Source organism: Hydrogenophaga intermedia (assembly GCF_023715105.1).
Classification (GTDB): Bacteria; Pseudomonadota; Gammaproteobacteria; order Burkholderiales; family Burkholderiaceae_C; genus Hydrogenophaga; species Hydrogenophaga intermedia_A.
This window is the reverse complement of the sequence record NZ_JAMBNO010000017.1, coordinates 1-54,562: the sequence shown is the minus strand read 5'-3', so window position 1 is coordinate 54,562 and position 54,562 is coordinate 1. Positions and strand designations below refer to the sequence as shown.

General features: G+C 67.5%; 59 protein-coding genes and 1 tRNA gene (1 of these 60 cut by a window edge). 33 read left to right on the top strand and 27 right to left on the bottom strand.

Annotated elements, in window-relative coordinates:
* From M3149_RS16475 to M3149_RS16445, 7 genes are all read right to left on the bottom strand, one after another.
* Positions 1–357 carry the 5' portion of a cupredoxin domain-containing protein gene (locus tag M3149_RS16475; protein ID WP_251710633.1) on the bottom strand. It extends 141 nt beyond the left edge of the window, so 357 of the gene's 498 nt are visible here — the first part of the coding sequence; the start codon lies at positions 355–357; its stop codon lies off the left edge, out of view.
* A gap of 10 nt (positions 358–367) precedes the next feature.
* Complete coding sequence (locus M3149_RS16470; protein ID WP_251710632.1) at positions 368–1,765, bottom strand: multicopper oxidase family protein; 1,398 nt, start codon at positions 1,763–1,765, stop codon at positions 368–370.
* A gap of 7 nt (positions 1,766–1,772) precedes the next feature.
* Positions 1,773–3,140, bottom strand: a complete 1,368-nt coding sequence (locus M3149_RS16465) for a hypothetical protein (RefSeq protein ID WP_251710631.1) — start codon at positions 3,138–3,140, stop codon at positions 1,773–1,775.
* An 81-nt stretch (positions 3,141–3,221) separates the two neighbouring features.
* Positions 3,222–3,653 (bottom strand): hypothetical protein, encoded by a 432-nt coding sequence (locus tag M3149_RS16460; protein ID WP_251710630.1) that lies wholly within the window; start codon positions 3,651–3,653, stop codon positions 3,222–3,224.
* 47 nt (positions 3,654–3,700) lie between these two features.
* The gene (locus M3149_RS16455; protein WP_251710629.1) at positions 3,701–4,693 is read right to left on the bottom strand and encodes a glycerophosphodiester phosphodiesterase; all 993 of its coding nucleotides are present in this window, start codon (positions 4,691–4,693) and stop codon (positions 3,701–3,703) included.
* 49 nt (positions 4,694–4,742) lie between these two features.
* Positions 4,743–5,222 carry a hypothetical protein gene (locus M3149_RS16450; RefSeq protein ID WP_251710628.1) on the bottom strand — a complete coding sequence of 160 codons (480 nt, stop codon included), beginning with the start codon at positions 5,220–5,222 and terminating at the stop codon, positions 4,743–4,745.
* 167 nt (positions 5,223–5,389) lie between these two features.
* A complete protein-coding gene (locus M3149_RS16445; protein ID WP_251710627.1) occupies positions 5,390–7,075 on the bottom strand; it encodes an electron transfer flavoprotein-ubiquinone oxidoreductase in 1,686 nt (561 codons plus the stop codon).
* Between the two features lie 136 nt (positions 7,076–7,211).
* Here M3149_RS16445 and M3149_RS16440 point away from each other — a divergent pair, with 136 nt between their 5' ends.
* The 3 genes from M3149_RS16440 to M3149_RS16430 are packed head-to-tail and all read left to right on the top strand — an operon-like array spanning position 7,212 to position 9,373.
* Positions 7,212–7,994, top strand: a complete 783-nt coding sequence (locus M3149_RS16440) for an SDR family oxidoreductase (RefSeq protein ID WP_251710626.1) — start codon at positions 7,212–7,214, stop codon at positions 7,992–7,994.
* Positions 7,995–8,954, top strand: a complete 960-nt coding sequence (locus tag M3149_RS16435) for a DMT family transporter (protein WP_251710625.1) — start codon at positions 7,995–7,997, stop codon at positions 8,952–8,954.
* Positions 8,951–9,373: an acyl-CoA thioesterase gene (locus M3149_RS16430; protein ID WP_251710624.1), complete on the top strand. Its 423-nt coding sequence runs from the start codon at positions 8,951–8,953 to the stop codon at positions 9,371–9,373. Before M3149_RS16435 ends, M3149_RS16430 begins: the two co-directional genes overlap by 4 nt.
* Before the next feature lie 15 nt (positions 9,374–9,388).
* Here the strand turns inward: M3149_RS16430 and M3149_RS16425 are convergent, their stop codons facing one another.
* A complete protein-coding gene (locus M3149_RS16425) occupies positions 9,389–9,979 on the bottom strand; it encodes a peroxidase-related enzyme (RefSeq protein WP_251710623.1) in 591 nt (196 codons plus the stop codon).
* Between the two features lie 89 nt (positions 9,980–10,068).
* Between M3149_RS16425 and M3149_RS16420 the strand changes: the two genes are divergently transcribed.
* Both M3149_RS16420 and M3149_RS16415 read left to right on the top strand, forming a co-directional pair.
* Complete coding sequence (locus M3149_RS16420) at positions 10,069–10,455, top strand: carboxymuconolactone decarboxylase family protein (RefSeq protein WP_251710622.1); 387 nt, start codon at positions 10,069–10,071, stop codon at positions 10,453–10,455.
* A 31-nt stretch (positions 10,456–10,486) separates the two neighbouring features.
* Positions 10,487–11,449, top strand: a complete 963-nt coding sequence (locus M3149_RS16415; RefSeq protein ID WP_251710621.1) for a Bug family tripartite tricarboxylate transporter substrate binding protein — start codon at positions 10,487–10,489, stop codon at positions 11,447–11,449.
* 3 nt (positions 11,450–11,452) lie between these two features.
* On the opposite strand, the gene M3149_RS16410 is transcribed toward M3149_RS16415, so the two are convergent.
* Positions 11,453–12,007: a PAS and helix-turn-helix domain-containing protein gene (locus M3149_RS16410; RefSeq protein ID WP_251710681.1), complete on the bottom strand. Its 555-nt coding sequence runs from the start codon at positions 12,005–12,007 to the stop codon at positions 11,453–11,455.
* An 87-nt stretch (positions 12,008–12,094) separates the two neighbouring features.
* Here M3149_RS16410 and M3149_RS16405 point away from each other — a divergent pair, with 87 nt between their 5' ends.
* From M3149_RS16405 to M3149_RS16320, 18 genes are all read left to right on the top strand, one after another.
* On the top strand, positions 12,095–12,802 hold the full coding sequence (locus M3149_RS16405; RefSeq protein ID WP_251710620.1) for a CoA transferase subunit A: 708 nt from the start codon (positions 12,095–12,097) through the stop codon (positions 12,800–12,802).
* Between the two features lie 33 nt (positions 12,803–12,835).
* Positions 12,836–13,471 (top strand): 3-oxoacid CoA-transferase subunit B, encoded by a 636-nt coding sequence (locus M3149_RS16400; protein ID WP_251710619.1) that lies wholly within the window; start codon positions 12,836–12,838, stop codon positions 13,469–13,471.
* An 82-nt stretch (positions 13,472–13,553) separates the two neighbouring features.
* Positions 13,554–14,132 (top strand): TMEM165/GDT1 family protein, encoded by a 579-nt coding sequence (locus M3149_RS16395; protein ID WP_251710618.1) that lies wholly within the window; start codon positions 13,554–13,556, stop codon positions 14,130–14,132.
* Positions 14,133–14,295: 163 nt separating this feature from the next.
* Positions 14,296–14,931, top strand: a complete 636-nt coding sequence (locus M3149_RS16390) for a DUF4114 domain-containing protein (RefSeq protein WP_251710617.1) — start codon at positions 14,296–14,298, stop codon at positions 14,929–14,931.
* A 292-nt stretch (positions 14,932–15,223) separates the two neighbouring features.
* On the top strand, positions 15,224–16,486 hold the full coding sequence (locus tag M3149_RS16385; protein ID WP_251710616.1) for a tyrosine-type recombinase/integrase: 1,263 nt from the start codon (positions 15,224–15,226) through the stop codon (positions 16,484–16,486).
* Between the two features lie 210 nt (positions 16,487–16,696).
* Entirely contained in the window at positions 16,697–16,921 is a 225-nt protein-coding gene (locus M3149_RS16380) for a helix-turn-helix transcriptional regulator (protein ID WP_251710615.1), read from the top strand.
* 137 nt (positions 16,922–17,058) lie between these two features.
* Complete coding sequence (locus tag M3149_RS16375; RefSeq protein ID WP_251710614.1) at positions 17,059–17,253, top strand: hypothetical protein; 195 nt, start codon at positions 17,059–17,061, stop codon at positions 17,251–17,253.
* Positions 17,253–18,662: a virulence-associated E family protein gene (locus M3149_RS16370; protein ID WP_251710613.1), complete on the top strand. Its 1,410-nt coding sequence runs from the start codon at positions 17,253–17,255 to the stop codon at positions 18,660–18,662. The genes M3149_RS16375 and M3149_RS16370 overlap by 1 nt, the downstream gene beginning before the upstream one ends.
* Before the next feature lie 473 nt (positions 18,663–19,135).
* On the top strand, positions 19,136–20,065 hold the full coding sequence (locus M3149_RS16365) for a hypothetical protein (protein WP_251710612.1): 930 nt from the start codon (positions 19,136–19,138) through the stop codon (positions 20,063–20,065).
* Position 20,066: 1 nt separating this feature from the next.
* Positions 20,067–20,399 (top strand): hypothetical protein, encoded by a 333-nt coding sequence (locus M3149_RS16360; protein WP_251710611.1) that lies wholly within the window; start codon positions 20,067–20,069, stop codon positions 20,397–20,399.
* Between the two features lie 30 nt (positions 20,400–20,429).
* The gene (locus tag M3149_RS16355) at positions 20,430–20,621 is read left to right on the top strand and encodes a hypothetical protein (protein WP_251710610.1); all 192 of its coding nucleotides are present in this window, start codon (positions 20,430–20,432) and stop codon (positions 20,619–20,621) included.
* A gap of 174 nt (positions 20,622–20,795) precedes the next feature.
* Positions 20,796–21,014: a hypothetical protein gene (locus M3149_RS16350; protein ID WP_251710609.1), complete on the top strand. Its 219-nt coding sequence runs from the start codon at positions 20,796–20,798 to the stop codon at positions 21,012–21,014.
* The gene (locus M3149_RS16345) at positions 21,011–21,166 is read left to right on the top strand and encodes a hypothetical protein (RefSeq protein WP_251710608.1); all 156 of its coding nucleotides are present in this window, start codon (positions 21,011–21,013) and stop codon (positions 21,164–21,166) included. The genes M3149_RS16350 and M3149_RS16345 overlap by 4 nt, the downstream gene beginning before the upstream one ends.
* Entirely contained in the window at positions 21,163–21,672 is a 510-nt protein-coding gene (locus tag M3149_RS16340; protein WP_251710607.1) for a terminase small subunit, read from the top strand. The genes M3149_RS16345 and M3149_RS16340 overlap by 4 nt, the downstream gene beginning before the upstream one ends.
* Positions 21,669–21,899 carry a hypothetical protein gene (locus M3149_RS16335; protein WP_251710606.1) on the top strand — a complete coding sequence of 77 codons (231 nt, stop codon included), beginning with the start codon at positions 21,669–21,671 and terminating at the stop codon, positions 21,897–21,899. The genes M3149_RS16340 and M3149_RS16335 overlap by 4 nt, the downstream gene beginning before the upstream one ends.
* On the top strand, positions 21,896–22,822 hold the full coding sequence (locus M3149_RS16330) for a phage tail protein (protein WP_251710605.1): 927 nt from the start codon (positions 21,896–21,898) through the stop codon (positions 22,820–22,822). Before M3149_RS16335 ends, M3149_RS16330 begins: the two co-directional genes overlap by 4 nt.
* Positions 22,819–23,016 carry a hypothetical protein gene (locus tag M3149_RS16325; RefSeq protein WP_251710604.1) on the top strand — a complete coding sequence of 66 codons (198 nt, stop codon included), beginning with the start codon at positions 22,819–22,821 and terminating at the stop codon, positions 23,014–23,016. The genes M3149_RS16330 and M3149_RS16325 overlap by 4 nt, the downstream gene beginning before the upstream one ends.
* Before the next feature lie 36 nt (positions 23,017–23,052).
* On the top strand, positions 23,053–23,373 hold the full coding sequence (locus M3149_RS16320; RefSeq protein WP_251710603.1) for a hypothetical protein: 321 nt from the start codon (positions 23,053–23,055) through the stop codon (positions 23,371–23,373).
* A 22-nt stretch (positions 23,374–23,395) separates the two neighbouring features.
* On the opposite strand, the gene M3149_RS16315 is transcribed toward M3149_RS16320, so the two are convergent.
* The 5 genes from M3149_RS16315 to M3149_RS16295 all read right to left on the bottom strand — a co-directional run bounded on the left by M3149_RS16315 (position 23,396) and on the right by M3149_RS16295 (position 28,004).
* Positions 23,396–23,878: a hypothetical protein gene (locus M3149_RS16315; protein ID WP_251710602.1), complete on the bottom strand. Its 483-nt coding sequence runs from the start codon at positions 23,876–23,878 to the stop codon at positions 23,396–23,398.
* A 91-nt stretch (positions 23,879–23,969) separates the two neighbouring features.
* Positions 23,970–24,043: transfer RNA gene (locus M3149_RS16310), tRNA-Gly, on the bottom strand.
* Between the two features lie 86 nt (positions 24,044–24,129).
* The gene (locus M3149_RS16305; protein WP_251710601.1) at positions 24,130–24,762 is read right to left on the bottom strand and encodes a PEP-CTERM sorting domain-containing protein; all 633 of its coding nucleotides are present in this window, start codon (positions 24,760–24,762) and stop codon (positions 24,130–24,132) included.
* Positions 24,763–24,912: 150 nt separating this feature from the next.
* Positions 24,913–26,517, bottom strand: coding sequence for a gamma-glutamyltransferase family protein (locus M3149_RS16300; protein ID WP_251710600.1), 1,605 nt, complete (start codon positions 26,515–26,517; stop codon positions 24,913–24,915).
* Positions 26,518–26,525: 8 nt separating this feature from the next.
* On the bottom strand, positions 26,526–28,004 hold the full coding sequence (locus M3149_RS16295) for an NAD-dependent succinate-semialdehyde dehydrogenase (RefSeq protein ID WP_285887199.1): 1,479 nt from the start codon (positions 28,002–28,004) through the stop codon (positions 26,526–26,528).
* 195 nt (positions 28,005–28,199) lie between these two features.
* Here M3149_RS16295 and alaS point away from each other — a divergent pair, with 195 nt between their 5' ends.
* Positions 28,200–30,821: an alanine--tRNA ligase gene (gene alaS / locus M3149_RS16290; RefSeq protein WP_251710599.1), complete on the top strand. Its 2,622-nt coding sequence runs from the start codon at positions 28,200–28,202 to the stop codon at positions 30,819–30,821.
* A gap of 37 nt (positions 30,822–30,858) precedes the next feature.
* On the opposite strand, the gene M3149_RS16285 is transcribed toward alaS, so the two are convergent.
* From M3149_RS16285 to M3149_RS16260, 6 genes are all read right to left on the bottom strand, one after another.
* On the bottom strand, positions 30,859–32,094 hold the full coding sequence (locus M3149_RS16285; protein ID WP_251710598.1) for a CaiB/BaiF CoA transferase family protein: 1,236 nt from the start codon (positions 32,092–32,094) through the stop codon (positions 30,859–30,861).
* Positions 32,091–32,879 carry an enoyl-CoA hydratase/isomerase family protein gene (locus tag M3149_RS16280; RefSeq protein WP_251710597.1) on the bottom strand — a complete coding sequence of 263 codons (789 nt, stop codon included), beginning with the start codon at positions 32,877–32,879 and terminating at the stop codon, positions 32,091–32,093. The genes M3149_RS16285 and M3149_RS16280 overlap by 4 nt, the downstream gene beginning before the upstream one ends.
* Entirely contained in the window at positions 32,876–34,144 is a 1,269-nt protein-coding gene (locus M3149_RS16275) for a TRAP transporter large permease (RefSeq protein WP_251710596.1), read from the bottom strand. Before M3149_RS16275 ends, M3149_RS16280 begins: the two co-directional genes overlap by 4 nt.
* 11 nt (positions 34,145–34,155) lie before the next feature.
* Positions 34,156–34,692 carry a TRAP transporter small permease gene (locus M3149_RS16270; protein WP_251710595.1) on the bottom strand — a complete coding sequence of 179 codons (537 nt, stop codon included), beginning with the start codon at positions 34,690–34,692 and terminating at the stop codon, positions 34,156–34,158.
* An 88-nt stretch (positions 34,693–34,780) separates the two neighbouring features.
* Positions 34,781–35,797, bottom strand: a complete 1,017-nt coding sequence (locus M3149_RS16265) for a TRAP transporter substrate-binding protein (RefSeq protein ID WP_251710594.1) — start codon at positions 35,795–35,797, stop codon at positions 34,781–34,783.
* A 78-nt stretch (positions 35,798–35,875) separates the two neighbouring features.
* Entirely contained in the window at positions 35,876–37,144 is a 1,269-nt protein-coding gene (locus tag M3149_RS16260; protein WP_251710593.1) for a pyridoxal-phosphate-dependent aminotransferase family protein, read from the bottom strand.
* A 157-nt stretch (positions 37,145–37,301) separates the two neighbouring features.
* Between M3149_RS16260 and M3149_RS16255 the strand changes: the two genes are divergently transcribed.
* Both M3149_RS16255 and M3149_RS16250 read left to right on the top strand, forming a co-directional pair.
* Positions 37,302–37,991: a GntR family transcriptional regulator gene (locus M3149_RS16255; RefSeq protein ID WP_251710592.1), complete on the top strand. Its 690-nt coding sequence runs from the start codon at positions 37,302–37,304 to the stop codon at positions 37,989–37,991.
* On the top strand, positions 37,988–41,095 hold the full coding sequence (locus M3149_RS16250) for an FAD-binding and (Fe-S)-binding domain-containing protein (RefSeq protein WP_251710591.1): 3,108 nt from the start codon (positions 37,988–37,990) through the stop codon (positions 41,093–41,095). Before M3149_RS16255 ends, M3149_RS16250 begins: the two co-directional genes overlap by 4 nt.
* A gap of 30 nt (positions 41,096–41,125) precedes the next feature.
* On the opposite strand, the gene M3149_RS16245 is transcribed toward M3149_RS16250, so the two are convergent.
* The 6 genes from M3149_RS16245 to M3149_RS16220 form a co-directional block, all read right to left on the bottom strand.
* Entirely contained in the window at positions 41,126–42,040 is a 915-nt protein-coding gene (locus M3149_RS16245; RefSeq protein WP_251710590.1) for a hypothetical protein, read from the bottom strand.
* Between the two features lie 105 nt (positions 42,041–42,145).
* Positions 42,146–43,078 carry a pseudouridine synthase gene (locus M3149_RS16240; protein WP_251710589.1) on the bottom strand — a complete coding sequence of 311 codons (933 nt, stop codon included), beginning with the start codon at positions 43,076–43,078 and terminating at the stop codon, positions 42,146–42,148.
* A 22-nt stretch (positions 43,079–43,100) separates the two neighbouring features.
* Positions 43,101–43,832 (bottom strand): tRNA (guanosine(46)-N7)-methyltransferase TrmB, encoded by a 732-nt coding sequence (gene trmB / locus M3149_RS16235; protein WP_251710588.1) that lies wholly within the window; start codon positions 43,830–43,832, stop codon positions 43,101–43,103.
* Positions 43,833–43,881: 49 nt separating this feature from the next.
* Positions 43,882–44,781: a tRNA glutamyl-Q(34) synthetase GluQRS gene (gluQRS, locus tag M3149_RS16230; protein ID WP_251710587.1), complete on the bottom strand. Its 900-nt coding sequence runs from the start codon at positions 44,779–44,781 to the stop codon at positions 43,882–43,884.
* Between the two features lie 53 nt (positions 44,782–44,834).
* The gene (locus tag M3149_RS16225; protein ID WP_251710586.1) at positions 44,835–45,920 is read right to left on the bottom strand and encodes an NAD(P)/FAD-dependent oxidoreductase; all 1,086 of its coding nucleotides are present in this window, start codon (positions 45,918–45,920) and stop codon (positions 44,835–44,837) included.
* A 128-nt stretch (positions 45,921–46,048) separates the two neighbouring features.
* The gene (locus tag M3149_RS16220) at positions 46,049–47,002 is read right to left on the bottom strand and encodes a LysR family transcriptional regulator (protein ID WP_251710585.1); all 954 of its coding nucleotides are present in this window, start codon (positions 47,000–47,002) and stop codon (positions 46,049–46,051) included.
* Positions 47,003–47,148: 146 nt separating this feature from the next.
* On the opposite strand from M3149_RS16220, the gene M3149_RS16215 reads away from it, so the two are divergent.
* The 7 genes from M3149_RS16215 to M3149_RS16185 are packed head-to-tail and all read left to right on the top strand — an operon-like array spanning position 47,149 to position 53,872.
* Complete coding sequence (locus M3149_RS16215; protein ID WP_251710584.1) at positions 47,149–47,850, top strand: pirin family protein; 702 nt, start codon at positions 47,149–47,151, stop codon at positions 47,848–47,850.
* Between the two features lie 34 nt (positions 47,851–47,884).
* Positions 47,885–48,292: a DoxX family protein gene (locus M3149_RS16210; protein WP_251710583.1), complete on the top strand. Its 408-nt coding sequence runs from the start codon at positions 47,885–47,887 to the stop codon at positions 48,290–48,292.
* A 26-nt stretch (positions 48,293–48,318) separates the two neighbouring features.
* The gene (locus M3149_RS16205) at positions 48,319–48,873 is read left to right on the top strand and encodes a flavodoxin family protein (protein WP_251710582.1); all 555 of its coding nucleotides are present in this window, start codon (positions 48,319–48,321) and stop codon (positions 48,871–48,873) included.
* Between the two features lie 37 nt (positions 48,874–48,910).
* Positions 48,911–49,606, top strand: coding sequence for a DUF599 domain-containing protein (locus M3149_RS16200; RefSeq protein ID WP_251710581.1), 696 nt, complete (start codon positions 48,911–48,913; stop codon positions 49,604–49,606).
* A gap of 33 nt (positions 49,607–49,639) precedes the next feature.
* Positions 49,640–53,209, top strand: coding sequence for a DNA polymerase III subunit alpha (gene dnaE / locus M3149_RS16195; protein WP_251710580.1), 3,570 nt, complete (start codon positions 49,640–49,642; stop codon positions 53,207–53,209).
* 55 nt (positions 53,210–53,264) lie between these two features.
* Positions 53,265–53,489, top strand: coding sequence for an AbrB/MazE/SpoVT family DNA-binding domain-containing protein (locus M3149_RS16190; RefSeq protein ID WP_251710579.1), 225 nt, complete (start codon positions 53,265–53,267; stop codon positions 53,487–53,489).
* A complete protein-coding gene (locus M3149_RS16185) occupies positions 53,486–53,872 on the top strand; it encodes a type II toxin-antitoxin system death-on-curing family toxin (protein ID WP_251710578.1) in 387 nt (128 codons plus the stop codon). Before M3149_RS16190 ends, M3149_RS16185 begins: the two co-directional genes overlap by 4 nt.
* On the opposite strand, the gene tolA is transcribed toward M3149_RS16185, so the two are convergent.
* A partial coding sequence (gene tolA / locus M3149_RS16180; protein WP_251710577.1) for a cell envelope integrity protein TolA occupies positions 53,873–54,562 on the bottom strand: 690 nt, incomplete at its 5' end. It abuts the gene before it with no gap.

The following is a 54,562-nucleotide window of genomic DNA, read 5'->3' as shown; positions in this document are numbered from 1 at the left end:
CATGTAGGGCTCGTCGTGCTGCATGCCGGGGTGCTTTTTCATGAGCTCGGCGTGGGCGGCGAGTTCCTCGCGCGTGCCGATCACGATCTCGTGCATCACCGCGCCGGCGTTGACCGCGCGGATGCGCAGCGTCTCGCCTTCGCGCACCTCGATGCGGTTGGGCGAGAGCTTCATGTCGTCGGTCATGCGCACGGTGATCGTGCGGCGCACGTCCTTCGCATCGCCGGCGATGCCCCAGGGCTTCTGCTCCTTGATGACCTCGGTCCTGTTTCCGTGGTGGGCTTCGCCGTGCGCGCGCGCGGCGGGCAGGGCCAGCGCCAGGGGCAGTGCGGCAAGGTGGCGTCGTTGCAGGGTCATGGGTTCTCCTTCAATGGTGTTGATGACCGGCGGGCTTGCGCGCATCGGCCGCGGGTTTGGGTGCGGGCGTGGCGGGTGCCGCGCTCTTCGGCGCGGGAGCACTCGCGGTTTCCACCGGTCGAGCCTGCGTGCCCGGGGGCATGGCGTAGTTGCCCGGGTCGCTGTAGTCGCCGGCCTTCTGGTCGGCACGCACCTTGAGCACGGTGAACATGCCACCCATCTCGATCGGGCCATAGGGGCCGGTGCCGGTCATCATGGGGAAGGTGTTGGCGGGCAGCTCCATCTGCATCTCACCCATGTCGGCCATGCCGCGCTCGCCCATCACCATGTAGTCGGGCACGCTGCGCTGCAGTGGTTTGACGAGGCCGCGGTGGTCCACGCCGATCATGGTGGGCACGCCGTGGCCCATGGCGCCCATGGTGTGGTGGCTCTTGTGGCAATGCATGGCCCAGTCGCCGGGTTCGTCGGCAATGAACTCGAGCTGCCGCATCTGCCCCACCGCCACATCGGCCGTCACCTCCGGCCAGCGCGAGCCCTTGGGTGTGGGCCCGCCGTCGGTGCCCGTGACCTCGAACTCGATGCCGTGGATGTGGATCGGGTGGTTGGTCATGGTGAGGTTGCCCACACGCACGCGCACGCGATCGCCCAGGCGCGCCACCAGCGGGCTGATGCCGGGGAACGCACGGCTGTTCCAGCACCAGATGTTGTGCTCCAGCATGGTGTTGACCTGCGGTGTGCGGCTGCCGGGCGTGACGTCGAAGGCGTTGAGCAGGAAGCAGTAGTCGCGTTGCACGTCCTCGATGAGCGGGTGTTTCTGCTTCGGGTGGGTGACCCAGAAACCCATCATGCCCATGGCCATCTGCACCATCTCGTCGGCGTGCGGGTGGTACATGAAGGTGCCGGGCCGGCGCGCCACGAACTCATAGACGAAGGTCTTGCCCGCCGGGATCTGCGGCTGGTTGAGGCCACCGACGCCGTCCATGCCGTTAGGCAGGCGCTGGCCGTGCCAGTGGATGGTGGTGTGCTCGGGCAGGCGGTTCGTCACGTAGATGCGCACCCGATCGCCTTCGACCACCTCGATGGTCGGCCCCGGGCTCTGGCCGTTGTAACCCCACATGTTGACGTGAAAGCCGGGCGCCACCTCGCGCACCACGGGCTCGGCCACCAGGTGGAACTCCTTGACGCCGTTGTTCATGCGCCAGGGCAGGGTCCAGCTGTTGAGCGTGACCACCGGGTTGTAGGGCCGACCCGCGCCGGTGACGCCGGGCGGCGTCCAGGGGGCAGCGGTGTCGGCCGACGTCTGCTGTGCGGCCTCGGGCAGCGCGGCCAGGGCCACGCGGCTCACGCTGGCCGCGGCCACGGCTCCCATGGCGCCCACCGCGCCGGCAAACAGGTGTCTGCGTTGCATGTCCATTTCAGTGTCCTCCCGCATCGTTGCCGCCCGCGGGTGTTGCCGCGCTGGCCGTGTCATCCATCGCGAAGCCGCCACCGGCCAGCAGTGCCTGCCAGCTCGCTTGTGCGCGCCAGTAGCTGCGCCGCGCCATCACGGCGGCGTCAAGTGCGTCGAGCCGCTCGCGCGCGCTGGCCAGCAGTTGCCAGGTGCTGTCGAACATGCCGTTGTAGCGCAGCAGGGTTTCCTGCTGCTGTGCGTCTTTCAGGCTTGCGACCACGCGTTCGGCGTGCAGCGCGCCGGCGTGGCGCGCCTGCAGTTGCGCCCACGCGTTGCGCGCCATGGCGCGGCGCTCGCTGGCCATCGCAAGCAGGCGCGCGCGGTGCTCGTCGGCCTCCAGCAGGCGGTGCTCGCGCAGCAGTGACAGGTCGTCGATGTGCGGCGGTGTGGCGCGGCCGTCGGTGGGTTCAGGCATGGCGCCAATCGCGCCGTCGCGGGCCGCTTCCCAGGCCGCCCAGCGGCCGGCGGGCAGGCTGTCGAACACGCGCCGCGCGGGCGCGGCTTCCAGGGCCAGCACCGGGTCGGCGCGCAGCACGGCGGCCTCGATACCGTCGGCCGCCAGGCCGTCTGCGGGCCGCAGGCGCTCGGGCATGGCGGGCAGTGCGGCACCCAGCCGTTCGCCGAGCGCGCGCACCTCGTCGGCACGCCAGATGCCCATGAGACCGGCCAGTCGCTGCAGCGCGGCCTGTCTGGCCAGCGCCGCGTCGGCCTCGGCCTGCCATGCGGCGGATTCGATCAACTGCTCCTGCAGCAACCGGGCCTGTGGCCAGTTGCCCGCTCGCACCATGCGTCGGCCGAGCTCGCTGCCGCTGCGGGCGGCGTCGAGCACGGCAGCGCGCAGGCGCACGCGCTCGCGTGTGGCGATGGCGTCGATCCACGCATGCTGCACCTCGCGCACGTGATCGGCATAGGCCACCCGCACGCGTGCCTGCGCCAGTGCATTCATGCCGGCGTGGGTGAACAGGTCGGGCCGCTGGCGAAGCGAGGCGCGCAAGGCGTCGGCCAGGCCGAGCGGGGCGGGAGCCGCCGCGCCCGTGGCGGGCGTCGCGGCAGCCTGCGGCTGGGCAGCCTCCCAGCGGAGCAAGTCGATGTGGCCGCGCGGGAAGTCGGCCACGCTGCGGTTGGCCTCGCGCCAGACAGCGCGCGCGCGCTCGAGGTCGGCGGGCGACTCGGGCGCATCCACCCGTTGGGGGGAAGGCAGGGGCAGGCTCACCGCCGGGGCGGGTGAGGCGGGGTCGGCGGCGCGCAGTGCGTCGTCGGGCCCGGCCGCACCCAGCGGCGGGGCCAGGGTCAGCGCCAGCCACAGCGGCGCCAGACGGGACAAGGGGAGCATGGAAGATCTCCCGACGATTCGGACCAGCGTTCGCCGGCGCGCAGAACGCGCGCCGTGCGGACGCACCTCGGGTACGAAAGCTCAGGCGATGGGGGGTTTGACGACGTGGCGCGGGGCCAGGCTTGCAAACGGTACGGTGCGCGTGATGCGCAGACCGTGTTCCTGCAGGGAATCCGGCGTGAGCGGTGCAGCGCTGCCCAGAACCGGGCCGTTGCACACGTCGCAAAGCAGGTGGGCGCTGACCGCGCCGTGTTCGCCGGCGTCGGCCGGTGCGTGGGCGTGCCCGGCGTCGTGGCTGCCGGTGTGTCCCTCGGCGTGCTGGGCGCTGTGCTGACCGATGTTCTGGCCGCCGTGCTCGCCGATGTGGGCGGAGGCAGCGTGCGGGCAATCGTCGGTCACCGCGAGTGCCGCTGCCGTGTGGGGCGAGACCGCCATCGTCACCGCCATGGCGTCGCCCACCCAGCCGCGCAGGGGCAGCAGGGCAATGAGCAGGGCGATCCACAGGGTGCGCATGGCCGGGAATGATACGGCGCCCGGTGGCAAAGTTCCGCGTTGCCCGCTCAAGGCCCCGGCGCGGTGGGGGGCAGCGCCATGCCACGGCGCTGCATCACCTCGCGCAGTCGGTCGGGGTAATCGGTGATCAGACCGTCCACACCCCAGTCGATCAGGCGCGCCATGTCGGGAATCTCGTTCACCGTCCAGGGAATCACGCGCAGGCCTTCCTCGCGCGCGCGCTCAATGGCGCGCTGGCTCAGGTCGAGGTGGTTGGGTGACCACACCCGCCCGCCGGCGGCGGCCACCATGGCCGGCGCGTCCTGGAAGTCGGCCAGGCGGGCGCCGGCCGACCAGACCCCGCTGTCGAGGTTGTTGAAGCGCGGTCGCTGCACGGTGAGGAAGGACAAGGCCATGTTGGGTGCCAGCCGCTGAGCGGCCTTGAGCACGCTCCAGTCGAAGCTCTGCAGGGTCGAGCGCGCGGCCATGCCGTTGGCCTGGATCACGCCCACCACCGCGCGCACGAAGGCCTCGGGTTCGGGTGATTCCTGGGGCCGTTCGGGGTTGCGCTTGAGTTCGATGTTGAAGCGCACGTGGCGGGCCTGCACGCGCCGCGTCAGTTCGAACACCGCTGCGAGCGTGGGGATGCGCTCGCCGTCCACCGCCTGCTGCAACGGGTAGTCGCGCGCATAACGGCTGGCGGGGTTGATGCGGCCGACGTCATAGGCAGCGATCTGCGCCAGCGTGAGCGTGTGAAAGGCCGGGCCGCGCGTTTGCAGCCAGCGTCCCTCGGCGTCGCGCGTGATGTCGGGATTGGGCGTGGTGTCGTGCGAGACCACCGGCACACCCTCGGCGCTGAGCACCACGTCGAGTTCGAGCGTGCTCACGCCGATGGCCAGCGCGCGCTCGAAGCCGGTGAGCGTGTTCTCCGGCGCCAGCGCGCGTGCACCGCGGTGACCCTGGAGGTCAAAGGCTTGTGCTGCACTCGCGCACGCCAGGCACAGCAACAGTGCGAGCGAGCGCAAGGCCAGGATGGCGCGGTTGTTCAGGGTTCGGGTCACGGGCAGGTCTCCAGACGGCCCTGCATTGTGTCGGCCCGTTCGCAACGCTTCAAGCGCGCACGGCCATGGCCTCGGGCAGCACGCGCGCCAGCCGCTCGCCGATGACCTGGGCGCGTTCGGTGCCTGCGCTGCGCTCGATCTCGGCCAGCATCTCGCGGCCGACAACCAGCATGCTGTCGGCATCGCGCGCCTCCCGCAGCGCCTCGCGCAATCGATCGGCGAATGCGCGATCGCGTGGGGCGAACATGCGCTCGGACAGATCGAACAGGAACATGCGTGCGCTGGCCAGCGAGCGCGGGCCGCTGAAGGTGTCGGCCGCGCCGAGCGGCGCGACCGGGCGGTCCTCGGCGAGGTAACCCCCGGCCAGCAGCGTTTCAACGATGGCGCGGCCCTCTCCCTCGAACAGCGCATGCAGCGAGGCGGTGGGCTTGCGGCCGTCGGCCACGAGCAGGATCGCGCGCTCGCGTTGGCCCAGGGTGCGTTGGCCGGGTTGCAACTCGAGACGGCCTTTGTCGGTCTTGATGAGCATGTGTTTCGCAGTCGTGCTTCGCAATCCGCAGCACTCTGCGCAGACCAGATGACGTTTGCGTGTCATGCGGCCATGAAAAAGCCGCCCGAAGGCGGCTGGCTTGCGATGGCGTGAACGAGGTCACATCCCCGCGCGCATTCGAAGTGCAGGGCCTGTGCCGCTGCGCGTCACATCCCTGCGTAGTTCGGCCCACCCCCGCCCTCGGGGGTCACCCACACGATGTTCTGCGTCGGGTCCTTGATGTCGCAGGTCTTGCAGTGCACGCAGTTCTGCGCGTTGATCTGCAGGCGGTCTTCGCCGGCATCGGTCTTGACGAACTCGTACACGCCCGCCGGGCAGTAGCGGCTTTCGGGGCCGGCGTACTTCGCCAGGTTCACCTGCACCGGCACCGCGCTGTTCTTGAGCGTGAGGTGCGCGGGCTGGTTTTCCTCGTGGTTGGTGTTGGAGACGAACACGCTGGAGAGGCGGTCGAAGCTGATCACGCCGTCCGGCTTGGGATAGGCGATCTTCGGCATCTGGTCGGCCGGCTTCAGGTACACGTGGTCGGGCTGGTCGCGGTGCAGCGTCCAGGGCGGTGCGCTCACGCCCACCTTGGGCAGGAACCACTGCTCGATGCCGGTCATGAGTTTGCCCACGAGCTGGCCCTTCTTGAACCAGGCCTTGAAGTTGCGCGTCTGCCAGAGCTCCTCGTGCAGCCAGCTCTTCTCGAACGCGGCCGGGTAGGCGCTGAGTTCGTCGCTGCTTCGGCCGGCGGCCACCGCCTCGAAGGCGGCCTCGGCGCAGAGCATGCCGCTCTTGATGGCGGCGTGGCTGCCCTTGATGCGCGCGGCGTTGAGGTAGCCCGCATCGCAACCCACCAGGGCACCACCGGGGAACACGGTTTTGGGCAGGGCCTGCGGCGTGCCGTTGTTGATGGCCCGCGCGCCGTAGCCCAGGCGCTTGCCGCCCTCGATATGCGCCTTGATGGCCGGGTGCGTCTTCCAGCGCTGCATTTCCTCGAACGGCGACATCCAGGGGTTGGTGTAGTCCAGCCCGATCACGAAGCCCAGCGTGACCTTGTTGCCTTCGAGGTGGTAGAGGAAGCCGCCGCCGAAGGTGTCATCGGCGATGGGCCAGCCGGCGGTGTGCACCACCAGGCCGGGTTTGGCCTTGTCTGCGGGGATTTCCCAGAGTTCCTTGATGCCGATGGCGTAGCTCTGCGGGTCCTTGCCTTTGGCAAGGTCGAACTTCGCAATGAGCTGCTTGCCCAGGTGGCCGCGCGCGCCTTCGGCGAACACGGTGTACTTCGCGTGCAGTTCCATGCCGAGCGCAAAGGCGTCGGTCGGCTCGCCGTCCTTGCCCAGGCCCTGGTGGCCGGTGGCCACGCCCTTCACCGATCCGTCGTCGTGGTAAAGCACTTCGGCCGCGGTGAAGCCGGGGAAGATTTCCACGCCCAGCGCCTCGGCCTGCTCGGCCAGCCACTTGGTGACCGCGCCCAGGCTGATGACGTAGCAGCCGTCGTTGTGGAAGTTGCGCGGCATCAGGAAATCGGGCGTGCGGCTCGCACCGGTTTCGCTCAGCACCAGCAAGTCATCGCCGGTGACGGGCTGGTTCAATGGGGCGCCGCGCTCCTTCCAGTCGGGGAAGAGTTCGTTGATGCCTCGCGGGTCCATCACCGCGCCGGAGAGGATGTGGGCCCCGGGTTCGGAGCCTTTCTCCAGAACACAGACGTTGATCTCGCTGCCCTTTTCGGCGGCCAGTTGCTTCAAGCGGATGGCGGTGGACAGGCCGGCCGGGCCGGCGCCGACCACGACCACGTCGTATTCCATGGCTTCGCGGGGGCCGTACTGGGCCAGGATCTCGTCATGCGTCATGGGGGGTCTCGCTGATAATGGTTGGCACACTCCGTGAGCCCGCCGTTGCGGCGGCACTCATGTCCCGGAGCGGACCGCATTTTATGCGGCGACCGCACAAAATCGAACGATCGTTCGCAATTGGGGAGACAGACCCATGGCCTACACCATCGACCTCTCGGGCCGCGTGGCCTTGATCACCGGCGCTTCCAGCGGCCTCGGCGCGCAGTTCGCCAAGACGCTGGCGCGCGCCGGCGCGGCGGTGGTGCTGGCCAGCCGGCGCACCGATCGCCTCATGAACCTGCGCGCCCACATCGAGGCCGAAGGCGGCGCTGCGCACGTGGTGGCGCTTGACGTGACCGACCTGGCCTCGATCAAGGCCGCGATTGCCCACGCCGAAACCGAGGTGGGCGCCATCGACATCCTGATCAACAACTCGGGCGTGAGCATCACGCAGCGCCTGCAGGACGTGACCGAGGCCGATTTCGACTTCATCTTCGACACCAACACCAAGGGCGCCTTTTTCGTGGCGCAGGAGGTGGCCAAGCGCATGATGGCGCGCGCCAAGGGCGCGGCGCCGGGCAGCTGGGTGGGCGGGCGCATCGTCAACATTGCGTCGATGGCCGGGCTCAAGGTGCTGCCGCAGATCGGCGTGTACTGCATGAGCAAGGCGGCGGTGGTGCAGATGACCAAAGCCATGGCGGTGGAGTGGGGCCGCTTCGGCATCAACGTCAATGCCATTTGCCCGGGCTACATCGACACCGAGATCAACCACGCGCACTGGCAGACCGAACAAGGGCAGAAGCTGATCAACATGCTGCCACGCAAGCGCGTGGGCCAGCCGGCCGATCTGGATGCGGTGCTGGTGATGCTGTGCTCGAACGAAAGCCACTTCGTGAACGGCGCGGTCATCGCGGCCGACGACGGTTTCGGGGCCTGAATGACCGCGCTGGTGATGCAACGGCCCGGCGGGCCTTCGCCGGGCATGGTGACGGGTCTGGCCGCTGGTCTTGGGGCGGGCGCTTTCTGGGGAACCACCTTCATTGCGCCCCTCATCGTTCCCGAGTTCGGCTCGGTGGACCTGACCGTTGGCCGTTTCGTGGCCTGCGGCCTGTTCGCCGCGCTGCTGCTGGCCTGGGCCGCATGGCGTGGTGAAGCGCGCTGGCCCACGGCGGCGCAGGCACGCGCTGCGCTGGGGCTGAGCCTGCTTGGCTACACCGGCTACTACCTGCTGCTGGTGCTGGCCATCCAGGCCGCGGGTGCGGCCCTGCCAGTGCTCATCATCGGCACCATTCCGCTGTGGATCATGCTGCTGGGCAAGCCGCAGGGGCTGCGTTGGCGTTCGCTGTTGCCGGGCCTGGCGCTCACGGCCGCAGGTATCGCACTCATGATGCACGTCGGTGCCGACGCAGCGCATGGCGCGTCGGGGGTAACGGCTGCCGGCGGCCACCTCTGGCTCGGTGTCCTCTACGCCGCACTTGCCGCGGCCTCCTGGACAGCCTATGGCCTGCTCAATGCGCGCTGGCTGGCGCGCCACCCCGAGGTGAATTCCGCGCTGTGGGCCAACTGGCTCGGTGTGGCCGCTGGCCTGGGTGCATTGGGGATTGCCGCGGTGGCCGGCAGCCCGGTAAGCGAGTTGGTCGCGCAGCCGCGCTTTGGCCTGTTCGTTGCCGTGTGCGCGGTCACCGGTATCGGTGCGGCCTGGATCGCATCGGTGCTGTGGAACATGGCCAGCCGCCGCCTGAGCGCGAGCCTGGCGGGCCAGCTCATCGTGAGCGAGACCGTCTTCGGCCTGCTCTACACCTTTGTCTGGAACGGCCAATGGCCCGTGGCCCTGCAGTGGGCGGCGTGCGTGCTGTTCGTGCTGGGGATTCTTGCCTCCATCCGAGTCCACCGATGAAGTTCGAACTGCCCGAGAAGAAGAAACAGGTCTACCGCATGACCATCCCCATCCGCTGGGGTGACATGGACGCCATGGGCCACGTGAACAACACGGTGTACTTCCGCTACCTCGAGACCATCCGCATCGAGTGGATGCAGTCGATCGGTTGCCAGCCCGATCCGTCAGGCGAAGGGCCGGTGATCGTCAATGCCTTCTGCACGTTTCACAAGCAGCTCGAATACCCGGGCGACGTGATCGCCACCATGTACGTGAGCGATACCGGGCGCAGCAGCTTCGAGAGCTGGTGCACGCTCTCGAGGGCAGACGACCCCGACACCGTCTATGCCTCGGGCGGCGCCACCACGGTGTGGGTGAACTTTCCACTGCAGAAATCGGCGTCGATTCCGGACAGTCTGCGACGGCACCTCGAGGCCTGAGGCGCCCCGGCCACTTCAGGCCGCCGGCTTGGCCTTGGGCACGCGGCCCAGCAGATAGAACTCCGGGTTGGGCAGCATGCTGGTGACGTTGGCCATGCGGTTGGAGAGTCCGAAGAAGGCGGTGATGGCGGTGATGTCCCAGATGTCCTCGTCGTCGAAGCCGTGCGCGTGCAGCGCGTCCAGGTCGGCGTCTTCCACCTCGTGCGATTGCAGGCACACCTTCATCGCGAAGTCGAGCATGGCGCGCTGGCGCGGCGAGATGTCGGCCTTGCGGTGGTTTACCGACACCTGGTCGGCCACCAGCGGCTTTTTCTCGTAGATGCGCAGGATGGCACCGTGCGCCACCACGCAGTACAGGCAGTGGTTGGCCGCGCTGGTGGCGGTGACGATCATCTCGCGCTCGCCCTTGGTGAGGCTGCCAGTCTCTTTGAGCATGAGCGCGTCGTGGTAGGCGAAGAAGGCGCGCCACTCGGCGGGGCGGCGCGCCAACGCAAGGAACACGTTCGGGATGAAGCCGGATTTTTCCTGCACCTCCAGGATCCGGGTCTGGATGTCCTGCGGCAGCGTGTTGAGGTCGGGCAGGGGGTAGCGGGTCTTTTGCGGCATGGCGTGTCTCCTCGTGGGTCAGACGCGAAGTATCGGCGAGCCCTGCGGTATCGTTGCGACCCGTCCGCGACCCACTCCCTTCACCGACCATGAACCTGCCCGACGATCCCGATTTCCAGCGCGGCCTGGCCACGCGCACGCAAGTGATGGGCGAAGACTTCGTCAACAAGGCCTTTGCCGGCATGACGCCCTTTACTGAACCCATGCAGCACCACATCACGCGCCGCGCCTGGGGCGACGTGTGGCAGCGTGGCGTGCTCGACCTCAAGACGCGCAGCCTGATCACCGTGGCCATGCTGGCCGCGATGGGCAAACAGCACGAACTCAAGGGGCACGTGCGCGGTGCGCTCAACAACGGGGCTTCGGCCCAGGAATTGCAGGAGGTGTTGCTCCACCTGGCGGCCTACTGCGGCATTCCGGCGGCCGTGGAAGCGTTCCGCACGGCCGCCAGCGTGGTCGATGGCGAAGGCCAATGATTCTGTTCACTGCTATTGACGAGGAACCGACATGAAGCTGAACCTGTCCCGTCGCGCGGCCCTGGCCGCCGCCCTTGCACTGGCCGCCGGCCTCGCCCAAGCCCAGACCAGCATCCGCATCCTGGTGGGCTTCCCGCCTGGTGGGGGCACCGACGCCATCGCGCGCATCCTGGGAGAAAAGCTGCAGGCCGAGTTGGGCCAGCCGGTGGTGGTGGAGAACAAACCCGGCGCGGGCGGCCAGCTCGCGGGCCAGGCCCTCAAGGCCGCGGCGCCGGATGGCACCACCGTGTTCCTGAGCCACGACCACAGCGTGTCCATCCTGCCGCTGACCATGAAGAACCCGGGCTTCGACCCGGCGAAAGATTTCGTGCCCGTGGCCGGCTTTGCCACCTTCGTCAACGCCGTGGCGCTCTCGGGCGGCACGCCCGCGCGCGACTTCAAGGCCTGGATCGACGGCGTGAAGGCCACTGGCGGCAAGAGCACGGTGGGCATCCCCGCGCCGGCTTCCACACCGCAGTTCGCGGTGCAGTTCATCGGCAAGCAGTACGGGCTCGATCTCGTGGCCGCGCCCTACCGCGGCAGCGCGCCCATGATGGCCGACATGCTGGGCAACCAGATTCCGGCGGGCGTGGGTTCGGTGCCCGATTTCATCGAGAACCACAAGGCCGGCAAGCTGCGCGTGGTGGCCGTGATGGGCACCCAGCGCCAGGCCGCGCTGCCCGATGTGCCGACCTTCACCGAGCTCGGCATCAAGGGTTTCGAGGACGTACCGTACTACGGCCTGTTCGCCCCCGCCGGCACGCCAGCCGCGGCGGTGGACAAGCTCTCCGCCGCGCTGCAGAAGGTGATCGCAATGCCCGACGTGCGCGAGAAGCTCACGGCCATGGGCCTGACGGTGGGCCACATGAGCGGCACCGAATTTGGCCAACGCGAGGTCGCGTATCGCACGGTGTGGGCGCGCATCATCAAGGACAGCGGCTACCAGCCGCAGTGAGTCTCACCCCGCCATCAACCGATGCACCAGGTCCGGCGTGCTGTGCGCGCCGTACTTGCGCATCAGCCGCGCGCGGTGCACCTCTACCGTGCGGTGGCTGATGGCGAGCAGCTTGCCGATCTGTTTGCTGGTGAGCCCGTCCATGATGAGCGCGGCGACCTCGCGTTCGCGCGCGGTGAGTTCGGCGCGCACGGGGCGCGTGGAGCTCAGGTCCTCGAAACTCCAGATGCCGGCGGCATGGGGCTCGCTGCGGTCCACAGCGCGGCCGGTCACGTGACACCAGAAGGTTTCTCCGGCCTGGCGGCCACCCACCCGCTTCATGATGCGGTTGTCCGAGTACGTGCCGCTGCGCCCGAGCAGCGGCGTCATGCGCGCGCCCAGGCGCTCGTACTCGTCGGCGCTGGGGTAGAGGATCTGGAAGCTCTGGCCCACGAGCTGCTCGCGCGTGGCGCCGAACATCTCGCACAGGGCCTGGTTGCAGTCGACCATGGTGCGCTCGCGCGAGAGCGCCAGGCCCACGGGTGCCAGGTCGAAGGCCAGCCGGTAGTCGATGTCCATCATGGTTGGTCTTTACGAAATACTACGTAACTCGCTACGTAGTATCGTTGCGGTTTCTCCCAGCAAGCCAACCCGGAGGCAATCCCCGTGAACAAGATCTACCCCAGCGCGGCCGCCGCGCTCCAGGGCGTGGTCGCCGATGGCCAGCTCATGGCCGTGGGCGGTTTCGGCCTGTGCGGCATTCCCGAGGCGCTGATCGACGCGCTGCGCGACAGCGGCGTGAAGAACCTGACCGTCATCTCCAACAACGCCGGCGTGGACGGCTTCGGCCTGGGCAAGCTGCTCGAGACGCGCCAGATCAAGAAAATGATCAGCAGCTATGTGGGCGAGAACAAAGAGTTCGAGCGCCAGTACCTGGCGGGCGAACTGGAGCTGGAGTTCACGCCGCAGGGCACGCTGGCCGAGAAGCTGCGCGCCGGCGGTGCGGGCATTCCGGCCTTCTTCACCAAGACCGGTGTGGGTACCATCGTGGCCGAAGGCAAGGAGCTCCGCGAGTTCGACGGCGAGACTTATGTGATGGAGCGCTCGCTGGTGCCCGACGTGTCGCTGGTAAAGGCGCACCGCGCCGACAAGAGCGGCAACCTGCAATTCCGCTACACCGCGCGCAACTTCAACCCGGCCGTGGCCATGGCCGGCAAGGTCTGCATCGTGGAGGTGGAGGAGATCGTCGAGACCGGCGCCATCCACCCGGACGAGGTGCACCTGCCTGGCATCTACGTGCACCGCCTGGTGCTCAACGCCACGCCCGAGAAGCGGATCGAGAAACGCACGATCACGGAAAAGGCGGGCGTCTGAGCCCGCCGTGACCGAAAAAGCAGGAGAACATTCATGCCCTGGACCCAAGACCAGATGGCCGCGCGCGCGGCGCAAGAGCTCGAGGACGGCTTCTACGTCAACCTCGGCATCGGCATCCCCACGCTGGTGGCCAACCACACCGGCACCAAGGAGGTGTGGTTGCAGAGCGAGAACGGCATGCTCGGCATCGGCCCGTTCCCGACCGAAGACGCGGTGGACGCCGACCTCATCAACGCCGGCAAGCAGACGGTGACCACCATCAAGGGCAGCTCGATCTTCGGCAGCCACGACAGCTTTGCCATGATCCGCGGCGGGAAGATCAACCTGTCGATCCTGGGCGCCATGCAGGTCAGCGAGCATGGCGACCTGGCGAACTGGATGATCCCCGGCAAGATGGTCAAGGGCATGGGCGGTGCCATGGATCTGGTGGCCGGTGTCAAGCGTGTCATCGTGCTGATGGAGCACGTGGCCCGGAAGAAGGATGGCACCGAAGACCTGAAGATCCTGCCCAAGTGCACGTTGCCGCTCACCGGCGTGGGCGTGGTCGACCGTGTCATCACCGACCTGGGTGTGATGGACGTGACGCCTCAGGGCCTCAAGCTGATGGAGACCGCTCCTGGCGTCACCCGCGAGTTCATCCAGAGCAAGACCGGCGTCACGCTGCTCTGATCAACCCCGCCAGCCTGACTAGAATTCCTGTATCCAACGCCCGCCGCGTGCGGGCGTTTTCTTTTGTCACGCCAGAAATCCCTTGGAAGCCTTTCTCCTGTCCACCGGCATCGTCGCGCTCGCCGAAATGGGCGACAAGACGCAACTGCTCTCGCTCGTGCTCGCCGCGCGCTTCAAGAAGCCCTGGCCCATCGTCGCGGGCATCTTCGTCGCCACCATCCTGAACCACGCGCTGGCGGGCGCAGCCGGCGCCTGGGTGATGGCCGCCATCGGCCCGGACGTCATGCGCTGGGTGCTCGGGCTGTCGTTCATCGCCATGGGCGTGTGGATGCTGATCCCCGACAAGCTGGACGAGGGCGAAGTGAAACCGGTGCGCCGCATGGGCGTGTTCGCGGCCACTACCTGGGCGTTCTTCCTCGCAGAGATGGGCGACAAGACCCAACTGGCCACGGTGGCCCTGGGTGCGCAGTACGAACCGCTGTTTGCGGTGGTGATCGGCACCACGCTGGGCATGATGCTCGCGAACGCACCGGTGGTGTTCTTCGGCGATGCCATCACGCGGCGCGTACCTATCAAGGTGGTGCACCTGATTGCCGCGCTGATCTTCGTGGTGCTGGGGGTGCTGGCGTTGGTGGGCGTGGGCGCCGCCTTGCGCGATTGATGGCCCGCGGCGCCGCGAAGGTTGCCTCGGAAGGACTGAAGCTGTCGAAATTCTTGACAGCTCGAGCCTTCGGTTTTGTTATGTATTTGATTTGAAATGGTTTTTTCGCTGGCATCGATCGTGCTATCCCTTGGCAACTCTTAACTGTTTTCAGGAGCACTGCATGAAGCGACAACTCAAATCCCTGCTGGGTGGTCTCGCACTGAGCCTCGGCATGAGCACTGCCATGGCGGCGCCAGTGGCGCCCGCGACCACCGTCGGGTACGACATCGTCGCCACGGGTTCCTCGGTCACGGCCGCTTTCCTTTTCGCCAACGCCGGCGACGACAGCGATCTGCTCTTTCAGATCAACGTGGGCGGGCAGAGCTTCCTCTTCTCCAACAAAGGCGCCAACGCCACACCGGTGGGGGGCACGGTCGTCATCAATGGTTTGACCGCGGGCGACCTGCTGACGTTCACGCTCCAGAACCTCACGGTGCCCAATTCGTGGTCCACCGGTGTGGGCTCCACGAATGTCGCTTACATCACCACCAGCGATCCGAACGTGGTCGAAACCGCTCTGGCCCCGGGTGTGACGCTGATTGCGGCCGCCGAGACCGCGCTGAGCAGCCTGGCTGCGCTGGGCGATGTCACCGTGATCGCCTTTGAGGACCGTCCGCTGGCGGGTTCCGACAAGGACTTCAACGACCTGATCTTCGCCTTCTCCCAGACGGCACGCAAAGTGCCGGAGCCGGGTGCCCTGGCCCTGCTGGGCCTGGGTCTGGCGGGTCTGGCCGTCGTGCGCCGCCGTCGCGGCTGAAGCTGCCGAGCGCGCCGACCTCCGGTCACGCCAGAAGCAAAAAGGCCTGCACCATGTGCAGGCCTTTTTCGTTGTGTTGTCGAAGGTGATCTGGAGCGGGTGAAGGGAATTCGGAACCGTACTCATGCCGTCTCAAGCTGTCGCACGGTTGTTTAAACGGCTTTGATTTTGTTGGGGAAAATGATCCCCGGTGATGCGCCGTGATCTCTACTTGTCTCACCTTATCGCGCGCTTGTAGTGGGGTATTTAGTGGGGTACAGTCCTTCGATTCCGCAAGCATCGAAAGCCGCCCATGCCCCGCACCGCCAGCAAGCTGTCCGCGAAAGCCGTCGAACATCTTAAGACCCCCGGCCTGCACCCTGTAGGGGGTGCCGCCGGCCTTCATTTGCAGGTCACGCCCAGCGGTGCCCGTTCGTGGGTGGCCAGGCTAACCGTGGGGGTTCGCCCAAACGCAGCCGGCAAGCTGGTCCAGCACCGGCGCGATTTCGGCCTGGGAAGCTTCCCCGCCGTCACGCTGGCGGAAGCGCGCGAACGCGCAGACGACTACCGCAAGCAGCTGCAGGCCGGTATCGACCCGCGCGCCGCGAAGCTGACCGCCAGGGCGCAGCTGGAGGCCCAGCGCGCCGGCCTGTTCACAGTCCGCAAGGCAGTGCTTGGGTTCATCGACGCCATGGCCCCGAAGTGGGCACGCGATCCCAAGGGCGTGGCGAAACGGCAGGCCATGCTGGACACCTACATTGACCCGGTGTGCGGCGGCCTGCTGCTGGCGGACGTGGACGTGCATCACATCGAGCGGGTCTTAAAGCCCATCTGGACGAAGACGCCGGCAGCTGCCGAGAGGGTGGCCGCGCTGCTGCGCGGGACGTTCGACTGGGCGAAGGCGAAGGGATACCGCAAGGGCGACAACCCGGCGGCGTTCGAAGTGCTGGAAAAGGTGCTGCCCCCGCTGCCCAAGGGTGGCCGCCAGGCCGCGCTGCCGTTCGCGCAGTTGCCCAAGTTCATGGAAGATCTGCGCAGCCGGGACAGCATCAGCGCCAGGGCGCTGGAGGTCACCATTCTGTCGGCCCTGCGAACAGGCGAAAGCATCGGCGCGCAGTGGGATGAAATCGACTTCGACGCGGCCGTGTGGACGGTGCCCGCCGGCCGCATGAAGGTTCGGGACGCTGGGGACCACCGCGTGCCCCTCAGCGAACCGCTGGTGGACTTGCTGCGCACGCTGCACAAGGAACGCACCAGCCGGTGGGTGTTTCCTGGCGGCAAGGGCGATGGACCGCTGTCGAATGCGGCCATGCTGGCGCTGCTGAAGGGCATGGGCGTGAAGGACGAGAAAGGCCGGCTGGTCACCGTTCATGGCTTCCGGTCCACCTTCAGCACCTGGACCAGCGAATGCACGCAGCACCCGCCAGAAGTGCGCGAAATGGCCCTGGCGCACGTCATCCGGAACGCGGCAGAGGCCGCCTACAGGCGCGGTGACCTGTTCGACAAGCGGCGCGCGCTGATGGCGGACTGGGCGGTGTTTTGCGCCGGACGGCAGCAGGCAAAGGCCGCCGCATAGAAATCGCGTTTCATTTCAGCGACAACAACCCGGCCACAGAGCCGGGTTTTTTGTGCCTATCCGACAAACGGTCGAATAGTCCAATGAGGCCCAGTTACGTCTAATTATCTAGCGTGATTCTGAGTTGATTTCGGTTAATTGCGTCCAATATTGACCGCTCAATTAGACCAATCAACAATTAGCGCATGTTGTCTCAGAGGGCCGCAAATCATGCGCAATAACGTCTCTTACTCTCCATCGCTCGAAAAATACCTGCGCCTGCGTCAGTTGATCCAGGGCGGGTACGTTCCGTTCGCGCCGGCCACGGTGTGGCGGAAGGTGGCCGACAAGTCGTTTCCCCAGCCGGTGCGCCTCAGTGCAGGCGTGACGGCCTGGCGCGAAAGCGACGTGCTGGATTGGCAGCGCCGCCAGGCTCAGGGGGTCGAATTGAAATGAGTTCGCCACAAAAGAAAACGGCCCCGGTGGGACGGGACCGTTTTCACACACACACCACGCCTGACCAAAAAGCGTTCGCAGATTATAACCGAGCATATTGCACGGTTGTAAATACCCGCCCGTCCGATGAATTGGCCATGATGCGCCGGCTTTACTTGCTGGCGGCCATAACCGCCGAGACGGGGCGAATTCGCGGCGTTCGAATTGACCACATCCTGGAAACTGTCGATGGCATGTGCTGCAGCGCCAGCAATGGTCTGCCGGCCCTGGTGCGCCAGGAAGTGTTCCTGGACCTGAAGCGCCATCTTCGCGGCGCTGAGGTGGTGCACTGATGACCCCCAGCCAAGCAATGCAGTGGGCCATGGACGAAGCGGCCAGGAACGCCGCACGCCAGCGCCAGGAGCTTCCCAGCCCGTCGCCTGTGGCGGTGGCCCCTGCGCCGGCCCAGCAAGCGGCGAAGCCCCCAGCCCCTACGCCAGCCCGTCAAGCGGAACAGCCTGCGCCTGGTGGTGCCACGGATTGGGGGATCACCATCCCCGAGCACGCGGTGGGGGCCATGGCGGCGGCTGGGGTCAGTCTGACCCTGACCGCGCGGCGCGACGTGATCCCGAACCTGTCCAACCACATCGCGGTGCTCACGCAGCATCCGCGCTTCGCTGGGCGGTTCTGGTACGACCAATTCCACCAGGACGTGCGGACCACCTGGGACGGCGAACAGCCGCGCCCCTGGGTGGACTCCGACCGCCTACGCCTGGCGGCCGTCCTGCAGGGCGAACACGGCTTGGCGAAGTTCTCCGACGACCTGGTGGAAAAGGCTGTTCTGGCCATCGCGCAAGAGAACGTCCGGGACGAACTGGTGGAGTGGCTGCGGTCGCTGCGCTGGGATCGCGTGAAGCGCCTGGACGGCTGGCTGCCCCGTGTGATCGGCGCGCCTGATGATGACTACCACCAGGCCGTGGGGCGCAACTTCCTTCTGTCCATGGTGGCGCGCGCCCTGCGACCTGGCTGCAAGGCCGACTGCATGCCGGTGTTCGAAGGGGCGCAGGGCAGCAACAAGTCCACCATGCTGTCGGTGATCGGCGGGCCTTACTTCGCTGAACTGACCGAGAGCCTGGACACCAAAGATTTTTTCATCGTGCTGCAGTCGAAGTGGCTGATTGAAGTGGCCGAGCTGGACGCATTCAGGCGCAGCGACGTGACCCGCATCAAGCAGCTGCTGACCAGCCAGAAGGACCGCTGCAGGCTGCCGTACACCCGCAGGGCTGTGGACATGCCGCGCCGCGTCATCTTCGCAGGCAGCACGAACGAAACGGCCTACCTGCGCGATGCCACTGGCGCGCGCCGGTTCTGGCCGGTGACCGCCACCGCCATTGATCTGGCGTGGCTGCGCGAACACCGCAGCCAACTGTTCGCTGAAGCTGTGGCCAGGTTCAACGCTGGCGCGACCTGGTGGGAAGTGCCCGCAGATGCTGCGCGCCACCAGGCAGAGCAGAGGCGAGAGGTTGACGCCTGGGAAAGCCGCATCGCGGACCACTGCCTGGGCCGCCATCAGGTCGAGGTTTCCTCGGTGCTGGAAGCCCTGGGCGTGGAGATTGGCCGCCAGGACAAGGCCGCACAGATGCGCGCCGCCAGTGCCCTGCGCTTGCTGGGATACCGCCGTGTGCAGCGGCGTATCAGTGGCCCTCCCAGGTGGGTGTGGGAGAAGGAAGGAGCTTCACCGGATGAAGACCGCCCCTTCTGATCGTCACCACCTTGCCATGCGTAACCACCGCACAAGCCTAGGTGATGACGGCACCTTCCCTATGAAAAACAGCCCCGTAACCACCGTACCCACCGTAACCACCAAGAACATAACTTTGGAAATCTGTGGCTGTGGTGTGTTTGGGGAGACTTTTGGAATCGTGGAATCGGTGGGTACAGGTGGTGACGTGGTTACGCCGACCCTCTCGCGCCTGGTGGCTGCACCAGGGTGGGGCACCCCTGCGAATTGGTCCGGGTCCTTGCTGTAGGCCGTCCCCTGCGCGGGCATTGGCTGCGCAAGGGTCCACATCTGGCTGCCCAAAAAGCGCGCTTCGTGTTTCGCCCTCACGGAAAAACCGCAGGAAGAAATCGCCGCGCAGGCCGCGCACAGTAAGTGAAATCCCGAAAGAGGAACCAGCAAAGAGAACGACAGAGACTTTGCAAAACCCGCAACAACAACCAACCGAACACCCCATGGAACACCTTGAACAACTTCGCAGCATCATCGAAGCCGGCCAGCGCGAACTGGGCTTCAGCCACCACGGCCTGACCGAGAGCGGCGAAGTCCGCCACGTTCTGAAGAAGACCGCCGCGACCGCCGGAACCCTGAGCCTGCGCGCCCTGCAGCTGCCACCTGCGCAGAAACAGTTTCGTGCGCTGGAGGTTGTCCAGCACCCGGCTGGCCAGCTGGTGCCTATGTCGGCCACGATCCTGCGCAAATCGCGTGTGGCGCAGGCCGGCGCATCCATCCTGGTGGTGGAAGAAAGCCCCGAGGCCGTGCCTGTGGGTGGCACCGGCGACATTGCCATGGTGAACCGGCCTCGCCGCTGGTCCCTGGTGGAAGCTGCGCAAATCCTGCCGGTTGCCGATGGTGACGATGTGCCCGAAGTGGCCCCGCCCGTGTCGCGCCAGGATGTGGAGTTCACCGGCCCGAGCTACGCGACCAGGTTCAGCCTGACGCGACGCGACATTTCCGAACACGGCATGGACGTGCTGCTTGTCGAGTTGATGGAAGCCATCGGGCTGGGCCTGGCACGCGCCGCTGACCACTGCCTGCTGACGGCCATTGCGGCCGCAACGCCGCCGGCCTTCAGCCTGGCCAGCGCGAGCGCTTCAGGTGTCGAGTTCACCGAACTGAAGGCGCTCTGCGGCACTGCCGCAGCTGGTGCCGCTGTTGGCGACGATGGCACCCTGCGCGTGTCCGGTGTGCTGGCTGAGTTGACGCCCGTGAATGCCGCCACCGTCGTGGGCGCGTTCACGCGCAGCGCCGTGGCCGTGCATGACAGCCTGCGCGTGAGCGTCGAGCGCCGCAATGCTGCCGGCGACCTGGTGGTGACCATCTGGTCCGACCTGGTGGCCCTGCTGCCCAGCGGTGATGCGAAGTTCTGGACCGTGAGCGCCTGACATGCTGGGCCTTCGCTTCAAGCCCCGCCCGCAGCCTGGTGGCAACCCGCCGGCTGATGCCAGCGCGCTGCCGGCCGACCTGGTGGCCTGTATCGAAAGCTGCACCGTGTACCAGCGCCACGCCGGCAGCGAAGGTGATGTGCGCGCCATCGTCCAGCTGGACGGCCGGGGCTGGGTTCACAACGACGAAGACACCCGCAACCAGCTGCTGCGCCGCTGGCCGGAACTTACCGAAACCCAGCTGCGCCGCGCCGTGCGCCATGTCGGCGCGAAGGTCCGCCAGGCATGCGCGCCTGCGCCGGCCGCGCGCCAGAGCTGGGTTCGCAACTGGTGACTTTTCAAGGACGACGACATGCCCAAGCAAATGAATTCCGCGAAGCCCACCGAGGGCACCACGCCGAAATTGACTGTGCCGCTGCCTGCTGACCTGGCGGCAAAGCTGGAAGCCGAACGCCAGCGCGCCGAGCGCGTCAGTGGTTACCGGCCTTCGATGGCGCAGGTGGGCGAACGCCTGCTGCGTCGCGCATTGGAGAACACGGCCGCCACGGCGGCCTGACCGAATTCCGCGCCGCCTCGCCTGGCGGCACGGATAGCTGGGGGGTGGTAGCCCCAGCGGGTTGCGGTGGTCCCGTGCCACCGCCCAGGTTTTGCCGGTTGCGCCTGGCGGATGAAAGCAACCGGCAACTATTCGCCTTGGAATTGACTGCTACCCCCCACACGAATGAACGCGATGAACAATCAAATTGAGACCAACGCGGCCAGGGCCGCCACGCGCCGCGCGGTCGTCTTCGCCCTGCCGCCCCACAAAAGCGCCAGCGACCGCTACGCCGATGCGGTGCAGTCGCGCCGACTGCTGGAACAGGCCGCATGCCTGGCGGTCCGCGCTGGCCAGCCTGACGTCGCGAACGACGCACTGGCGCTGATCGCGCGCATCGAGGGCCGCCAGTGAAGCGCACGACGCCGCCGAAGCGCCCGAAGTGGCGCGTCAAGGGCAGCCCCGGCGACCAGCTGCGCCGCGCTGCTGAACGCAATGAACGCCGCGCCACGCGCACGCTGGAAACCCAGCTGGCGCAAGCCCTGGCGGCCGGGGGTCTGCGATGAGCCTGCAGGACCAGGAAGTCACCGCCGACGACCTGGCGGGCCTGTTCCGCGTCTCGCGCCGCCGTATCGAGCAGCTGGCGCAACAGGGCACGCTGACCAGGGTGGCGCGTGGCCGCTACCGCCTGCAGGACGCAGTGCACGCGATGCTGGACGAACTGGCAGAGCGCGAAGGCCCCAGCGAGCTGCAGGCCGAACGCCTGCGCAAGCTGCGCGCCGAAGCAACGATGGCCGAACTGGAACTGGCCCGCCAGCGCGGACTGGTGGCACCCATTGCGGAGTTCGAAGCCTCGCAGTTCCGGTTCACCGAAATGGTGAAACAAAACATGCTGCAGCTGCCCCATCGCCTGACCATCCGCCTGCTGAACGAGAGCGACGAAACGCGCTTCAAGGAAGCCGTGCGGGGGGAAGTCATCACCGTGCTGACCAACGCGTCCACGGAAATCAAGCGCGTGATCCAGCAGATGCGCGACGGCCGCCCCATCAACGAACCGGACCAGAACGAATGAGCCACAAACACGAGTTCAGCAACCTGGCGGCCGTCATCGCCGCTGACCAACGCGCAGCGGTGCACCTGGTCCCCGCAGCCGAGACCCCCGAGGAACGCGCAGCCGCCAGTGCCACGGCCATCGCGCTGCTGGACCAGGCTGTGCGCGCCTGCATCGCTGCAGGCCGGCACGATGTGGCCGGCGGCGTGGTGGGCGCGCAGCAGCAGATGGCGGGGGTTGCACGATGAACGTGATGCTGCAGCTGGGGCCGTATCAGTTCGGCCTGAACACCGCCGCTTACCAGGGCCTGAATCGCCAGACCGAATACCGCTGGCCCAGCCAGGACATTTTCGAAGGGCTGCCGGAACTGCAGTTCACGGGTCCTGGTGCGGACACCATCACACTGGAAGGCGTGGTGTTCCCCGAATACTGGGGTGGCGTGGGCCAGATTGACGCCCTGCGAGCCCTGGCAGAGCAGGGCAAGCCGCACCAGCTGGTGAGCGGACGCGGCGACGTGATGGGCCAATGGGTCATCGTGTCGGTGTCGGAACGCCAGTCCACATTCGCCGCCGCTGGCACGCCGCTGCGCCAGGAATTCACCCTGCAGCTGTCGCGCTACAACGATCGGGGCGATGTTGGCGTGTCGCCCGGTGGTGGCCAAGCCGGCCCGCAGATCGCTGCAGGCAACCGCGCCGCTGCTGCAGCTGTCGTTCCCGCCGCGCAGATCGTCACCGCCACCGGTGCCCTGGGGACAGCTTCACTCAGCCGCCTGGCGGCATCGCTGGCGGCCATCGACGCCATCGCCGGCAGCGTGGCCACGCCCCTGGCGGCAGTCATCCAGTCGGTGAACCAGGGCATGGGCCTGGCGCGTTCGCTGCAGACCACCGCCACGGTGGCCGGCCAGACCGCGAAGCGCCTGGGCAACATCAGCAGCCTGGCGGACGCGCAGGCCGTGCTGGGCGGCATCGTGCTGACCACTGGCAGCGCAGCGCAGGCCGGCAGCCGCGTGTCTGGCGTCATCCAGGACACCCTGAACGCGATGACGGCCGCCGGTGAGGCCGTGGGGTCCGTCGCCACCGTTCGCGCGGCTCAGATCGACGTGAACCGTCTGGCAGTGGGCGCCACCAGGCTGCGCGGCCAGGCCGACGACAACTTGCGTTCGTTCCAGTGACCACACCCCGCGAGCGTGAGCGCGAGGAAGTCCGCGCCAGCTGGAACGACTGCGTGGAACGCCTGGTGGGGCCTGCGGTGGGTGCTGACGGCCGCAACGAGCGCAGGGACAACTGCCTGCATCTGGCGGCGGCTGCGCTTCGCGCTGCTGGTCAGGTGGACCTGGCGGCGAAGGCTGAAGCGCTGGCGCGGTGATTGCAGTCACGCCTGCCCCGATGGCAAACTGGTTCTATGAAAACCGTTGTCGCAGTTCTCGCCCTGGTCACCTCTTTCCTGGGCTTCAGGTTGTTCACGCTGGAAGCCCAGGTGCGGCAACTCCAGACGAATGCAGCCATTGCCATCTTGTCTTCAGAAGCGGCGAACGCGAAGGTGGGGGCCATAGCGCCTTACTTCGAACGCGATAACGACGCCTTTGCCAAGGCGTGGATTGACAGCATGAACCTGCCGCCAGCGGTGTTCCCCGATGAAGTCCTGACCCCGTTGCGTCAACAGCTAGAGCGCGCACGGCAATCGCCCGAAGCTGCGAAGCAGCGCGCTCAACTGTTCCGCTAGTACCGTCCGGGGCTTCTGCTGTTTAAACGTTCCGCAGCATCGCAATGTCTTCCCGATGCTTCTGCAGGTCTCCATCGCCCTGGTCGATCACCAGCTGTTTCATCGCCATCAGGTCGCCAGGCGCGGCGATCTTGATCGGCATATCAAACAGCTTTCCTTCCACCGCCCTGGACGCGACTTCATTGAACGATGGTGCGTCTGTTCGGGGTGTGAGCAGTTCCGCGTAAAGCACCGGCCCCAGCCGAACCTGCAACCCCGGCCGAGCGAATGCGTCGGGGGCTTCAACGGGGTGGCTGATGGCCTGCAGGGCGGCCGCAACCCGCCCCGAGTTTTCCACCGTTGGAGCCACCAGCAAGTCCATGTCATCAGCGGTCCGCCTGGGGCAGAACCAAGACACAGCTAGACCGCCGACCAGTACGAACTGCACCTGGTGGTCGATCAAGGCGCGCACTAGGTCCTTGTTTGGGCCGAAGTGGTGGAGGCTGTCGCCGATTCGGTTCGTCACGCTGGCCATCCCTATGACGTTGCCCGTAGTTGGGTACGTAGTTGGGTCAGATGACCAAACGCCCCTATGGGCGTTGAATTTGTTGGGGTTTTGGAGCGGGTGAAGGGAATCGAACCCTCGTATGAAGCTTGGGAAGCTGCCGTTCTACCATTGAACTACACCCGCATGAGCGTCGGAGTTTACGCGAAGGCAGACGTGAAAAAGGCCGGTCAATGTGACCGGCCTGTGTGGCAGAGAGGCAAGGCCTTTGTTCAGGCTTTGATTTGGCGACGGCGGGCGAGCCCCGCGGCCAGTGCCCCCAAGCCCAGCAGGGCCAGCGTGCCAGGTTCGGGCACCTGGAAGCCCCCATTCGAGATGGTCAGGCGAATCACCATGTCGTCGTGGTTGTCATCCGGGCCAGCACCGGTGTCGTCCAAGGCGATCAGCACCGTTTGACCTGAGGATGGCGTCGAGCCGTTGACAACATTGTCATCAAACGTGATGAAGTAATTGAGCAGATTGGTGACCGGGTCCTGGTTGCTACCGTTGGTCACGGACGCTGCGAGCGGATTCCCGGAACCCATGTTCGAGAAGAACGCGAAGTCGATGAGTCCTGGGTCCACCAGCACATCGACGGTGGATCCGGGGAGTGCACCGGTGTTGAAGCGCTCGGCTCCCTCGAGGTAGAAGCGGTTGGTGTACCCCGCCTCCTTGCCGATGAACTCGACAGTGATGGTGGTGGCAGCCCCGGCGATCAGGTAAAGGTTGGCACCAAACCATCCTTCCGCTATGCCGATCACATCATTGCTTGCCGGTGTGGTACCGACATAGGCAGCTTGCGCGGTGGTTGCGGCACATAGCGCCAGCCCCGCGGCCGCCAGCGCTTTCACAATCTTGCGTTTCATGGAGCCTCCAAAGATTTGACACAGGCGAATTGCCTGCCAACTCCATGCATCAGCTGTGCCTGCTCGGGGAATCCGTGAAAAATCAAACAGTTGGCACGATGGCGCGATCGGATACCCCCGTGGGTGTAAATCCTGCCGACAAAGCTGCGTTCAAAACCCCACCGCCTGTCCGTCCCGCCGCGAGTCGCTGGCAGCTACGTAGCCGTCCTCCAGGTCATCGCTCAAGCGCGCGATGAACTGGCCGCTGCCGAAGTCGAGGTAGCTGTCGGCCGCGGGTTCGAAGCGGTGGCCGAGGACCTTGAGGCCTTCGCGCAGGGCGGGGGCCATGGTGGGTTCGAAATCCACGTCCAGGCTCTGACCCCACTTCCAGCGCGGCGCGTCGCAGGCGGCTTGTGGCTGCTGGCCGTGAACCAGCATGCGCACGAGGGTCTGCACGTGGCCTTGCGGTTGCATGTTGGCGCCCATCACGCCAAAACCCATCACGGGTTGGCCGTCGCGGCTGAGGAAGCCCGGGATGATGGTGTGAAAGGGGCGCTTGCCGGGTGCCACCTGGTTGGGGTGACCGTCTTGCAGGGTGAAGCCGTGGCCGCGGTTCTGCAGGCTCACACCCCAGCCGGGCACCACCACGCCGCTGCCAAAGCCCAGGTAGTTGCTCTGGATGAAGCTCACCATGCGGCCTTGCGCGTCGGCGGTGGTGAGGTACACCGTGCCGCCCTGCGGCGGGCGGCCCGGGCCGGGGTCGATGGCGCGCTTCGGGTCGATCCGGCGCGCACGTTCGCGCAGGTAGACGGGGTCCAGAAGGTCGGCGGCGCGCACCTCGGTCATGAAGCGTTCGTCGCCCACCCAGCGGTAGGTGTCGGCAAAGGCGAGCTTGATGGCCTCGATCTGCAGGTGTGTGCCTTCCACGCTGTCGGGCCCGAAGCGGCCGATGTCGAGCTGCTCGAGCATGCCCAGCGCCATCAGCGCGGCAATGCCCTGGCCGTTGGGCGGCAGCTCGTGCACGGTGTGGCCGGCGAAGGGCGTGGTGATGGTGTCGGTCCACAGCACCTCGTGCGCGGCCAGGTCGCTGGCGCGCAGCTGCGCGCCGTGCTCGCGCGCGAAGGCGTCGATGGCGTGGGCGATCTCACCGCGGTAGAAAGCCTCGCCGCGCGTCTCGGCGATTGCCCGCAGCGCGCGGCCCGCCTCGGCGAACACGAAGCGCTCGCCAGGCAGCGGCGCGCGCCCGCGCGGCAGGAAGGCCTGTGCGAAGCCCGGCTTGTCGTGCAGCAGCGGCATGGCGCGCGCCCACTTGTCGGCAATCACCGGCGCCACGGCGTGGCCGCGCTCGGCCAGTTCGATGGCGGGCTCCATCAGGTCGGCAAAGGGCAGGGCGCCGAAGCGCTGTGACAACGCGGCCCAACCCGCCACGGCGCCGGGCACGGTCACGGCGTCGAAGCCGCGCAGCGGAATCTGGCCGTGCTTGTCGCGAAAGTACTCCGGGCTCCAGCCCGCGGGCGCCACGCCCGAGGAATTCATGCCCTGCAGTCGCTCGCCGTCCCACACGATGGCGAAGTTGTCGCTGCCCAGCCCGTTGGAGCAAGGCTCCACCACCGTGAGCGCAGCGGCCGCGGCCACCGCCGCGTCGATGGCGTTGCCGCCCTTGAGCAGCATGCGCAGCCCCGCCTGCGCAGCCAGCGGCTGCGAGGTGGCCACCACATTGCGCGCCATCAGCGGCGCACGCGAAACCGGGTAAGGGTTGTGCCAGTCCTTGAACATGCGCGACGTCACTTGAGCACGTCGCCGACGCACAGGTACTTGATCTCCACGTAATCGTCCATGCCGTGGTGCGAGCCCTCGCGGCCCAGGCCGGATTGCTTCACGCCACCAAACGGCACGTGCTCGGTGGCCAGGATGCCGACGTTGATGCCAACCATGCCGTATTCCAGCGCTTCGCTCACGCGGAAGATGCGGCCCACGTCGCGGCTGTAGAAGTAGCTCGCAAGGCCGAACTCGGTGTAGTTCGCCGCGTCGATCGCTTCCTGCTCGGTGTTGAACTTGAACACCGGCGCGAAGGGGCCGAAGGTTTCCTCGCGCGCGCACAGCATGTCGGCCGTGGCGTTGGCCACCACGGTGGGCTCGAAGAACTGGCCCTGCAGCTTCTTGCCGCCCGCCACCACGGTACCGCCCTTGGCCACGGCATCGGCCACGTGGCGCTGTACCTTCTCCACCGCGGCGTCCTCGATCAGCGGGCCTTGCACCACGCCATCCTCGAAGCCGTTGCCGACCTTGAACGCCTTCACGCGGGCGGCGAACTTCTGCACGAACTGGTCGTACACGCCGGCCTGCACGTAGAAGCGGTTGGCACACACGCAGGTCTGGCCCGCGTTGCGGTACTTGCTGGCGAGCGCGCCTTCCACGGCCGAGTCGATGTCGGCGTCGTCGAACACGATGAAGGGCGCGTTGCCGCCGAGTTCCAGGCTGAGCTTCTTCACGGTGGGCGCGCACTGCGCCATCAGGATGCGGCCGACCTCGGTGGAGCCGGTGAAGCTCAGGTGGCGCACGGTGTCGCTCGCGCACAGCACCTTGCCGATGGCGACGCTGTTGGCGCTGTCGGCCGACAGCACGTTGAGCACACCGGCCGGAATGCCGGCGCGCAGCGCGAGCTCGGCCGCGGCCAGCGCGGTCAGCGGCGTGAGTTCGGCCGGCTTGATGACCACCGGGCAGCCCGCGGCCAGTGCCGGCGCCACCTTGCGCGTGATCATGGCGAGCGGGAAGTTCCAGGGTGTGATGGCTGCGCACACGCCGATGGGTTGCTTGAGCACCAGCAGGCGGCGGTTGTTGTCGAAGGTGGGCAGCGTTTCGCCATTGACGCGCTTGGCTTCTTCGGCAAACCACTCGACAAAGCTCGCGCCGTAGGCGATTTCGCCCTTGCCTTCGGCGAAGGGCTTGCCCTGCTCGGCGGTGAGGATGCGGCCCAGGTCTTCCTGGTTGGCCATCAGCAGGTCGTACCACTTGCGCAGGATGTTGGCGCGCTCCTTCGCGGTCTTGGCACGCCAGGCCGGCCAGGCCTTGTCGGCCGCGGCGATGGCCGCTTCGGCGTCGGCAGGGCCCAGGTTCGCCACGTCGGCGAGCTTCAGGCCGGTGGCCGGGTCGTGCACGTCGAAGCGGCTGGCGCCCTTGACCCACTGGCCGTTGATCAGGCCGTCGGTCTTGAGCAGGCTTGGGTCGTTCAGCAGGCCCAGGGGGGAGGTCTTCATGTCCATGGTGTGCGTCTCCAGCAGGTGTTCGGGGGGCGGCGCTGCGGCTGCCAAGCCACACAGGATAGCCCTTTGCCCCGGTGTGCGCAGTGCCGCTGGCGACGATCCCGCGCGGGCCACCCCGGCATGGGAGAAAATGGCGGGCTATGCGCGGCCTTCCCCGCCGCCGCCCCCATCGCATTCCCAGACTCCAAGGCCCCCATGACCGCCCCCGTCTCCGTCGCCGACATCCGCAAGAGCTTCCTGGACTTCTTCGCCGCCAAGGGCCACACCGTGGTGGCGTCCAGCCCGCTGGTGCCGGGCAACGACCCCACGCTCATGTTTACCAACTCGGGCATGGTGCAGTTCAAGGACGTGTTCCTGGGCACCGACAAGCGCCCCTATGTGCGTGCGGCCTCGGTGCAGGCCTGCCTGCGCGCCGGCGGCAAGCACAACGACCTGGAGAACGTGGGCTACACCGCGCGTCACCACACCTTCTTCGAGATGCTGGGCAACTGGAGCTTTGGCGACTACTTCAAGCGCGAAAGCCTCAAGTGGGGCTGGGAGCTGCTGACCGAGGTCTACAAGCTGCCCAAGGAGCGGCTGCTCGCCACCGTCTACCACGAGGACGACGAGGCCTTCGACATCTGGACGAAAGAGATCGGCCTGCCGCCCGAGCGCGTGATCCGCATCGGTGACAACAAGGGCGGCAAGTACAAGAGCGACAACTTCTGGATGATGGCCGACACGGGCCCCTGCGGCCCGTGCAGCGAGATCTTCTACGACCACGGCCCGCACATCCCCGGCGGCCCCCCGGGCAGCCCCGACGAGGACGGCGACCGCTTCATCGAGATCTGGAACCACGTGTTCATGCAGTTCGACATGAAGGAAGACGGCAGCGTGGTGCCGCTGCCAGCGCCCTGCGTGGACACCGGCATGGGCCTGGAGCGCCTGGCGGCGATCCTGCAGCACGTGCACAGCAACTACGAGATCGACATCTTCGACGCGCTGATCAAGGCGGCCGCGCGCGAAACGAACACCCCCGACCTCGCCAACCCCTCGCTCAAGGTGATCGCCGACCACATCCGCGCCACCGCCTTCCTGGTGAGCGACGGCGTGATCCCCAGCAACGAAGGCCGCGGCTACGTGCAGCGCCGCATCATCCGCCGCGCCATCCGCCACGGCTACAAGCTCGGCCAGAAGACGCCGTTCTTCCACAAGCTGGTGCCGGTGCTGGTGCAGCTCATGGGTGCGGCCTACCCCAACCTCGCGAAGCAAGCGCAGCGCGTGATGGAGGTGCTCAAGGCCGAGGAGGAGCGCTTCTACGAGACGCTCGCCAACGGCATGGAGATCCTTGACAGCGCGCTGGGCGGTGGCGCCAAGGTGCTGCCGGGCGACGTCGCCTTCAAGCTGCACGACACCTACGGCTTCCCGCTCGACCTCACCAACGACGTCTGCCGCGAGCGCGGTGTGGGCGTGGACGAGGCGGGCTTCGCGGCGGCAATGGACAAGCAGAAGGCGCAGGCGCGTGCCGCCGGCAAGTTCAAGATGGACAAGGCGCTGGAGTACGCCGGCGCGGGCAACGCCTTCGTGGGCTACGAGAAGCTCGAAGCCCCGGGCAAGATCGTCGCGCTGTACCACGAGGGCACGCCGGTGGCCGCGCTCAAGCAGGGCCAGAGCGGTGTGGTGGTGCTCGACAGCACGCCGTTCTATGCCGAAAGCGGCGGCCAGGTCGGCGACGAGGGCGTGATCAGCGCGGGCTCGGCGCGTTTCGTGGTGGGCGACACGCAGAAAATCAAGGCCGACGTGTACGGCCACCACGGCACCGTGGCGCAGGGCACGCTCAACGTGGGCGATGCGGTGAACGCGCAGGTGAACACCGCGCTGCGCGCTGCCACCGTGCGCAACCACAGCGCCACCCACCTGATGCACAAGGCCCTGCGCGAAGTGCTGGGTGATCACGTGCAGCAGAAGGGCTCGCTGGTGAACGCCGAGCGCACGCGCTTCGACTTCGCGCATAACGCGCCGCTCACCGATGAGCAAGTTCGCCGCATCGAGGCGATCGTGAACGCCGAGATCCTGGCCAACGCCGCCACGCTGGCGCGCCTGATGGACATCGAATCGGCGCAGAAAACCGGCGCCATGATGCTGTTCGGCGAGAAGTACGGCGACACCGTGCGCGTGCTCGACATCGGCAGCAGCCGCGAACTCTGCGGCGGTACCCACGTGCAGCGCACGGGCGACATCGGCCTCTTCAAGGTGGTGGGCGAGGGCGGCGTGGCCGCGGGCGTGCGCCGCATCGAGGCGGTGACGGGCGAGAACGCGCTCACCTACCTGCAGTCGCTGGAGAGCACCGTGGCGCAGGCCGCGGGCGCGCTCAAGGCACCGGTGGCCGAGCTCACCGCGCGCGTGGGCCAGACGCTGGAGCAGATCAAGGCGCTGGAGAAAGAGATCGCCGCGCTCAAGGGCAAACTCGCGTCCAACCAGGGCGACGAACTGGTGGGCCGCGCCGTGGATGTCAAAGGCATCAAGGTGCTGGCGGCCACGCTCGATGGTGCTGACGCCAAGACGCTGCGCGACACCCTCGACAAGCTCAAGGACAAACTCAAGAGCGCGGCCATCGTGCTGGCAGCGGTCGACGGCGGCAAGGTTCAGCTGGCCGCGGGCGTCACCGCCGACAGCGTGGGCAAGGTCAAGGCCGGCGAGCTGGTGAACTTCGTGGCCCAGCAGGTGGGTGGCAAGGGCGGTGGCAAGGCCGACATGGCCATGGCTGGCGGCACCGATGCGAGCGGCCTGGCCAAGGCCTTGTCCTCGGTGCAAGGCTGGGTGGCCGAGCGGGTGTGAGGCCGGCCACCCGTTCGCCCTGAGCTTGTCGAAGGGCTCAGGCCTGAGGGGGTGCCGGTTCACTGACCACGCCGGCGGCCAGCAGTGCATCGATCTCGGCCGCGTCCAGGCCGAACGCCTGCAGCACCTCGCGCGTGTGCTGCCCCAGCAGCGGCGCGGGCGTGCTGGTGCGTTCGGGCGAAGCCGAGAAATGGATGGGACAGCCGATGGCGCGGGTCGGGCCGGCCTGCGGGTGTACCAGGTCGACCACCATGCCGCGCGCGAGCGTCTGCGGATGGCTCAGTGCCTCGCCGATCGTGTGCACCGGGCCAGCCGGCACGCCCGCGGCGTCGAACGCGGCCTGCCATTCGGCCCGGGTGCGTGTGCGCACCACCGCGTTCATCAGATCCACGAGTTCGTCCAGGTGGACCATGCGGTCGCGGTTGGTGGCAAAGCGCGCGTCGGTCTTCCAGTCGGGGTGGCCCAGCACGTCGCAGATGCGCTCCCAGTTGGTCTGGTTGGCGCCGCCGATGTTGATCCACCCATCGCTTGCCTCGAACGCCTGGTAGGGCGCCGTGAGCAGGTGGGCTGAGCCGGTGGGCTGTGGCGATTGCTGCGTGGCGAACCACACCGCCGCGTGCCAGTAGGTCTGCTGCAGCGCGGCGTCGCTCAGTGAGGTGTCGACCACCTGACCCTCACCGGTCTTGAGCTTGTGGATGTAGGCGGCCAGGATGCCCAGCGCCGCCAGGATGCCGGCGTTCATGTCCGACACCGCGCTGCCACTTTTCACCGGCGGGCGTCCCGGCTCGCCGGTGACCGACATCAGCCCCGCAAAGCCCTGCGCGATGAGGTCGAAGCCGCCCTTGTCGGCGTACGGTCCGCTGCGCCCGTAGCCGGTGATGGCGCAGTAAATGAGGCCCGGGTTGTGTGCCTTGAGCACCTCGTACCCCAGGCCCAGCTTGTCCATGGTGCCGCCGCGGAAGTTTTCCACCAGCACGTCGGCCTGCTTCACCATGCGCAGCAGCAGGGCGCGGCCCTGTTCGCTCTTGAGATCCAGCGCGAGGCCGCGCTTGTTGCGGTTCATCATCATGAACGGGCCCGAGACGCCGCCCACCTGCGGGTCGCGGTAGCCGCGCGCGTCATCGCCGCCCTGGGTCTTCTCGATCTTGATCACGTCGGCGCCCAGATCGGCCAGCAGCAGGCCGCAGGTGGGGCCCGACATGATCTGCGTGATTTCGAGGACGCGCACGCCCGACAGCGGACCGGTGGTGTTGCGGTTGGTCTTGCGGTTCATTCGCCTCTCCACACCGGCGGTCGTTTGGCCACGAAGGCGGCCACGCCCTCGTGGAAGTCGGCGCTGCCGTAGGCCGCGCGGATCAGGTCGTCGGCGTTGGCCAGGTCGTGCGTGGCCAGTCGATCCAGCGCGGCCTTGCTCACACGCTGTGTCACCGGCGCCAGCGCCACCAGCTGCTGCACCAGGGCCTGGGCGGTTGCGTTGATGGCGTCCGTCTCGGCCACCGCGTGCAGGTAGCCGCAGGCCAGCGCTTCGTCGGCGCCAATCAGCTCGGCCATCATCAACATGCGCCGCGTGCGCTGGTGCCCGAAGGCCGCGCGCAAGCGCGCCACGTTCTGGATCGACAGGCAATTGCCCAGCGTCTTGGCAATGGGAACGCCAAACCGGGCGCTGGGCGTGGCCACACGGAAATCGCACGCCGTGGCAATGGCCAAACCGCCGCCCACGCACCAGCCCTCCACCAGCGCCACCGTGGGCATGGGCAGCGCGCACAGCTGCGATACGCGAGCCTCGATCTGCCGCTCGTAGGCCACGCCGTCTTCGCCCGATGTGAACGCGGTGAACTGCTCGATGTCGGTGCCCGCCACAAAAGCCTGCCCACCCGCACCGCGAAACACCACCGCACGCACCGAGCGATCATCCGCCAACCGTGTGCAGATTGCAGCGAGCTGCTGGTACATGTCCCAGGTCATCGCGTTGCGCGCCTGGGGGCGGTCGAAAGTGATCGAGGCCACGCCAGCCTCGATCTGCAACCTCACGGTGCCGCTGTCGGTGTTCGTGCTCAACGGTAGAAGTACTCCACGAGGAACAGCGGTACCGCGGGCACGTAGGTCACGAGCAGCAGCAGCGCCATGAGCACGCCGATGAAGGGCAGGTTCACGCGCGTGACCTTCCACATGTCGGCCTTGGCGATGGAGCAGGCCGTGGCCAGCACGCTCGCCACGGGCGGTGTCTGCTGGCCGATACCCAGGTTGAGCGTGACGATGAGGCCGAAGTGCACCGGGTCGATGCCCACCGCCTTGACCAGCGGCATCACGATCGGCACCACCAGAATGATGGCCGCGGCCGAATGCAGGAACAGGCCCGCCACCAGGAAGAAGATGTTCAGGATGGCCAGCACCGCCCACTTGTTGTCGGTGAGCGAGGCAATCCACGTGGCCAGCATCTGGGGCATTTGCTGCTCGGTCAGCAGGTGGCCGAGCAGGGCGGACGCAGCCACCAGCAACATCACGGTGGCGGTCTGCACACCGCCGTCCACCATCGACTCGTACAGGTGCTTCCAGTTGAGTTCCCTGTAAATCACACCGCCGATGAACAGGGCCGCCAGCACCGCGAGTGCGGCGCCTTCGGTGGCGGTCACCACACCACCGAAGATGCCGCCCAGGATGATCATCGGCAGCATGAAGGCCCAGGCCGCGTCTTTGAAGGTGGACTTGACGCGCTGCCAGCTGAACACCTCTTCCACCGGGTAGTTGTAGCGGACGGCGTACCAGTAGGCCAGGGCCATCATGCCCACACCACCCAGGATGCCGGGGATGATGCCGGCGACGAACAGTTGCACCACCGAGGTTTCGGCCATCACCGCGTAGAGGATCATGGGGATCGACGGCGGGATGATGATCGCCAGCGTGGCGGACGACGAGGTCACGGCCGCGGCGAACTCCTTCGGGTACCCCTTCTTCTTCATCGCTGGCATGAGGATCGAGCCCATGGCCGCGACGTCGGCCACGGCCGAGCCCGAGATCTCGGCGAAGAACAGCGAGGTGCCGATGTTGACCATCGCCAGCCCGCCCTTGATGAAGCCGAACAGCGCAGAAGCGAACGCGATGAGGCGCCGTGACAGGCTCGACGAATTCATGATGGCGCCGGCCAGCACGAACAAGGGAATGGCCAGCAGCGGAAAGCTGGTGGCGCCCGTGAACATGGTGATGGCCGCGCTCAGTAGTGAGTCCATGCCGCTGTGGAAGACCATGGCGGCCATGGCCACCACGCCAAGCGCGATGGCGATGGGCACGTTGATCAGGATCAGGGACAGCAGTCCCAGGAACATCAGGAACGCCATCATCGCTGCAAGGCCCTTTCGAGTTCTTTTTCCATTTCGCGCTTCTCGGCGTCCACCACACCATCACCGCGCGCCTGGCGCAGCAATTCGGGCAGGGTGAGCAACTGGGCCACGATGAACACGGCCGAGCCGATGGGGATGACCGATTGCGTCAGGCGTGTAGGCACCCAGGGCAGGCTCACCATGGCGTCTCCCTCCAGGATGAGCAGTACCTGGTAGCCGTACCAGCCCAGCAACGCGAAGAACAGCACGACGATGCCCTCGCCCAGCAGCACCAGCGGCACGCGCAGCGACGGCGGCATGGCGTTGACCAGCCCCGGAAAGCCGATGTGCGCGCGCTTGAGCGCGGCCAGCCCGGCGCCGTAGTAGGTGAGCCAGGCCAGCGCGATCGAGGCGACCTCGTCGTACCAGACCATGGGAATGCCGAGCTTGCGATAGGCAACGCCCATGAGGACGATGACCGCCAGCGAGGCCAGCAGAAAGATGACGAATGCCGTCAACACGCGGTCGAATACGGTCCGCAGGGTGTGGAACACAGTGCGCTCCCTTGAAAAGGGCGGGGGGAAGAAAAGGAAACCAACGGGGGAAGAGAAAGGGGCTGCCGCAGCAGCCCCTTCGGTGGCGTCAGAACGCCGCGCCGAGCGCCACGGCCTTGTTCACCAGATCGGCACCGCCCGGCACTTCCTTGCCGAACTCCTCGTACACCGCCTTGCTGGCGGCGATGAAGGCGTTCTTGTCGGCCTCGTTGACCTGGGTGCCGGCGGCCTTGATCTTGTCGACCAGTTCGCCGTCGAGCTGAGCCGCGGTGCGGTACACGAAGGGCTGCACGTCCTGCGCGGTCTTCTCCAGGATCTGGCGCACATCGGCCGGCAACGAGTTGAACTTGCGCGAGCCCGCGGCCAGGAAGGCCGGGGTGTACACGTGCCCCGTCATCGACATGAACTTCTGCACTTCCTGGAACTTGGACGAGTAGATCTGCGTGAGCGGGTTCTCCTGCCCGTCCATCACGCCGGTCTGCAGCGCCACGAACACCTCCGACAGCGCCATCGGCGACGGGTTGGCCCCGTAGGCCTGGAACATCTTCACGCGCCACACGCCGGGCGGCACGCGCAGTTTCATGCCCTTGAGGTCTTCGGGCTTGACGATGGGCTTGACGTTGCTGGTGATGTGGCGGAACCCGTTCTCCCACACGCCCAGGATCTTGAAGCCCTTCTCCTCGGCCATTGGGAACATGGTCGGCCGCAGGATGTCGGACTCGATCTTCTTCATGTGGTCCCGGTTCTTCACCAGGTAGGGCATCTCGAACATGCCAAAGGCCGGCACGTTGGACGACATGATGGTGGAGGGGATGGAGAGCTCGAGCGTGCCCAGGCGCAGCTTCTGCATCATCTCGGAGTCGCCGCCGAGCTGGCTGGAGCCGAACACCACCACCTTGGCCTTGTTGCCCAGGCGTTCATTGGCCAGGCGTGCGAATTCATTGGCCGAGCGCTCGAACAGCGAGCCTGGCCCGCCCACGTGGCCGAGCTTGATCTCCATCTGCGCGTGCGCGGCGCCGCTGGCCAGCAGCAGCGCCGAGGCGCCGAGCACGGTGGTGACGGCCCGCCGGGTGAGGGCGCCGAGGTTGCATTGGCGAATAGGCATGCGTGTCTCCTGTGGTTGTCGTCCGTCGGTGATGTCGTGCCCCGCCCACGGACGCAGCGGGGCACCGTGATCCGTGGGTCAGGCCATTGCGGGCTGGGGTGTGGCGCGCGCCGCGGCGGGCGCCGGCATGTGCAGGCCGCCCGGGTGGGCTGCGAAGTGGTCCATGATGGCCTGCACGCCCGAGCCGGCGAGCTTGACGCCGGCGAGCTTGAGGCCCATCTCGCAGCCGGCAACGGTGGCCACCAGCGTGAGGTCGTTGCTGTCGCCCAGGTGGCCGATGCGGAACATGCGGCCCTTGATCTTGCCCAGGCCGGTGCCGAGCGAGCAGTCGAAGCGCTCGTAGATGAGCTTGCGCACCGCGTCGGCGTCCACGCCCTCGGGCGTCATCACGCCGGTGAGGATCGGCGAGTGCACCGTGTCGTCGGCGCACTGGATCGGCAGGCCCCAGGCCCGCACCGCAGCGCGCACACCGGCGGCCCAGCGCTGGTGCCGCGCAAACACCACGTCGAGCCCCTGGCCGAGCAGCATGTCGCAGGCCTCGCTCAGGCCGTAGAGCAGGTTGGTGTTGGGGGTGGAGGGCCAGTAGCCGGTCTTGTTCATCTCGATCATCTCGTGCCAGCCCCAGTAGGCACGCGGCATGGTCGCCTGGCGGCTGACATCGATCGCCTTGGGCGAGAGCGCGTTGAAGCCGATGCCGGGCGGCAGCATCAAGCCCTTCTGCGAGCCGCTGATCGTCACGTCCACGCCCCACTCGTCGTGCCGGTAGTCGGCGCCGGCCAGGCCCGAGATGGTGTCCACCAAGAGCAGGGCGGGGTGCTTCGCGGCGTCGATGGCGCGGCGCACCGCTGCGATGTCGCTGGTGACCCCGGTGGAGGTCTCGTTGTGCACGACGCAAACCGCCTTGATGTGGTGCGCGGTGTCGGCCTTCAGGCGCTGCTCGATCAGGTCGGCCTGCACGCCGCGGCGCCAGCTGGCGGGTACGCCGTGCTCGGTGCCAGGCAGGCTCACCACCTCGGCCTTGAGGCCCAGGCGCGTGGCCAGCTGGTGCCACAGGAAGGCGAAGTGGCCCGTCTCGTACATCAGAACGTGGTCGCCCGGGCTGGTGACGTTGACCAGCGCGGCCTCCCAGGCGCCGGTGCCCGAGCCGGGGTAGATCATGACCGGGTGGCGGGTCTTGAAGATCTTCTGCATGTCGGCCAGCACCTTGCGGCCGAGCACCCCGAACTCCGGGCCGCGGTGGTCGATGGTGGGCAGACTCATCGCGCGCAGGATGCGGTCGGGCACGGGGGAGGGGCCGGGAATCTGCAGGAAATGGCGGCCGGTCGGGTGGGCGTCGAGGGTCAGCATGTCTGGTTCGGGTTGGGGGTATCGAGGCGGATGCCCATTTTTGTATGCAAAATACAAATGTCAAGCGCAATCACCCGGGTAGGCCATCCCCTTTGTGACGGGGAAATCCCGGATGGATCGGTTGATTGATCTGTTTTTGCATACAAAATAGCGTTCCATGACGACCCAAGCTCCGAGCATTCCGCGCACCGTGCTGCACGAGCAGGTGGCGCTGCGCCTGCGGCAGATGCTGGTGGAGGGTGAAATACCGCCCGGCGCCAAGCTCAACGAGCGCGAGCTCTGCGAGGTGCTGCACATCTCGCGCACGCCGCTGCGCGAAGCCATCAAGATGCTGGCCGCCGAGGGCCTCGTTGAGCTGCTGCCCAACCGCGGCTCGGTGGCGGTGGCGCTCGACGAAGACGACGTGCGCCACACCTTCGAGGTGATGGCCGGGCTGGAGGCAATGTCCGGCCAGCTCGCCGCCGAGCGCATCACGGATGCCGAACTGGCCGAGATCGAGGCCCTGCACTTCGAGATGATGGCCGCCTACACGCGGCGCGACCTCTCGGCCTACTACCGGCTCAACGCGGCCATCCACCGCGCGATCAACGCCGCAGCCCGCAACCCGGTGCTCACAGCCACCTACACGCAGGTCAATGCGCGTCTTCAGGCGTTGCGCTTTCGGTCCAACCAGGACGGCGAGAAGTGGCAGCGCGCGGTGCAGGAGCACGAAGCCATGGTGGCTGCGCTCAAGGCGCGCGATGGCGCCGCGCTGGCCCGCGTGCTCACGCAACACCTTCACCACAAACGTGACGTGGTGCTCGAACAGCTGCGCTCGAACGCCGCACCCGCCGGACCCTCCGCATGAACGCTCCGTTGCCCGTCCACCTCACCCGCGATGACGCCGCCAGCGCCTACGACCCCGTTGCCCGCATCGGCAACGAGACGGCGGGCGCGCTGGCACGCGAGCTCACCCGAAGCACCCAGGGTGAGGTGCTGTTCTCGCCGGCAGACCGCGGCCGCTACGCCACCGACGCCTCGATCTACCAGCAGATGCCGGTGGGCGTGTTCGTGCCGCGCACGCCCGAGGACGTGCGCGCTGCGCTCGACATCTGCCGCGATCAGGGGGTGCCCATCGTGCCGCGCGGCGGCGGCACCAGCCAGTGCGGCCAGACCGTGGGCGCGGGCCTGGTGATCGATCACAGCAAGCATTTGCGCCGCGTTCTGCAGCTGGACGCCGAGGCGCGCACCGCCGTGGTCGAGCCCGGCCTGGTGCTCGATCATCTCAACGCACAGCTCAAGACCCACGGCCTGTGGTACCCGGTGGACGTGTCCACCAGTGCGCAGGCCACGCTGGGCGGCATGGCGGGCAACAACTCGTGCGGCAGCCGCTCGCTGGCCTACGGCAACATGGTGCACAACGTGCTGGGCGCGCAGGCGTGGCTGGCCGATGGCAGCCTGCTCGACTTCGGCGCCTTCGAGCACTCCAGCGGCGAGGTGCGCGCGCTCGGCGAGTTCGTGCGCGCACTCGCGCTGGAGAACGCCGACGAGATCGACGCGCGCTGGCCCAAGGTGCTGCGCCGCGTTGCCGGCTACAACCTCGACATCTTCCGCAACCAGAGCGAGCGGCCCTACACCGCCGACGGCTCGGTCAACCTGGCGCACCTGCTGGTGGGCAGCGAGGGCACCCTGGCGCTCACGCGCTCACTCACGCTGCGGCTGAGCGAACTGCCGCGCGCCAAGGTGCTGGGCGTGGTGAACTTCCCCACCTTCTATCAGGCGATGGACAGCGCGCAGCACATCGTGCGGCTGGGCCAGGGCCTGTCTGCGGGCCAGCTCACCGCGGTCGAGCTGGTCGACCGCACCATGATCGAGCTGTCGCTCAGGAACCCGGCCTTCGAGCCCACCATCCGCACCGCGCTGTCGCCGCACATCAACGGCGGCAAGCCGGAGGCGGTGCTGCTGGTGGAGTTCAGCGGCCAGAGCAAGGCCGAGATCGCGCCCGCGCTGCGGCAACTGGTCGAGCTCATGGGCGACCTGAACCTGCCCGGCAGCGTGGTCGAGATGGTGGACGACGCGCCGCAGAAGAACCTGTGGGAGGTGCGCAAGGCGGGCCTCAACATCATGATGAGCCTGCGTGGCGACGGCAAGCCGGTGAGCTTCATCGAGGATTGCGCCGTGCCGCTCGAACACCTGGCCGAGTACACCGACGCGCTCACGCAGGTGTTTCGCCGCCACGGCAGCCGCGGCACCTGGTACGCGCACGCGTCGGTGGGCACGCTGCATGTGCGGCCCATCCTCGACATGCGGCAGGACGGCGCGCGCAAGATGCGCGCGATCGCCGAAGAGGCGAGCGAGCTCGTGCGCCGGTACAAGGGCGCCTTCAGCGGCGAGCACGGCGACGGCCTGTGCCGTGGCGAATGGATCGAATGGCAGTTCGGCGCGCGCATCACCGAGGCGCTGCGCCGCATCAAGCAGCGCATGGACCCGGCAGGCCTGCTCTCGCCCGGGCGCATCGTGGACCCGCCGCGCATGGACGACACGCGCCTCATGCGCTTCCCGCCCTCCTACAAGGTGATCCCGCTGCAGCCGGTGCTCGACTGGAGCGCCTGGAACGTGCAGAACGACCCAGTCACCGAAACCACCACCGCCCCCGGCACCGGGCGGGACCCGGCGCAAGGCCTGGCCAAGGCGGTGGAGATGTGCAACAACAACGGGCACTGCCGCAAGTTCGACGCCGGCACCATGTGCCCGAGCTACCGCGTCACGCGCGACGAGCAGCACCTCACGCGCGGGCGCGCCAACACGCTGCGGCTGGCCCTCAGCGGGCAACTCGATGGGCTCTCCGGTGCCGAGGCCTTCACCAGCGACGCGGTGCGCGAGGCGATGGACCTGTGCGTGGGCTGCAAGGGCTGCAAGCGCGACTGTCCCACCGGTGTGGACATGGCGCGCATGAAGATCGAATGGTTGCACCACGATCGAGCGCGCCATGGCCACTCGCTCAAGGACCGTCTGATCGCCCACCTGCCGGCCTACGCGCGCTGGGCCGCGCGCGCGGCGCCGCTGCTCAACCTGCGCAATCGCATGCCCTGGCTGGCCGCGCTGGGTGAACGCTGGTTGGGTCTGAGCGCGGCGCGCAGCCTGCCGGCCTGGCGGTCACGCCATTTCTTCAATGATGCGCCGCGCCACACCGCCACGCGCGAGGAGGTGCTGGCGGCCGAGCGCGGCGTGGTGCTGTTCGTGGACACCTTCAACGGCCACTTCGAAGATGAAAACGCACGCGATGCGCTGGCGGTGCTGCAGGCGGCGGGCTACACGGTGCACGTGGCCGCGCGTGCGGGCGGTGGCCACCTCTGCTGTGGGCGCACGTACCTTGCCGCGGGCATGGTGGATGCAGCGCGCGGGAAAGCGCGCGAGCTGATCGATGAGTTGCTGCCCCTGGCGCGTGCCGGTCTGGCCATCGTGGGCCTGGAGCCTTCGTGCCTGCTGACGCTGCGCGACGAGACATTGGCCATGGGCCTGGGCGCCGATGCGCAGGTGGTCGCCGATCAGGCGTTGTTGTTCGAGGAGTTCCTGGCACGCGAGGCGCGCGCGGGCCGCATGGAGGCGCTCAAGGCCCGCCTGCTGCCGCTGGGGCAGCCGGTGCTGGTGCACGGCCACTGCCATCAGAAGGCCTTCGACGCGGTGTCGCCCGTGCTGGAGGTGCTGCGTTGGGTGCCGGGCGCCGATCCCCGGCTGATCGAGAGCAGTTGCTGCGGCATGGCGGGCAGCTTCGGCTACGAGGCCGAACACCATGCGGTGTCGATGCAGATGGCCGAGCTCTCGCTGCTGCCGGCGGTGCGGGCGGCGCCCGATGCCATCGTGGTCGCCGACGGCACCAGCTGCCGGCACCAGATTCACGATGGGGCGCAGCGCCAGGCGCTGCACGTCAGCCGCCTGCTGGCGCGCCAGCTCGGGCCCGTTCAGAGGTAGGCGGGCGTCACGCGCGGGGCTGTGGCCCGGTCACGCCCTGTTCGCCGCGGACAAGGTCGTGTGCGCGAGTGCCTGCGCCGGTGGGCGCGAGGGCACGAAGCCCAGGCGGCCGATCATGAACAGCGTGTTCTGAAGCAGCCGCGCCAGTTGCGCGCGCGCTTCGCGCGTGGGCGTTGGCGTCGTCAGCATGATGGTGGGCAGCCGCGTCTCGATCGCGTCCTCGGGCGGGGCGTTCCAGCGCTGCAGCAGGTGGTCCTTGCCGAGCTCCAGGCGCGCCTCGATCAGTTCGACCGCGTACTCGAGCTTGCTCACATCCTCGAAGCAGATTTCCCAGCAGACGGCGCGGCCCTCCTGGCGTTCGGCCAGGCTGCAGCCCAGTGGCAGCAGCCACAGCTTGGGTTCGGTCTTGCCGGCAAACAGGCGCCGTGCGCTGTCCCACAAGGAACCCCCGTCGCCCACGAAGGCGGCGAGCGCCTGGCGGATTTCGACCGCAAGGTCACCGTGCGAGCCGGGGCCCGGCACCACGACCACGCCTTCGCCCTCGATCTGCGCGGCGTCCACCGTGACGCGCTCGGGCTGCCAGCCAGCGGCCACCGAATCGGCCACGCTGCGCACCATGTCGCGCGCGTGCCAGGGGGCGAGCATGAGCGTCACACCGCCGACCTGCAGCACCCGCAGGCCGGCGCTGTCGGAGCTGCCGTCGTCGCCGATGAGGCGCTGCAGCACGGTGGCGGCCTCGCGTTGCTCGTGGCGCGTGGCGCCCATCAGCACCACCACCACCTGCGGCTCGTTGCGCTTCATGGCCGGCGCATTGCAGACCATGCACTGCACCTTGGCGCCGGGCTTGGAAAAGATGTCGCTGCTGGTACGCGGGGGAAGAATCGCGCCGTCGTCGTTGAGGGCCTGCACGACGGCAGCGGGCGTGTCGATGGTGTGGCGGGGCATGTGCGAACGGTTGGGGTGGTTCAACACCCTTTGTGGCATCTTGGCGCCACTCTGTAGCGACGACGGCCACACGCAGAACGTGCGGAGGCTGGGGGCGACTGCCGGTCAGTCGTTCGGCCAGTCCAGGGATCGGCGGCTTTCGAAGCGGCGCCGGTGGCCCGTCACCGGGTCGGTGAATTCGATGGCACGGGCCAGCAGGCGTAGCGGGTCCGTGAAGTCCTCCACATCGTGCGGGCCACGTCGTACGCGCGGGTAGAACCGGTCGCCTGCGATGGGCAGGCCGAGTGCGTTCAAGTGCACCCGCAACTGATGGCGCTTGCCGCTCAGCGGGTCGAGCGCGTAACGCGCCCAGGTGCCGCTCACCTCGATGCGTTGAATGCGTGTCTCGCTGTTGGGTTCGCCATCCACCTCGACCATGCGGAAGAAAGCTTCCACGTCTTCCTCGATGCGACTGCGCCGCGTCAGCGGAAAGGCCACATCGGGCTGGTGCGCAGCGATGGCCTCGTAGTGCTTGGTCACCGCCTGGTCGCGGAACAGCGCGTGGTAGGCGTTGCGGTCTTGCGGGCGCAGGTTGAAGACCACGAGGCCCGCGGTCTCGCGGTCGATGCGGTGGATGGGGTTGAGCGTGTCGATGCCGGTGCGTGCCTTCAGCCGCACCATGAGGCTGTGGCGCACCGTGCGCCCGCCGGGGGTAACGGGCATGAAATGCGGCTTGTCGGCCACCAGCAGGTGTTCGTCCTGGAAGAGGATGTGTTCCTCGAACGGGATGTCGATTTCGTCGTCCACCTGGCGCCAGTAGTACAGCCGCGCACCGGGCGTGCAGCCGGCATCGGGCAGCACCGGTCGGCCGTCGTCGTCGAGCACGTCGCCGCGCGCCATGCGCTGTGCCCATTCAGCGGGTGTGATGACGGGCAGGCGCTCGCACAGGAACTGCAGCACCGATGCCCAGGGCGCGGGCTTGGTAAACGGGATGGCCACGCAACTCGGCGAGACGCCGTCGCGCGTGGGGATCAGCGGGTTCTTGGGGCGGTGCGCCACGCGGGGGTGTTCGGCTGGGCTGTCAGGCGCGGCGGAACACCAGGTCCCACACGCCGTGGCCAAGCTTCAAGCCGCGGTTTTCGAACTTGGTGAGCGGGCGGTAGTCGGGCTTGGGGGCGTACCCCGATTTGTCAGCGTCGGCGGTGTTGCGCAGCAGCGGCTCTGCGCGCAGCACCTCCAGCATCTGCTCGGCATAGGGCTGCCAGTCGGTGGCCAGGTGCAGGTAGCCGCCGGGCTTGAGCTTCTTCGCGAGGCGGTTCACGAACGGCCCCTGGATCAAACGGCGCTTGTGGTGGCGCGTCTTGTGCCAGGGGTCGGGGAAGAAGATGTGCACGCCGTCCAGGCTGGCGTCGGCCAGCATGTGGTCCATCACCTCCACGGCGTCGTGCTGCACGATGCGGATGTTGTTCAGGCCGGCGTCGCCGGCGAGCTTGAGCAGCGAGCCCACGCCGGGTTCGTGCACCTCACAGCACAGGAAGTCGTCTTGCGGGCGAACCTGCGCGATGTGCGCGGTGGCGGTGCCCATGCCGAAGCCGATCTCCAGGATCAACGGTGCGTCGCGGCCAAAGGCGGCGCGTGCGTCGAAGGTTTGGTCTGCCGTGTAGGGCACGAGCAGGCGCGGGCCGTGCACCTCGAAGGCCTTGGCCTGGCCGGCCGTGGTGCGGCCGGCGCGCAGCACGTAGCTCTTGACCTGGCGCAGGAAGGGCACGTCGGTGGGCGGGGTGCGCGGCTGCGCGTGGCGGGGGTCGGTCATGGCTGGGCCTCGAAGGGCCGCGATTTTAGGCGCCTCGGGCCGGGTGGCTTCAGGCAGACCGGCGGGTGGCCCACCGCGCGCCCCATCGGGCTGTCCAGTGCGCCAGCGCTTCGGCAACGCTGCCGCTGCTGGCCGGCAGGTCGAGCACGCGCGCCGCGGCGTTCAAGGCCACGACCGGATCGCCCAGCGCCAGCGCCTGCGCGCCGTTCTGCTTGCTGAGTTTTTCGCCGTTGGGCCCGAGCACCAGCGGGGTGTGCAGGTACGCCGGGGTGGTCAGCCCGAGTGCGCGTTGCAGCAGGATCTGTCGCGCGGTGTTGTCGGCCAGGTCTTCGCCGCGCACCACGTGGGTGATGCCCTGGGCCGCGTCATCCACCACCACCGCGAGCTGGTAAGCCCACAGGCCATCGGCGCGCTTGATGATGAAGTCGCCCACGGCACGGGCCACGTCCTGTGTCTGAGGACCCAGGCGTCGATCGGCCCAGTCGACCCGCGCGCGCAATGGCGCACGAAAGCGCCAGGCGCGCGCCGGGCGCCCGCGCAGGCCGCCGCGTTCGGGGCGGCAGGTGCCGGGGTAGATGGCGGCCTGATGGCGCTCGCGCGGCGTGCCCGCGGCCAGCAGGGCGAGTTCGATGTCCTGCCGCGAGCAGGCGCAGGGGTAGGCGTCTCCTTGGGCGACCAGCCGCTGCAGCGCGGCTTCGTAGGCATCGCCGCGCATGGACTGCCACTGCACGGGCTCGTCGCTCACCAGGCCGCAGGCGGTGAGCTGGTCGAGGATGAGGCGGTCGGCACCCGGCACGCAGCGCGGACCGTCCACGTCCTCGATGCGCACCAGCCAGACGCCCTGGTGGGCCCGTGCGTCGAGCCAGCTTGCGAGCGCGGCCACCAGCGAGCCCGCGTGCAGCGGGCCGGTGGGTGAGGGGGCAAAACGGCCGCGGTACGGTGTGCGCATGCCAGTGTGCGGACGAGGGCTTCGACGGACTCAGCCCGATCGGTGGCGCGGTGTCACGCCAGGGCGAGCGCGAGCTCCAGCCCGGAGATGAAAGCGTCTTCGACGCGGTGGCCCAGACACCAGTCGCCGCACAGGCCGATGCCGAGCTTTTCGTCGAGCAGGTGGCTGCGGCCCAGGGGCGTCTGCGTCTGCGCAAAGCGCCAGCGGTGCACCACCGCGTGCGGCGGCGTGGCGCGGATGCCGGTGATCTCGGCAAAGCCCTTGAGCAGCTTGGCCTTCACGCGCTCGGCGTCGTCTTCCAGGTGCTTGGCGGACCAGGCCGGGCTGGCCTGCACCGTCCAGCGCTCGATCGGCTCGCGCGCAGGCTTGCTCGACTCGCGCGCCAGCCAGCTGATGCGGTGGTGCGTGCTGCGCGCCGCGCTCCATTGCGGGCCGAGGTGCGCCAGGCCGGGTTGCATGGCCTGCGGGAAGGCGACCATCAGCGTCCAGCACGGCGCCACGTGCACCGGGGCCAGCGCCTGGCGCAACGCGGGCGCCAGGCCGGAGGCGAGCAGCAGGTCGTGCGCCTGCGGGTGCGGAATGGCCAGCACCACGCGGTCAAAACCGCCGAGCACGCGCAGGCCGCCGTCCTCGTCGTCACAGCGCAATTGCCACTGCGCTTCGTTCAGCGCGTCGCGCTCGATGCGGTTCACGTGCGTCTGCAACAGAACCTGCGCGCCACTCAGCCCATGCAGTTCGGGTTTGAGCAGCGGTTGCGCCCACAGCGACACCAGCGCGTTCATGCCGGGCGCAGCCACGAAGTGCGGCTCGGTGGGCGGTGGGGCACTGGCCAGCACATGGCCGAATTCATCGAGCACGCGCACGGTGCTCGCGCTCCAGGCGCGCACCGCGCTGGTGGCGGTGGCGCGCAGCACTTTCTCGAAGCGCGGGTCGCGCACGGTGAAGTACTGCACGCCGTGATCGAAACCGCCGAACTCGGTGCGCCGCGTGGCCATGCGCCCGCCAAAGCCGCGGCTTTTCTCGAACAGCGTGACGCGGTGTCCCGCCTGCACCAGCGTGCGCGCCGCGGTGACGCCGGCCATGCCGGCACCCACGACGGCGATGTGAAGTGAGGGAGTGGTCAGGCGTGAATTGTTCATGGCGGTGGGCTTGCAGGGGTGGGGCGACTTTAGCAGTGGCTCCCACCGAGAGGTGCCGAGGAACCGGCTTTACCGGGCCTCAGGCACCGTCCCCTTGAGTGGGTCGCGCGCAGCGCGGCGGGGGTGTATCAATGCTGTGGGTGGTGGTTGAGCAAGGCCTCGCGCGTGGCCGCGTGCTTGAGGCGCTCCAGCCACCAGTGCAGCGCACGCCCGCTGTCGCGGCCGACGCGCACCGCGTGCCAGCCGTAGAGCAGGCGGATCTGGCGATCGGTTTGCTGCACGCTCTTGACGACCAGGCGGCCGGCCGAGATGAAAGGCTGGGCCATCGGCAGCGGCAGGAAGCCGGCGCCCAGTCCGCGCAACTGGGCTTCGAGCTTGTGCTGCATCGTCGGCACGGTGAGCACTTCCTGCCCCGGCAGCAGGTTGTAGCTCACGCCACGCCCGCGCTGCGTGGTGTCGGCCACGGCCACGGCGCGGTGCTGGCGGATGTCCTCCTCGCACAGGCTGCCCGCCAACGCCGCCAGCGGGTGGTGGGGCGCCACCGCGTACACGAAGGGAACGCTGCCCAGGGGAGCGGTCTGCAGCCCGGGGCCCGACACCTCGCCGGTGATGCCCAGCGCCAGATCGGCGATGCCGCCTTGCAGGGCCTCGAGCGTGCCCGAGAGATTCTCCGAGCGCAGACGCAGCCGCGTGGGGGCGCCGGTGGCGTAGAAGTCCTCGCACAACTCGAACAGCGTGGTGCGCGAGATCAGCGCATCGGCTGCGATGGTGAGCTGCGGCTCCCAGCCGGTGGCCACGCGCTTGACGCGCTGGGCCACGGCGTCGAATTCGCTGAGCAGGTGCTCGCCCGCGCGCAGCAGTTCGCTGCCGGCGGGGGTGAGTGCCGCGCGCCGCGCGCTGCGGTCGAACAGGAGCACGTCCAGCGCGTCCTCGATCTGGCGCACGCGGTAGGTGAGGGCGCTGGGCACCATGCCCAGCTCGCGCGCTGCCGCGGCCATGCTCCCCAGGCGGGCGATGGCCTCGATCAGGGCCAGGTTGTCGGCCGAGAGGACGCTGCGCGTGCTGGGGGACTGGGCGGCCATCAGGGTGTCGAATGTTCAAACGATTTGAATGATGCCATCAAAAACCTTCGGCCCGGTGATGAGGGTATTTGTCCAGAATTCCACCCATGCCGGCACCGCGCCGGCCCCACCCCCCCCGCCCAGCGGGAACACCGAGGACCCCAGCCATGATGCAGATCCGCCGCTCTGACGCCCGTGGTTATGCCGACCACGGCTGGCTCAAGAGCTACCACTCGTTCTCCTTCGCCAACTACTTCGATCCGGCCTGGATGGGCTGGGGCAACCTGCGCGTGATCAACGAAGACCGCATCGCCCCGGGCACCGGCTTCGGCACCCATGGTCACCGCGACATGGAGATCATCAGCTACGTGCTGCAGGGCAACCTGGCGCACAAGGACAGCATGGGCAACGTCAAGGGCATCCCGCCCGGCGACGTGCAGCGCATGAGCGCGGGCACCGGTGTGATGCACAGCGAGTTCAACCACGCGCCCAACAGCACCACGCACTTCCTGCAGATCTGGATCGAGCCGAACCAGCGCGGCATCCCGCCGAGCTACGAGCAAAAGGGCTTTGCCGAGGCCGAGAAACGCGGCCGCCTGCGCCTGGTGGCCTCGCCCGACGGCAGCCAGGGCTCGGTGACGATCCACGCCGACGCCGCGATGTACGCCGGTCTGTTCGACGGCGAGGAGTCTGCCCACATCGAACTGGATCCGAAGCGCAAGACCTATGTGCACCTGGTGCGCGGTGAACTTCTGGTCAATGGCGAGCGGCTGTCCGGCGGCGATGCTGCCGTCATGGATGGCGAAGCCAGCCTGAGCCTGAGCGGCGGCAAGGACGCCGAGGTGCTGGTGTTCGACCTCGCCCACTGATTTCCTTTTTTCCATCAACCCTGGAGTACTTCCCATGAACGCCCTGCAAAACCCCTTCGCCTTGCTGGCGCGCCTGCTGATGGCCGCGCTGTTCCTGCCCGCGGGCATTTCCAAGATCGGCGGCTTTGCCGGCACCGCTGGCTACATCGGCTCGGTGGGGCTGCCCCTGCCCGAAGTGGGTGCGGCGCTTGCCATCGTGATCGAGGTGGTCGCCCCCATCCTGCTGATCATCGGCCTGTTCACGCGCCCGGCCGCACTGGTGCTGGCTGTGTTCACCCTGGTGGCCAGCGTGTTCTTCCACGCTTACTGGTCCGTGCCGGCCGATCAGCAGTTCATGCAGTCGCTGCTGTTCTGGAAAAACATCGGCGTGGTGGGTGGCCTGCTGGCAATCGCGGCCTTCGGCGCCGGAGCCTTCAGCGTTGATGCCAAGCGCGGCAATTGATTCTTTTCACATCGGAGAAATCGAACATGAGCAAAGTCGTTGTTGTTTACCACTCGGGCTACGGTCACACCCAGCGCATGGCGCAGTCGGTGGCACAGGGCGCCGGGGCCGAACTGATCGCGATCGACGCCGATGGCAACCTGCCCGCTGGCGGCTGGGAAACGCTGGACGCGGCCGACGCCATCATCATGGGATCGCCCACCTACATGGGCACCGTGAGCTGGCAGTTCAAGAAGTTCGCTGACGCGTCCAGCAAGGCCTGGTTTGCGCAGAAGTGGAAGGACAAGGTCTTCGCCGGCTTCACCAACAGCGCCACCATGAACGGCGACAAGCTGTCCACGCTGCACTACCTGTTCACGCTGGCCATGCAGCACAGCGGCATCTGGGTCGGCACGGGCATGATGCCCAGCAACAGCAAGGCCGCCCAGCGCAACGACGTCAACTACGTCGGCTCCTTCAGCGGCGCCATGGCGCAAAGCCCGTCGGACGCCGGCGCCAACGAAATGCTGCCGGGCGACCTGGAGACGGCACGCCTGTTCGGCGAGCGCGTGGCGCAGGTGACGCAGAAGTTCAAAGGCTGAGCACAGGACATCTTCATCCGGCGCTAGCATGCGCCGCATGAAGATCATCAGCATCCTCCCCTGGGCAGACTGGCTTGCGCTGGTCTGCTTTTTTTCGCTCTGGGTCGGCTACGCCTGGTTTTCCAAGGCCTGGGCGCGAAAGCGGCCTTCGCTGCTGGTCACCACCAACCGCTACCGGCGCTACTGGATGGAGCAGGCCATCGAGCGCGACCCGCGCATGCTCGACGGCCTGATCACCCAGACGCTGTCGAACACGCCGGCCTTCTTTTCGTCGACCTCGATCCTGGTGATCGGTGCGCTGTTCGCGCTGCTGGGCACCACCGACAAGGCGTCCGAGCTGATGAGCGAGATCCCGTTCGCGCAGGCCACCACCTTGCTCGTCTTCGAGTTCAAGATCCTGGTGCTGGTGGCGATCTTCGTCTACTCGTTCTTCCGCTTTTCCTGGTGCATGCGCCAGTACACCTTCGTCGCACTGGCCATCGGCTCCCTGCCGTCGCCAGCGGACTTCGCCAGCGGCAAGTACGACCGCCGCACCTTCGCCGACCGCGCTGCCGCGCTGGTCGGCTCGGCGGCCGAGACCTTCAACGACGGCCTGCGTGCGTACTACTTTTCGTTTGCCCTGCTGGGCTGGTTCGTGTCGCCGCTGGTGATGGTGCTGGCCACCATGGTCGTGGTGGCCATTCTCTACAGCCGGGAGTTCCGATCCGAGGTGTTGCACATCCTGAAAGACTGATCGGGGGCGGGCCGCCTCTCTAGAATCGGGCGCATGTTCATTCACCTGCGCCTGCACACCGAGTTTTCCGTCGTCGACGGCACCAACCGCATCGACGACACCGTGGCGCAAGCCGCGGCCGATGGCCAGCCGGCGCTGGCCATCACCGATCTGAACAACCTGTTCGGTGCCGTCAAGTTCTACAAGGCCGCGCGCGACAAGGGCGTCAAGCCCGTCATCGGTGCCGAGGTGCTGCTGCAAGGCTTCAGCGACGAGACGCCCAATGCCATGCCCGGTGCCCACCAGCAGCCGCTGCCACGCGTGCTCTTGCTGGTGCAGGACAAGCAGGGCTACCTGAACCTGTGCGAGCTGCTGGCGCGCGCCTGGACGCGCAACGTGGTGCGCGACCAGGCGGTCGTCAAGCGCGAATGGCTTGAAGAACTCAACGCCGGGCTGATCCTGTTGTCGGGCGCGCAGGCCGGCCCGGTGGGCCAGGCGCTGATGGCCGGCGACACCCAGCGTGCGAGCGACGTGGCGCTGGCATTGGCCTCGCTGTTCACCCACCGCTTCTACATCGAGCTGCAGCGCGCCGGCCGTGCCGACGACGAGCGCCATGTGGTGGGCGCGGTGCAGCTGGCCGCGCGGCTGCACCTGCCGGTGGTGGCCACGCACCCGGTGCAGTTCCTCGGGCCCGACGATTACGAGGCGCACGAGGCGCGCGTGTGCATTTCAGAGGGCGAGATCCTGGGCAACACGCGGCGCGTGCGCCGCTTCACGCGCGAGCAGTGGTTCAAGCCGGCGGCCGACATGGCCGCGCTGTTCGCCGACGTTCCCTCGGCCGTGGCCAACACGCTGGAGATCGCGCGCCGCTGCAACCTCACGCTGGTGCTGGGCAAGCCGCAGTTGCCCGATTTCCCGACGCCGCTGGTGAACGGCGTGCCCATGCCCATGGCGGACTTCTTCCGCCAGTCGTCCTTCGAGGGGCTCGAGGAACGTCTGCAGCACCTCTACCCCGACCCGGCCGAGCGCGACAAACAGCGCCCGCGCTACGTGGAGCGGCTGGAGTTCGAGATCGGCACCATCCTCAAGATGGGGTTCCCGGGCTACTTCCTGATCGTGGGTGATTTCATCAACTGGGCCAAGAACAACGGCTGCCCGGTGGGCCCGGGCCGCGGCTCGGGCGCCGGTTCGCTGGTGGCCTATGCACTCAAGATCACCGACCTCGATCCGCTGGAATACAACCTGCTGTTCGAGCGCTTCCTGAACCCGGAGCGGGTGTCCATGCCCGACTTCGACATCGACTTCTGCCAGGGCAACCGCGACCGCGTCATCGAGTACGTGAAGCAGAAGTACGGCAAGGACGCGGTGAGTCAGATCGCCACCTTCGGCACCATGGCCGCGCGCGCGGCCATTCGCGACGTGGGCCGCGTGCTCGATCTCTCCTACGGCTTTTGCGACGGCATCTCCAAGCTGGTGCCCAACAAGCCGGGCATGAGCGTGACGCTGCAATACCCGCCGGTGCCGAAGAAGGAGGGCGACAAGAACAACTACGCGCTCGAGATGGAGCCGGTGCTGGCCGAGCGCGTGCAGAAAGAAGAGGACGTCAAGAACCTGATCGAGCTGGCCCAGAAGCTCGAGGGCATGACGCGCAACGTCGGCATGCACGCGGGTGGCGTGTTGATCGCGCCCGGCAAGCTCACCGATTTCTGCCCGCTCTACGCGCAGCCGGGCAGCGAATCGGCGGTGAGTCAGTACGACAAGGACGACGTCGAGGCCATCGGCCTGGTGAAGTTCGACTTCCTGGGCCTGGCCACGCTCACCATCCTGGAGATCGCGCGCGAGTTCATCATGAAGCGCCACAAGGGACGCGAGCACTTCCGCTTCGAGGACGTGCCGCTGGACGACCCCAAGGTGTACGCGCTGTTCTCGCGCGGCCAGACGGAGGCCGTGTTCCAGTTTGAAAGCCGCGGCATGCAGGGCATGCTGCGCGACGCCCGGCCCACCCGGCTGGAAGACCTGATCGCGCTCAACGCGCTGTACCGCCCGGGCCCGATGGACCTGATCCCCAGCTTCGTGGCGCGCAAGCACGGGCGTGAGGAGGTGGTCTACCCGCACCCCGCGGTGGCCGACATGCTCAGCGAGACCTACGGGATCATGGTCTACCAGGAGCAGGTGATGCAGACCGCGCAGATCCTGGGCGGCTACTCGCTCGGTGGCGCCGACCTGCTGCGCCGCGCGATGGGCAAGAAGAAGGCTGAGGAGATGGCCGAGCACCGCGAGAAATTCCGCGCCGGTGCGCTCAAGACGCACAACATCCCGCAGGACAAGGCCGACGAAATCTTCGATTTGATGGAGAAGTTCGCGGGCTACGGCTTCAACAAGTCGCACGCGGCCGCGTACTCGCTGCTGGCCTACCACACGGCCTGGCTCAAGGTGCACTACACGGCGGAGTTCTACTGCGCCAACATGACCGTGGAGATGGACGACACCGACAAGCTCAAGGTGTTGTTCGAAGACGCGCACAAGATGGGCATGGCGTTCGAGCCACCCGACGTCAATCGAGGCGGCTACCGCTTCGAACCGGTGACGGACAAGCTCATCCGCTATGGCCTGGGCGCCGTCAAGGGCACGGGGCAGCAGGCCATCGAGGCCGTGGTGGCTGCGCGCGAGGGCCGCGGCGAGGGCCCGAACGGGCAGGAGAGCGGGCCGTTTCGCAGCCTGTTCGATTTCTGCCTGCGCGTGGACCGCACCCGCATCAACAAGCGCACCGTGGAAGCGCTCATCAAGGCCGGCGCCTTCGACAGCCTGCACCTCAACCGCGCCGAGCTGCTGGCCTCGCTGGACATCGCCTTCGAGTACGCCGCCACCACGCAGGCCAACGCGCACCAGGGCGGCCTGTTCGACATGCTGGGCGGTGATGACCACGGCTCCAGCACGCAGGAGCCCGACCTGGTGGCCACGCTCCCGTGGGGCGTGAAGGAAAAGCTCACGCACGAGAAGAGCGCCATCGGCTTCTACTTCTCGGGCCACCTGTTCGACGAGGTGGAGCGCGAGGTGCGGCGCTTTGCACGCACGCGGCTGGTGGACGTGGTGGACAGCCGCGACCCGGTGATCCTGGCCGGCATCGTCACCGACTTTCGCGTCATCAACGGCCAGCGCGGCAAGCTCGCCCTGTTCAAGATCGACGACAAGACTGCGGTGATGGAGACCAGCGCCGACGAAAACATGATCAACGCGCACCGCCACCTGCTCAAGGACGACGAACTCATCGTGGTGCAGGCGGTGGCGCAGCCCGACCGCTTCTCGGGCGGCCTGCGCCTGAAGCTGCAGCAGATCTGGGACCTGGGCACCGCGCGCTGCCGTTTTGGCAAGTACCTGCGCGTGGCGGTCAACGGCCACGCACCCGCCATCGCACAGCTGGTGCGCGAATTCCCGCCGAAGCGCGAGCAGACCGAGCAGGGCGAACTGGTGCGTGGTCTGCCGGTGCGCCTGGCGCTGCAGCGCTCTGGCGCGCAATGCGAACTGCAACTCGACGACCGCGCCCTGTTCTTCCCGAGCGACGCCGCGCTGGCAAGCTGGATGGCGCAGGCGCACGAGCAGCGCGCGGAGATCGTGTTCGATTGACCGCCAGGTTGGCGGCGGTTTGGTATTACGTCCGTTATAACGATCGAGCGCCGCCATGCACACCCTCAAACTCACCCAGATCGGCAACTCCGTGGGCGTGATCCTGCCCAAGGAGGCGTTGGCCAGGCTGCGACTTGAAAAGGGCCAGACCGTTTTTCTGACCGAAACGCCGGAAGGTCTCGTGTTGACGCCGTACGACCCTGCACTTGAAGAGCAGATCGAAGCGGGCCGGGCGTTCATGCGCGACTACCGAGACACCTTCCACCAGTTGGCCAAATGAGCTGGCGCTGGGTCGACAAAGGCGCGCTTGTTCTGCTGCATGACGAAAGCCTCGCCGAGCATGGTGGCCGTGCCGGGATTCGAGACGACGGCTTGCTTGAATCGGCACTGGGTCGAGCAAAGAACCTCGCGGCTTACGGGGCACCCGACGTCGCAGACCTGGCCGCGAGCTACGCAGTGGGCTTGGCCAAGAACCATGCGTTCGTCGATGGCAACAAGCGCGCTCCCTTTCTGGCCATGGGCCTGTTTCTCTATCTCAATGGCTATCGGCTCGCCGCCACCCAGGCCGACGCGACGCTGACCATGTTGAGCGTGGCCGCAGGCACTGTGGATGAGGCCGCACTGGGCGATTGGATCCGGGGCAACAGCACGCCGCGGAACTGATCAATCCAGCGGCCGCAGGCCGATCAGCATCGACGACGGCACGCGCCCGTCCACGTCGCGTGGCAGCGTGGCGGTGCGGTCGATGGCGCGCAGCACGGCTTCGTCCCAGGCAGGGTTGCCGCTGCTCTTGACGAGCTTGCGCCCGGTGATGGTGCCGTCGGGCGCGACGCGCACCTCGACCTCGGCGCGCGGGTTGCCCGGTGCGAGTTCGGTGAATACCACGTTGGGCTTGATGCGCGCCACCACCTTGCCGGCGTAGCTGGCCGACGGCCCGCTGGATTGCTGGGCCGTGCCCGTGCTTTGCGGGCCGCCGCTGGCGCCGGCCTGGCCCATCACGCGGGCCAGTTGCTCCTTGCGCAACTGCTCCTGCACCTGGGCCTGTCGGCGTTCTTCGGCGGCCTTGCGCTCGGCTTCCCGCTTCTGCTCGGCCAGCCTCTGCTGGCGCTCGCGTTCGGCCTGGGCCTTCTTCTCGGCCGCGGCTTTCTCGGCTGCGGCCTTCTTCTGGGCGGCTTCGCGTTCACGCTGTTCGGCCAGGCGGCGCTGCTGCTCGCGCTCACGTTCCCGCTCGCGCGCCTCGGCCTCGGCGCGCGCCTTGGCCTGCTGGGTGGCGATGTCGGGCTGTGCGGGGGCGGGCGCCGGCGCTGGCGGTGGTGGAGGAGGTGCCGGCGTTGGTGCGGGGGCGGGTGGTGG

What these genes read in the sequence shown, in the direction of transcription:
- M3149_RS16460 (WP_251710630.1), bottom strand. Translation starts at nt 3,653, where the DNA reads ATGCGCACCCTGTGGATCGCCCTGCTCATTGCCCTGCTGCCCCTGCGC.
- gluQRS (WP_251710587.1), bottom strand. Translation starts at nt 44,781, where the DNA reads ATGCGCACACCGTACCGCGGCCGTTTTGCCCCCTCACCCACCGGCCCG.
- M3149_RS16415 (WP_251710621.1), top strand. Translation starts at nt 10,487, where the DNA reads ATGAAGCTGAACCTGTCCCGTCGCGCGGCCCTGGCCGCCGCCCTTGCA.
- M3149_RS16410 (WP_251710681.1), bottom strand. Translation starts at nt 12,007, where the DNA reads ATGGACATCGACTACCGGCTGGCCTTCGACCTGGCACCCGTGGGCCTG.
- M3149_RS16385 (WP_251710616.1), top strand. Translation starts at nt 15,224, where the DNA reads ATGCCCCGCACCGCCAGCAAGCTGTCCGCGAAAGCCGTCGAACATCTT.
- M3149_RS16245 (WP_251710590.1), bottom strand. Translation starts at nt 42,040, where the DNA reads ATGCCCCGCCACACCATCGACACGCCCGCTGCCGTCGTGCAGGCCCTC.
- M3149_RS16295 (WP_285887199.1), bottom strand. Translation starts at nt 28,004, where the DNA reads ATGGACATGAAGACCTCCCCCCTGGGCCTGCTGAACGACCCAAGCCTG.
- M3149_RS16285 (WP_251710598.1), bottom strand. Translation starts at nt 32,094, where the DNA reads ATGAACCGCAAGACCAACCGCAACACCACCGGTCCGCTGTCGGGCGTG.
- M3149_RS16265 (WP_251710594.1), bottom strand. Translation starts at nt 35,797, where the DNA reads ATGCCTATTCGCCAATGCAACCTCGGCGCCCTCACCCGGCGGGCCGTC.
- M3149_RS16440 (WP_251710626.1), top strand. Translation starts at nt 7,212, where the DNA reads ATGGCCTACACCATCGACCTCTCGGGCCGCGTGGCCTTGATCACCGGC.
- M3149_RS16350 (WP_251710609.1), top strand. Translation starts at nt 20,796, where the DNA reads ATGAACAATCAAATTGAGACCAACGCGGCCAGGGCCGCCACGCGCCGC.
- dnaE (WP_251710580.1), top strand. Translation starts at nt 49,640, where the DNA reads ATGTTCATTCACCTGCGCCTGCACACCGAGTTTTCCGTCGTCGACGGC.
- M3149_RS16390 (WP_251710617.1), top strand. Translation starts at nt 14,296, where the DNA reads ATGAAGCGACAACTCAAATCCCTGCTGGGTGGTCTCGCACTGAGCCTC.
- M3149_RS16275 (WP_251710596.1), bottom strand. Translation starts at nt 34,144, where the DNA reads ATGTTCCTGGGACTGCTGTCCCTGATCCTGATCAACGTGCCCATCGCC.
- M3149_RS16215 (WP_251710584.1), top strand. Translation starts at nt 47,149, where the DNA reads ATGATGCAGATCCGCCGCTCTGACGCCCGTGGTTATGCCGACCACGGC.
- M3149_RS16375 (WP_251710614.1), top strand. Translation starts at nt 17,059, where the DNA reads ATGATGCGCCGGCTTTACTTGCTGGCGGCCATAACCGCCGAGACGGGG.
- M3149_RS16380 (WP_251710615.1), top strand. Translation starts at nt 16,697, where the DNA reads ATGCGCAATAACGTCTCTTACTCTCCATCGCTCGAAAAATACCTGCGC.
- M3149_RS16250 (WP_251710591.1), top strand. Translation starts at nt 37,988, where the DNA reads ATGAACGCTCCGTTGCCCGTCCACCTCACCCGCGATGACGCCGCCAGC.
- M3149_RS16365 (WP_251710612.1), top strand. Translation starts at nt 19,136, where the DNA reads ATGGAACACCTTGAACAACTTCGCAGCATCATCGAAGCCGGCCAGCGC.
- M3149_RS16260 (WP_251710593.1), bottom strand. Translation starts at nt 37,144, where the DNA reads ATGCTGACCCTCGACGCCCACCCGACCGGCCGCCATTTCCTGCAGATT.
- M3149_RS16200 (WP_251710581.1), top strand. Translation starts at nt 48,911, where the DNA reads ATGAAGATCATCAGCATCCTCCCCTGGGCAGACTGGCTTGCGCTGGTC.
- M3149_RS16445 (WP_251710627.1), bottom strand. Translation starts at nt 7,075, where the DNA reads ATGACGCATGACGAGATCCTGGCCCAGTACGGCCCCCGCGAAGCCATG.
- M3149_RS16420 (WP_251710622.1), top strand. Translation starts at nt 10,069, where the DNA reads ATGAACCTGCCCGACGATCCCGATTTCCAGCGCGGCCTGGCCACGCGC.
- M3149_RS16360 (WP_251710611.1), top strand. Translation starts at nt 20,067, where the DNA reads ATGCTGGGCCTTCGCTTCAAGCCCCGCCCGCAGCCTGGTGGCAACCCG.
- M3149_RS16355 (WP_251710610.1), top strand. Translation starts at nt 20,430, where the DNA reads ATGAATTCCGCGAAGCCCACCGAGGGCACCACGCCGAAATTGACTGTG.
- M3149_RS16305 (WP_251710601.1), bottom strand. Translation starts at nt 24,762, where the DNA reads ATGAAACGCAAGATTGTGAAAGCGCTGGCGGCCGCGGGGCTGGCGCTA.
- M3149_RS16225 (WP_251710586.1), bottom strand. Translation starts at nt 45,920, where the DNA reads ATGAACAATTCACGCCTGACCACTCCCTCACTTCACATCGCCGTCGTG.
- M3149_RS16190 (WP_251710579.1), top strand. Translation starts at nt 53,265, where the DNA reads ATGCACACCCTCAAACTCACCCAGATCGGCAACTCCGTGGGCGTGATC.
- M3149_RS16370 (WP_251710613.1), top strand. Translation starts at nt 17,253, where the DNA reads ATGACCCCCAGCCAAGCAATGCAGTGGGCCATGGACGAAGCGGCCAGG.
- M3149_RS16330 (WP_251710605.1), top strand. Translation starts at nt 21,896, where the DNA reads ATGAACGTGATGCTGCAGCTGGGGCCGTATCAGTTCGGCCTGAACACC.
- M3149_RS16425 (WP_251710623.1), bottom strand. Translation starts at nt 9,979, where the DNA reads ATGCCGCAAAAGACCCGCTACCCCCTGCCCGACCTCAACACGCTGCCG.
- M3149_RS16470 (WP_251710632.1), bottom strand. Translation starts at nt 1,765, where the DNA reads ATGCAACGCAGACACCTGTTTGCCGGCGCGGTGGGCGCCATGGGAGCC.
- M3149_RS16400 (WP_251710619.1), top strand. Translation starts at nt 12,836, where the DNA reads ATGCCCTGGACCCAAGACCAGATGGCCGCGCGCGCGGCGCAAGAGCTC.
- trmB (WP_251710588.1), bottom strand. Translation starts at nt 43,832, where the DNA reads ATGACCGACCCCCGCCACGCGCAGCCGCGCACCCCGCCCACCGACGTG.
- alaS (WP_251710599.1), top strand. Translation starts at nt 28,200, where the DNA reads ATGACCGCCCCCGTCTCCGTCGCCGACATCCGCAAGAGCTTCCTGGAC.
- M3149_RS16210 (WP_251710583.1), top strand. Translation starts at nt 47,885, where the DNA reads ATGAACGCCCTGCAAAACCCCTTCGCCTTGCTGGCGCGCCTGCTGATG.
- M3149_RS16435 (WP_251710625.1), top strand. Translation starts at nt 7,995, where the DNA reads ATGACCGCGCTGGTGATGCAACGGCCCGGCGGGCCTTCGCCGGGCATG.
- M3149_RS16205 (WP_251710582.1), top strand. Translation starts at nt 48,319, where the DNA reads ATGAGCAAAGTCGTTGTTGTTTACCACTCGGGCTACGGTCACACCCAG.
- M3149_RS16220 (WP_251710585.1), bottom strand. Translation starts at nt 47,002, where the DNA reads ATGGCCGCCCAGTCCCCCAGCACGCGCAGCGTCCTCTCGGCCGACAAC.
- M3149_RS16340 (WP_251710607.1), top strand. Translation starts at nt 21,163, where the DNA reads ATGAGCCTGCAGGACCAGGAAGTCACCGCCGACGACCTGGCGGGCCTG.
- M3149_RS16335 (WP_251710606.1), top strand. Translation starts at nt 21,669, where the DNA reads ATGAGCCACAAACACGAGTTCAGCAACCTGGCGGCCGTCATCGCCGCT.
- M3149_RS16320 (WP_251710603.1), top strand. Translation starts at nt 23,053, where the DNA reads ATGAAAACCGTTGTCGCAGTTCTCGCCCTGGTCACCTCTTTCCTGGGC.
- M3149_RS16185 (WP_251710578.1), top strand. Translation starts at nt 53,486, where the DNA reads ATGAGCTGGCGCTGGGTCGACAAAGGCGCGCTTGTTCTGCTGCATGAC.
- M3149_RS16300 (WP_251710600.1), bottom strand. Translation starts at nt 26,517, where the DNA reads ATGTTCAAGGACTGGCACAACCCTTACCCGGTTTCGCGTGCGCCGCTG.
- M3149_RS16450 (WP_251710628.1), bottom strand. Translation starts at nt 5,222, where the DNA reads ATGCTCATCAAGACCGACAAAGGCCGTCTCGAGTTGCAACCCGGCCAA.
- M3149_RS16465 (WP_251710631.1), bottom strand. Translation starts at nt 3,140, where the DNA reads ATGCTCCCCTTGTCCCGTCTGGCGCCGCTGTGGCTGGCGCTGACCCTG.
- M3149_RS16430 (WP_251710624.1), top strand. Translation starts at nt 8,951, where the DNA reads ATGAAGTTCGAACTGCCCGAGAAGAAGAAACAGGTCTACCGCATGACC.
- M3149_RS16255 (WP_251710592.1), top strand. Translation starts at nt 37,302, where the DNA reads ATGACGACCCAAGCTCCGAGCATTCCGCGCACCGTGCTGCACGAGCAG.